This is a genomic window from Aquamicrobium aerolatum DSM 21857 (assembly GCF_900113935.1).
Taxonomy (GTDB): Bacteria; Pseudomonadota; Alphaproteobacteria; order Rhizobiales; family Rhizobiaceae; genus Aerobium; species Aerobium aerolatum.
Map to the genome: position 1 here is coordinate 165,800 of NZ_FORF01000003.1, position 57,671 is coordinate 223,470.

At 61.5% G+C, this 57,671-nt stretch carries 49 protein-coding genes, 1 pseudogene and 1 riboswitch (1 of these 51 cut by a window edge); of the genes and pseudogenes, 33 read left to right on the top strand and 17 right to left on the bottom strand.

Annotation, left to right across the window (positions count from 1 at the left end; genetic code table 11):
• Positions 1-58: 58 nt before the first annotated feature.
• The 10 genes from BMZ42_RS03815 (at position 59) to pyc (ending at position 12,867) form a co-directional block, all read left to right on the top strand.
• On the top strand, positions 59-952 hold the full coding sequence (locus BMZ42_RS03815; RefSeq protein ID WP_091518814.1) for a dihydrodipicolinate synthase family protein: 894 nt from the start codon (positions 59-61) through the stop codon (positions 950-952).
• Between the two features lie 32 nt (positions 953-984).
• Positions 985-2,250 carry an NAD(P)/FAD-dependent oxidoreductase gene (locus BMZ42_RS03820; protein WP_091518817.1) on the top strand — a complete coding sequence of 422 codons (1,266 nt, stop codon included), beginning with the start codon at positions 985-987 and terminating at the stop codon, positions 2,248-2,250.
• Between the two features lies 1 nt (position 2,251).
• Positions 2,252-3,253, top strand: a complete 1,002-nt coding sequence (locus BMZ42_RS03825; RefSeq protein WP_091518818.1) for a 4-hydroxyproline epimerase — start codon at positions 2,252-2,254, stop codon at positions 3,251-3,253.
• A gap of 266 nt (positions 3,254-3,519) precedes the next feature.
• The gene (locus BMZ42_RS03835; RefSeq protein ID WP_091518821.1) at positions 3,520-4,449 is read left to right on the top strand and encodes an ABC transporter permease subunit; all 930 of its coding nucleotides are present in this window, start codon (positions 3,520-3,522) and stop codon (positions 4,447-4,449) included.
• Entirely contained in the window at positions 4,449-5,831 is a 1,383-nt protein-coding gene (gene livM, locus BMZ42_RS03840; RefSeq protein ID WP_210185200.1) for a high-affinity branched-chain amino acid ABC transporter permease LivM, read from the top strand. Before BMZ42_RS03835 ends, livM begins: the two co-directional genes overlap by 1 nt.
• Positions 5,831-6,880 carry an ABC transporter ATP-binding protein gene (locus tag BMZ42_RS03845; RefSeq protein ID WP_091518824.1) on the top strand — a complete coding sequence of 350 codons (1,050 nt, stop codon included), beginning with the start codon at positions 5,831-5,833 and terminating at the stop codon, positions 6,878-6,880. Before livM ends, BMZ42_RS03845 begins: the two co-directional genes overlap by 1 nt.
• Positions 6,877-7,614 carry an ABC transporter ATP-binding protein gene (locus tag BMZ42_RS03850; protein ID WP_091518826.1) on the top strand — a complete coding sequence of 246 codons (738 nt, stop codon included), beginning with the start codon at positions 6,877-6,879 and terminating at the stop codon, positions 7,612-7,614. The genes BMZ42_RS03845 and BMZ42_RS03850 overlap by 4 nt, the downstream gene beginning before the upstream one ends.
• Before the next feature lie 13 nt (positions 7,615-7,627).
• A complete protein-coding gene (locus BMZ42_RS03855; RefSeq protein WP_091518828.1) occupies positions 7,628-7,960 on the top strand; it encodes a DUF6867 family protein in 333 nt (110 codons plus the stop codon).
• A gap of 187 nt (positions 7,961-8,147) precedes the next feature.
• Positions 8,148-9,248, top strand: coding sequence for a branched-chain amino acid ABC transporter substrate-binding protein (locus BMZ42_RS03860; RefSeq protein WP_091518831.1), 1,101 nt, complete (start codon positions 8,148-8,150; stop codon positions 9,246-9,248).
• A 160-nt stretch (positions 9,249-9,408) separates the two neighbouring features.
• On the top strand, positions 9,409-12,867 hold the full coding sequence (gene pyc / locus BMZ42_RS03865; RefSeq protein WP_091518833.1) for a pyruvate carboxylase: 3,459 nt from the start codon (positions 9,409-9,411) through the stop codon (positions 12,865-12,867).
• On the opposite strand, the gene BMZ42_RS03870 is transcribed toward pyc, so the two are convergent.
• Positions 12,858-13,556: an SH3 domain-containing protein gene (locus tag BMZ42_RS03870; RefSeq protein WP_175556622.1), complete on the bottom strand. Its 699-nt coding sequence runs from the start codon at positions 13,554-13,556 to the stop codon at positions 12,858-12,860. The genes pyc and BMZ42_RS03870 overlap by 10 nt on opposite strands.
• 232 nt (positions 13,557-13,788) lie before the next feature.
• Here BMZ42_RS03870 and BMZ42_RS03875 point away from each other — a divergent pair, with 232 nt between their 5' ends.
• Positions 13,789-14,961: an MFS transporter gene (locus tag BMZ42_RS03875; protein ID WP_091518988.1), complete on the top strand. Its 1,173-nt coding sequence runs from the start codon at positions 13,789-13,791 to the stop codon at positions 14,959-14,961.
• 13 nt (positions 14,962-14,974) lie between these two features.
• Here the strand turns inward: BMZ42_RS03875 and BMZ42_RS03880 are convergent, their stop codons facing one another.
• The 4 genes from BMZ42_RS03880 to BMZ42_RS03895 form a co-directional block, all read right to left on the bottom strand.
• Positions 14,975-15,133: a DUF3309 family protein gene (locus BMZ42_RS03880; RefSeq protein ID WP_091518837.1), complete on the bottom strand. Its 159-nt coding sequence runs from the start codon at positions 15,131-15,133 to the stop codon at positions 14,975-14,977.
• 96 nt (positions 15,134-15,229) lie between these two features.
• Positions 15,230-18,379 carry an efflux RND transporter permease subunit gene (locus tag BMZ42_RS03885; RefSeq protein WP_091518840.1) on the bottom strand — a complete coding sequence of 1,050 codons (3,150 nt, stop codon included), beginning with the start codon at positions 18,377-18,379 and terminating at the stop codon, positions 15,230-15,232.
• Between the two features lie 21 nt (positions 18,380-18,400).
• Complete coding sequence (locus BMZ42_RS03890) at positions 18,401-19,537, bottom strand: efflux RND transporter periplasmic adaptor subunit (protein WP_091518842.1); 1,137 nt, start codon at positions 19,535-19,537, stop codon at positions 18,401-18,403.
• A 246-nt stretch (positions 19,538-19,783) separates the two neighbouring features.
• Positions 19,784-20,566, bottom strand: a complete 783-nt coding sequence (locus BMZ42_RS03895; RefSeq protein ID WP_091518991.1) for a 3-hydroxybutyrate dehydrogenase — start codon at positions 20,564-20,566, stop codon at positions 19,784-19,786.
• Between the two features lie 239 nt (positions 20,567-20,805).
• Between BMZ42_RS03895 and ispG the strand changes: the two genes are divergently transcribed.
• Entirely contained in the window at positions 20,806-22,056 is a 1,251-nt protein-coding gene (gene ispG / locus BMZ42_RS03900; RefSeq protein ID WP_091518845.1) for a flavodoxin-dependent (E)-4-hydroxy-3-methylbut-2-enyl-diphosphate synthase, read from the top strand.
• A gap of 52 nt (positions 22,057-22,108) precedes the next feature.
• Here the strand turns inward: ispG and BMZ42_RS03905 are convergent, their stop codons facing one another.
• A complete protein-coding gene (locus BMZ42_RS03905; RefSeq protein ID WP_244523142.1) occupies positions 22,109-24,592 on the bottom strand; it encodes a hybrid sensor histidine kinase/response regulator in 2,484 nt (827 codons plus the stop codon).
• Between the two features lie 83 nt (positions 24,593-24,675).
• Complete coding sequence (locus tag BMZ42_RS03910) at positions 24,676-25,593, bottom strand: polyprenyl synthetase family protein (protein WP_091518997.1); 918 nt, start codon at positions 25,591-25,593, stop codon at positions 24,676-24,678.
• Between the two features lie 135 nt (positions 25,594-25,728).
• On the opposite strand from BMZ42_RS03910, the gene mtgA reads away from it, so the two are divergent.
• Positions 25,729-26,442 carry a monofunctional biosynthetic peptidoglycan transglycosylase gene (mtgA, locus tag BMZ42_RS03915; protein WP_091518848.1) on the top strand — a complete coding sequence of 238 codons (714 nt, stop codon included), beginning with the start codon at positions 25,729-25,731 and terminating at the stop codon, positions 26,440-26,442.
• Between the two features lie 161 nt (positions 26,443-26,603).
• Positions 26,604-26,786 (top strand): 50S ribosomal protein L32, encoded by a 183-nt coding sequence (gene rpmF, locus BMZ42_RS03920; protein ID WP_047147461.1) that lies wholly within the window; start codon positions 26,604-26,606, stop codon positions 26,784-26,786.
• A 140-nt stretch (positions 26,787-26,926) separates the two neighbouring features.
• Here rpmF and phaR read toward each other — a convergent pair whose 3' ends face one another.
• Complete coding sequence (gene phaR, locus BMZ42_RS03925) at positions 26,927-27,529, bottom strand: polyhydroxyalkanoate synthesis repressor PhaR (protein ID WP_091518849.1); 603 nt, start codon at positions 27,527-27,529, stop codon at positions 26,927-26,929.
• A gap of 218 nt (positions 27,530-27,747) precedes the next feature.
• Between phaR and BMZ42_RS03930 the strand changes: the two genes are divergently transcribed.
• Both BMZ42_RS03930 and phbB read left to right on the top strand, forming a co-directional pair.
• Positions 27,748-28,929: an acetyl-CoA C-acetyltransferase gene (locus BMZ42_RS03930; protein WP_091518852.1), complete on the top strand. Its 1,182-nt coding sequence runs from the start codon at positions 27,748-27,750 to the stop codon at positions 28,927-28,929.
• A gap of 211 nt (positions 28,930-29,140) precedes the next feature.
• Positions 29,141-29,863: a beta-ketoacyl-ACP reductase gene (phbB, locus tag BMZ42_RS03935; protein ID WP_091518854.1), complete on the top strand. Its 723-nt coding sequence runs from the start codon at positions 29,141-29,143 to the stop codon at positions 29,861-29,863.
• 66 nt (positions 29,864-29,929) lie between these two features.
• Here the strand turns inward: phbB and aqpZ are convergent, their stop codons facing one another.
• The gene (gene aqpZ / locus BMZ42_RS03940) at positions 29,930-30,619 is read right to left on the bottom strand and encodes an aquaporin Z (protein WP_091518856.1); all 690 of its coding nucleotides are present in this window, start codon (positions 30,617-30,619) and stop codon (positions 29,930-29,932) included.
• Positions 30,620-31,163: 544 nt separating this feature from the next.
• Here aqpZ and BMZ42_RS03945 point away from each other — a divergent pair.
• From BMZ42_RS03945 to BMZ42_RS03965, 5 genes are all read left to right on the top strand, one after another.
• Positions 31,164-34,376, top strand: coding sequence for a helicase-related protein (locus BMZ42_RS03945; RefSeq protein WP_091518859.1), 3,213 nt, complete (start codon positions 31,164-31,166; stop codon positions 34,374-34,376).
• Between the two features lies 1 nt (position 34,377).
• Positions 34,378-34,767, top strand: a complete 390-nt coding sequence (locus BMZ42_RS03950; protein ID WP_091518862.1) for an RNA-binding S4 domain-containing protein — start codon at positions 34,378-34,380, stop codon at positions 34,765-34,767.
• A 134-nt stretch (positions 34,768-34,901) separates the two neighbouring features.
• Positions 34,902-35,240 (top strand): ferredoxin FdxA, encoded by a 339-nt coding sequence (fdxA, locus tag BMZ42_RS03955; RefSeq protein WP_091518865.1) that lies wholly within the window; start codon positions 34,902-34,904, stop codon positions 35,238-35,240.
• A 377-nt stretch (positions 35,241-35,617) separates the two neighbouring features.
• On the top strand, positions 35,618-36,211 hold the full coding sequence (locus BMZ42_RS03960; RefSeq protein ID WP_091518866.1) for a CarD family transcriptional regulator: 594 nt from the start codon (positions 35,618-35,620) through the stop codon (positions 36,209-36,211).
• Between the two features lie 193 nt (positions 36,212-36,404).
• Positions 36,405-37,274: an RNA polymerase factor sigma-32 gene (locus BMZ42_RS03965; protein WP_091518869.1), complete on the top strand. Its 870-nt coding sequence runs from the start codon at positions 36,405-36,407 to the stop codon at positions 37,272-37,274.
• A gap of 11 nt (positions 37,275-37,285) precedes the next feature.
• On the opposite strand, the gene BMZ42_RS03970 is transcribed toward BMZ42_RS03965, so the two are convergent.
• The 4 genes from BMZ42_RS03970 to thiB form a co-directional block, all read right to left on the bottom strand.
• Positions 37,286-38,728 carry a M48 family metalloprotease gene (locus BMZ42_RS03970; protein ID WP_091518872.1) on the bottom strand — a complete coding sequence of 481 codons (1,443 nt, stop codon included), beginning with the start codon at positions 38,726-38,728 and terminating at the stop codon, positions 37,286-37,288.
• A gap of 227 nt (positions 38,729-38,955) precedes the next feature.
• Positions 38,956-39,666: a thiamine ABC transporter ATP-binding protein gene (gene thiQ, locus BMZ42_RS03975; protein WP_091518873.1), complete on the bottom strand. Its 711-nt coding sequence runs from the start codon at positions 39,664-39,666 to the stop codon at positions 38,956-38,958.
• Positions 39,663-41,264 carry a thiamine/thiamine pyrophosphate ABC transporter permease gene (gene thiP / locus BMZ42_RS03980; RefSeq protein ID WP_091518876.1) on the bottom strand — a complete coding sequence of 534 codons (1,602 nt, stop codon included), beginning with the start codon at positions 41,262-41,264 and terminating at the stop codon, positions 39,663-39,665. The genes thiQ and thiP overlap by 4 nt, the downstream gene beginning before the upstream one ends.
• Before the next feature lie 5 nt (positions 41,265-41,269).
• Positions 41,270-42,268, bottom strand: coding sequence for a thiamine ABC transporter substrate binding subunit (gene thiB, locus BMZ42_RS03985; RefSeq protein ID WP_091518878.1), 999 nt, complete (start codon positions 42,266-42,268; stop codon positions 41,270-41,272).
• A gap of 42 nt (positions 42,269-42,310) precedes the next feature.
• Positions 42,311-42,434, bottom strand: a riboswitch (TPP riboswitch).
• Between the two features lie 73 nt (positions 42,435-42,507).
• Here thiB and BMZ42_RS03990 point away from each other — a divergent pair.
• The 4 genes from BMZ42_RS03990 to BMZ42_RS04005 are packed head-to-tail and all read left to right on the top strand — an operon-like array spanning position 42,508 to position 45,554.
• Positions 42,508-43,152 (top strand): thiamine diphosphokinase, encoded by a 645-nt coding sequence (locus BMZ42_RS03990; protein ID WP_091518999.1) that lies wholly within the window; start codon positions 42,508-42,510, stop codon positions 43,150-43,152.
• Between the two features lie 2 nt (positions 43,153-43,154).
• Positions 43,155-44,960 (top strand): ABC-F family ATP-binding cassette domain-containing protein, encoded by a 1,806-nt coding sequence (locus tag BMZ42_RS03995; RefSeq protein WP_091518881.1) that lies wholly within the window; start codon positions 43,155-43,157, stop codon positions 44,958-44,960.
• Between the two features lie 52 nt (positions 44,961-45,012).
• Positions 45,013-45,252: a type II toxin-antitoxin system CcdA family antitoxin gene (locus tag BMZ42_RS04000; protein WP_420492436.1), complete on the top strand. Its 240-nt coding sequence runs from the start codon at positions 45,013-45,015 to the stop codon at positions 45,250-45,252.
• Positions 45,252-45,554, top strand: coding sequence for a CcdB family protein (locus BMZ42_RS04005; protein WP_091518886.1), 303 nt, complete (start codon positions 45,252-45,254; stop codon positions 45,552-45,554). The genes BMZ42_RS04000 and BMZ42_RS04005 overlap by 1 nt, the downstream gene beginning before the upstream one ends.
• 2 nt (positions 45,555-45,556) lie before the next feature.
• Here BMZ42_RS04005 and BMZ42_RS04010 read toward each other — a convergent pair whose 3' ends face one another.
• A complete protein-coding gene (locus BMZ42_RS04010) occupies positions 45,557-45,928 on the bottom strand; it encodes a cell division protein ZapA (RefSeq protein ID WP_091518889.1) in 372 nt (123 codons plus the stop codon).
• 10 nt (positions 45,929-45,938) lie between these two features.
• A complete protein-coding gene (locus tag BMZ42_RS04015; protein WP_091518891.1) occupies positions 45,939-46,211 on the bottom strand; it encodes a DUF4164 domain-containing protein in 273 nt (90 codons plus the stop codon).
• A 255-nt stretch (positions 46,212-46,466) separates the two neighbouring features.
• Between BMZ42_RS04015 and tkt the strand changes: the two genes are divergently transcribed.
• From tkt to BMZ42_RS04035, 4 genes are all read left to right on the top strand, one after another.
• Positions 46,467-48,458: a transketolase gene (gene tkt / locus BMZ42_RS04020; protein ID WP_091518893.1), complete on the top strand. Its 1,992-nt coding sequence runs from the start codon at positions 46,467-46,469 to the stop codon at positions 48,456-48,458.
• A gap of 257 nt (positions 48,459-48,715) precedes the next feature.
• On the top strand, positions 48,716-49,726 hold the full coding sequence (gene gap, locus BMZ42_RS04025) for a type I glyceraldehyde-3-phosphate dehydrogenase (protein WP_091518896.1): 1,011 nt from the start codon (positions 48,716-48,718) through the stop codon (positions 49,724-49,726).
• A 21-nt stretch (positions 49,727-49,747) separates the two neighbouring features.
• Complete coding sequence (locus BMZ42_RS04030) at positions 49,748-50,941, top strand: phosphoglycerate kinase (RefSeq protein ID WP_091518899.1); 1,194 nt, start codon at positions 49,748-49,750, stop codon at positions 50,939-50,941.
• A gap of 323 nt (positions 50,942-51,264) precedes the next feature.
• Positions 51,265-52,155 carry a fructose bisphosphate aldolase gene (locus BMZ42_RS04035; protein WP_091519002.1) on the top strand — a complete coding sequence of 297 codons (891 nt, stop codon included), beginning with the start codon at positions 51,265-51,267 and terminating at the stop codon, positions 52,153-52,155.
• An 85-nt stretch (positions 52,156-52,240) separates the two neighbouring features.
• Here BMZ42_RS04035 and BMZ42_RS17925 read toward each other — a convergent pair whose 3' ends face one another.
• Positions 52,241-52,396, bottom strand: coding sequence for a hypothetical protein (locus tag BMZ42_RS17925; RefSeq protein ID WP_091518902.1), 156 nt, complete (start codon positions 52,394-52,396; stop codon positions 52,241-52,243).
• Between the two features lie 144 nt (positions 52,397-52,540).
• Here BMZ42_RS17925 and BMZ42_RS04045 point away from each other — a divergent pair, with 144 nt between their 5' ends.
• Positions 52,541-52,984 (top strand): acetyl-coenzyme A synthetase N-terminal domain-containing protein, encoded by a 444-nt coding sequence (locus BMZ42_RS04045; RefSeq protein ID WP_091518903.1) that lies wholly within the window; start codon positions 52,541-52,543, stop codon positions 52,982-52,984.
• Between the two features lie 236 nt (positions 52,985-53,220).
• On the opposite strand, the gene BMZ42_RS04050 is transcribed toward BMZ42_RS04045, so the two are convergent.
• The gene (locus tag BMZ42_RS04050; protein ID WP_091519005.1) at positions 53,221-54,252 is read right to left on the bottom strand and encodes an IS110 family RNA-guided transposase; all 1,032 of its coding nucleotides are present in this window, start codon (positions 54,250-54,252) and stop codon (positions 53,221-53,223) included.
• Between the two features lie 85 nt (positions 54,253-54,337).
• Between BMZ42_RS04050 and BMZ42_RS04055 the strand changes: the two are divergent.
• The 3 genes and pseudogenes from BMZ42_RS04055 to BMZ42_RS04065 all read left to right on the top strand — a co-directional run.
• Positions 54,338-55,840: pseudogene (locus tag BMZ42_RS04055) on the top strand (AMP-binding protein); the annotation flags it as partial.
• 161 nt (positions 55,841-56,001) lie between these two features.
• On the top strand, positions 56,002-57,261 hold the full coding sequence (locus tag BMZ42_RS04060; protein WP_091519008.1) for an Hsp70 family protein: 1,260 nt from the start codon (positions 56,002-56,004) through the stop codon (positions 57,259-57,261).
• A 368-nt stretch (positions 57,262-57,629) separates the two neighbouring features.
• Positions 57,630-57,671, top strand: partial view of a helix-turn-helix transcriptional regulator gene (locus BMZ42_RS04065; RefSeq protein WP_091518906.1) — the 5' portion only. 648 nt of this gene lie beyond the right edge of the window; 42 of the gene's 690 nt are visible here — the first part of the coding sequence; the start codon lies at positions 57,630-57,632; its stop codon lies off the right edge, out of view.

A 57,671-nucleotide genomic window follows, 5' to 3' on the forward strand; every position in this document is an offset into this window, starting at 1 on the left:
AATTGACAAATAAGATTCCAGACAGATATATTTGTGATATATCAGATGGAGAGGCATCATGTGGGCAGGAATTTACCCGGCGGTCACCACCAAGTTCACGCAGGACGACCGGCTTGACCACGCCGAGATGGAGCGCTGTTTCGCGCTCATGATCGAGGCCGGTTGCGACGGCATCATCGTGTGCGGATCGCTGGGTGAGGGGCCGATGCTGTCGGCTGGCGAGAAGCTTGATATATTGAAGACGGCGCGCAGCGTGGCTGGCGGCAAGCCGGTGCTGCTGACCGTCAACGAAGCGGCAACGCGCGATGCATGCACCATGGGCAAAGCCGCCTCGATGGCAGGTGCCGATGGCCTGATGGTGGTGCCAAGCCCGATCTACCACACCGACCATGGCGAGACGGTGACCGTGCTGAAGTCGGTTGCGGCTGCGGCAGACTTGCCGGTGATGATCTATTCCAATCGCGTCGCCTACCGCGTCGACGTCACCTCGGCGATGCTGGAGGAACTGGCCGCGGACGAGCGCTTCGTCGCAATCAAGGAATCGTCGGATGACATTCGCCGCACGACCGAGATCGTCAATCTGTTCGGTGAGCGGTTCGACCTTTTCACCGGCGTCGACAACCTTGCTTTCGAAGCGCTGACAATGGGGGCGGTCGGCTGGGTTGCCGGGCTGGTGACGGCATTCCCGCGTGAGACGGTCGCGATCTACCAGCTGCTGAAGCAGGGACGTCGCGACGAGGCGCTGGCGATCTATCGCTGGTTCCGCCCGTTGCTCGATCTCGATGTGTCGACCTATCTGGTGCAGAATATCAAGCTGGCCGAAATCCATGCCATCGGCACCAATGACCGGGTTCGCGCGCCGCGTCTGCCATTGTCAGGACCACGCCGCGCGGCGGCGGAAAAAGTGATCCTCGACGCGCTTGCCAGCCGTCCTCAACTGCCCTCATTCTGAAAGGCAGGGAGCGACGGGCGGGGTGGATCTGAATGAAATCAGCAGGCGTTCGCAAGATTGATGTGGCCGTCGTCGGTGCCGGGATCGTCGGCATCTGCGCGGCAGTCAATCTGGTGGAGGCAGGACGCAGCGTGACTTTGTTTGATCGCACCGGTGTGTGCGAGGAAACAAGTGCAGGCAATGCAGCAGCGTTCGCATTTTCCGACGTGCTGCCGCTGGCCCAGAAGGGGATGATGCGGCAGCTGCCTGGCTGGCTGCGCGACCCGTTGGGGCCGCTGACAGTTTCGCCCTCCTATCTGCCACGGCTGATGCCGTGGCTTTTTCGCTTCTGGCGCGCGGGGTGGGTGAGCAACCATGACAGAAGCGTGGCTGCGCAAGTGGCGCTGATGCGTCTGGCCGAACAGGAGTGGCTCGACTTTCTGGATCGTTCCGGAACCAGAACGATGTTGCGCGAGCATGGCGCGCTCGAACTTTACGAAAGCGAAGCGGAGTTTCGGGCAGCGCTGCCCGGCTGGGACGTGCGCGAGCGTCATGGAATTGCGTTTCGCCATGTCGAGGGGACGGAACTGGCAGAGCTGCAGCCGGGGCTGTCGCCGCGCTTCGTCAAGGCGACCTTCGTGCCCGGCTGGAAAAACGTTTCCGACCCGAAACAACTGGGCAAGGCGATCTTTGAATATGGGCGGACGCTGGAAGGGCGGCTCCAGTTCGAGCAGCGATCCGTCGCGCAGGTCGAGGCAAATTCAGGCGGCGGGGCGCAACTGCGCTTTGCCGATGGCGAGACACTTTCCTGCAAGACGCTGGTGATTGCCGCGGGGGCGTGGTCGCATCTTTTGGCAGCGCAACTGGGCGAGCGCATCCCGCTGGAGACCGAGCGCGGCTATAACACGACGCTGCCTGCGTCGTCGTTTGATGTGAAGCGTCAGTTGATATTTCCGGGCCATGGCTTCGTGATAACGCCACTCGAAGGCGGACTGCGCGTGGGCGGCGCGGTCGAATTCGCCGGGCTGGAGCGCGCGCCAAACTATGCCCGCGCCAAGGCGATGCTGGCAAAGGCGCAGGCCTTTCTGCCGGGGCTGGACCGTGAAGGCGGGCGCGAGTGGATGGGGTTTCGCCCGTCGCTGCCCGACTCGCTGCCGGTGATCGGTCACGCCCGGCTGAGCCGCGATATCATCTACGCATTCGGTCATGGCCATCTTGGCCTGACGCAGGCTGCCGCTACGGGCCGCCTCGTTCGCGATCTGGCCGGGGGCAACGTGCCGCCGCTTGATCTGTCCTCATTTTCTCCACGACGGTTCTGACATGGCGCGACACACATTCTTCTGCATCGACGGACATACCTGCGGCAATCCCGTAAGGCTGGTGGCAGGCGGCGGGCCGCGTCTGGACGGCGCAACCATGATGGAGCGGCGGGCGCATTTTCTTGAAGAGTTCGACTGGATCCGCAAGGGGCTGATGTTCGAGCCGCGTGGCCATGACATGATGTCGGGCTCGATCCTCTATCCGCCGACCCGCGACGATTGCGACGTGGCGATCCTGTTCATCGAGACCAGCGGCTGCCTGCCGATGTGCGGTCATGGCACCATCGGCACGGTGACGATGGCGCTGGAGCAGGGGCTGGTGGCGCCGAAGCAGCCGGGGGTCTTGCGCCTCGATACGCCAGCGGGCGTTGTGATCGCGGAATATCGACGCGAGGGCGAGCATGTCGAGGAAGTGCGCATCACCAATGTGCCCTCGTTCCTCTACGCGCAAGGGCTGGAGGTGGAATGTCCTGACCTCGGGCGGCTGACGGTGGACGTGGCCTATGGCGGCAATTTCTACGCCATCGTCGACCGCCAGGAAAATTTCAGAGACATGGGCGACTACAGCGCCGGACAGCTGATCGGCTGGAGCCCGGTACTGCGGGAACGGCTCAATGCGGCGTACAGCTTTGTCCACCCCGAAAATCCGGCGATCAATCGCCTCACCCATATCCAGTGGACCGGCAAGCCCACGGTGGCGGGCGCGCATGGGCGCAATGCGGTGTTCTATGGCGACAAGGCGATTGATCGCTCGCCCTGCGGCACCGGTACCTCGGCGCGGATGGCGCAGCTGCACGCCAAGGGTCTGTTGAAGCCGGGCGATGACTTCAATCATGAGTCGATCATTGGCTCGATCTTCAAGGGACGGGTCGAGCGCGAGGTGAAGGTGGGGGACAGGCGCGCCATCGTGCCGTCGATTGCCGGCTGGGCGCGGATGACCGGGCTCAATACAATCTTTATCGACGACCGTGACCCTTTTGCCCACGGATTTTCGGTGCTGTAGTTGCGCATGCCGCTGAGGAAATCGAGTTGTACGGCTGACAATTAGAGGAAGTGACTGATCGCCATATCGTTTTGGCCGGTCAGGTCGACAGCAGACGACCCGTTCATTTGTACGACTACTATGCCTTCCAAGGTGTTGGCCGCATAAATGACAGTCGAGAGTTGAAATAATATCGTTGCATTCCGGCTGCGAGTGACTACCACTAGGCGTAACCAAATAAAGAGGAATGCGTCGTTCGACGACATTCTCGAGGGGTCGCATAAGCAATGGAATATTTCGTACAGCAGCTTATCAACGGGCTGACGCTGGGCTCCATCTACGGTCTGATCGCAATCGGCTACACGATGGTTTACGGCATCATCGGAATGATCAATTTCGCCCATGGCGATATCTTCATGATCGGTTCCTTCATCGCGTTGACCGTTTTCCTTATTCTCACCAGCGTGTTGGGATTCACCTTCCTGCCGCTGGTTCTCCTGCTCGCGCTGGTCGTGGCGATGCTGTTCACCTCGGCCTGGGGCTGGACGGTCGAACGTCTCGCTTATCGACCGTTGCGCGGCTCGTTTCGTCTCGCGCCGCTGATCACCGCCATCGGCATGTCGATCGTGCTGCAGAACTTCGTGCAGGTCACGCAGGGCGCACGCGTCAAGCCGCTGCCGCCGCAAATTCAGGGTGGCATCACCCTGATGGAAGGCTCGACGGCAAATGGCGCCATCGTGGTGCAGCTGTCCTACATGCAGATCATCATCATCGTCACGACCGTGGTGCTGATGACCGCGTTTACGCTGCTGATCACCCGCACCTCGCTGGGCCGGGCGCAGCGCGCCTGCGAACAGGACCGCAAGATGGCGGCGCTGCTGGGCGTCAATGTCGACCGCACGATCTCGCTGACCTTCGTCATGGGCGCAGCGCTTGCGGCGGTGGCAGGCATGATGTTCCTGCTGCTCTATGGCGTGATCGATTTCTACATCGGCTTTCTTGCCGGCGTGAAAGCGTTCACGGCGGCGGTGCTGGGGGGCATCGGCTCGCTGCCGGGCGCAATGCTCGGCGGGTTGCTGATCGGCCTGATCGAAGTGTTCTGGTCGGGCTATTTCAGCGTCGAATACAAGGATGTGGCGGCGTTTTCGATCCTCGCCATCGTGCTGATCTTCCTGCCTTCCGGCCTTCTGGGCAAACCTGAAGTGGAGAAGGTGTGATGTCAGTGGCTGCCATGGATAAAAACGGCAACGGCAACACGTTCGCCGCATCGCTCAAGGATGCCGCAATGGCGGCTTTCCTTGCCGCAGTTCTCGGGTTCTTCTTCCTCGCCTTGCGCACGGACATCGTGCCCGGAGGACTGGCGATCACAACCCGCTGGGGATTGTGGTTCACTGCTATCGCCATCGTTTTCGGCGTTCGTCTTCTGCTCAACCTGTTCGTTTTCAAGACGGACCGGCCGGTGACGGGGATGTTGTCGGGAGCGGGTGCAGGGCTCGGCGCAAGAGTGCCGGGACTTGGCAAGTGGCTGGGCCGGGCGCTGTTCCTGTTTGCGCTGGTGCTGCCGTTCTTCTTCACCAGTTTCTTTCCCGGCCAGCAGCGCCAGTTCATCGATCTGGCGATCCTGATCATGACCTACATCATGCTCGGCTGGGGCCTGAATATCGTGGTCGGGCTCGCGGGGCTTCTCGATCTCGGCTATGTCGCATTCTATGCCGTGGGCGCTTATTCCTTCGCGCTGCTGTCGACCCATTTCGAGTTCATCGGCTTCTGGAGCGCGCTGCCGCTGGCAGGCCTGCTGGCTGCGTTCTGGGGCGTCATTCTCGGCTTTCCGGTGCTGCGCCTGCGCGGTGACTACCTCGCCATCGTGACGCTCGCCTTCGGCGAAATCATCCGTGTCGTCCTGCTCAACTGGTATGATTTCACCGGCGGGCCGAACGGCATTTCGGGCATTCCGAAGCCGACTTTCTTCGGGCTCGAATTCACGCGCGGGGAGGGTGGCTTTGCCGATTTCTTCGGGCTCGAATTTTCGACCATCCACCGCTTCATCTATCTCTATTACATCATCTTCATCCTCGCGATCATCACCAATATCGTGACGATGCGGTTGCGCCGCCTGCCGATTGGCCGGGCGTGGGAAGCGCTGCGCGAGGACGAGATCGCCTGCCGCTCGCTCGGCATCAACACCACCAACACCAAGCTGACGGCGTTCGCCATCGGCGCGATGTTCGGCGGCTTTGCCGGTTCGTTCTTTGCCACCCGGCAGGGCTTCATCTCGCCCGAAAGCTTCAGCTTCCTGGAATCGGCGATCATCCTCGCCATCGTGGTTCTGGGTGGGCTCGGCTCGCAGATCGGTGTCGTCATCGCCTCGGTGGTGATGATCGGCGGGATCGAACTGTTGCGTAACATCGGCTTCCTGGGCCAGATTTTCGGCGACGGGTTCGACCCGACGCAGTACCGCATGCTGATCTTCGGGCTGGCGATGGTGCTGATCATGGTGTGGAAGCCGCGCGGCATCGTTTCAACCAGAGAACCTTCCGTGGCGCTCAAGAAGAAAAACAAGATCGGCTCCGACATGGTGGCTCAGGGGGAGGGACACTGATGGCTGTTGCAGCAGTGCAAGCGCCGGACGTGACCGGCACCCAGAATTCGTGGGATAATGATCCGGCTCTCACCGTCGAGCATCTGACGATGCGCTTTGGTGGTCTGGTCGCGATCAACGATCTGTCGTTCAATGTCGGGCGGGGCGAAATCACTGCCCTGATCGGGCCGAACGGAGCTGGCAAGACAACCGTCTTCAACTGCGTCACCGGCTTCTACAAGCCGACCGAGGGGCGCATTGCCATGCGCCACGGGCCGGGCCAGCAGCTCGACGCGATCAGGCAGCTGACGGCGGGCGGACTGAAGTCGCAGAAGACGCCTGAAGGCGGCGTCTTCCTGCTGGAACGGATGCCCGACTTCGAGATTTCGCAGAAGGCGAAAGTCGCGCGCACCTTCCAGAACATCCGCCTGTTTGGCGGCATGACGGTGCTGGAAAACCTCCTGGTGGCGCAGCACAACCGGCTGATGGTGGCCTCCGGCTTCACGCTGGGCGGCATCGTCGGACTGCCCGGATTCCGCAAGGCCGAGCAGGAAGCGATCGACAAGGCGGTCTACTGGCTGGAACAGGTCCGGCTGATCGACCGCGCGGACGACCCGGCGGCCGATCTGCCCTATGGCGATCAGCGCCGGCTGGAAATTGCCCGCGCGATGTGCACGGAGCCGTTGCTGTTATGTCTCGATGAACCGGCAGCTGGCCTCAACCCGCGCGAATCGTCGGAACTGAACGAGCTTCTGCAATATATCCGCAAGAACCATGAGACCTCGATCCTGCTGATCGAGCACGACATGGGTGTGGTGATGGAGATTTCGGACCATATCATCGTGCTCGACTATGGCGTGAAGATCTCCGATGGCGATGCCAATTTCGTGCGCAACGATCCCCGCGTGATTGCCGCCTATCTCGGCGTCGATGACGAGGAAATCGAGGAGCAGCCCGAAATCGCCGCACTGGTCGTCCAGGCAATCGGCGAAGAGGCGGTGGAGGAAGCCGGATTGACGATCCCGAAAGGCACCGTTGACGAAGACGGCAAGACGGGAGGCGACGCATGAGCAGCCAAGCACAGGACGCCCTCCTTTCGGTGCGTGGCGTCGAGACTTATTACGGCAAGATCATCGCGCTGCGCGGCGTCGACATGGATGTCCATCGCGGCGAGATCGTGACCTTGATCGGCGCCAATGGCGCCGGCAAATCGACGCTGATGATGACCATCTGCGGCACGCCGCAGGCCAGACGCGGCTCGATCCACTATGACGGGCAGGACATCACGACGATGCCGACGCATGAAATCATGCGGCGGGGCATTGCCCAGTCGCCTGAAGGACGCCGGATCTTTCCCCGCATGACAGTGCTGGAAAACCTCCAGATGGGGGCGCAACTTGTCGACCCGCGTCATTTCAGGGACGATCTCGATAAGGTTTACGCGCTGTTTCCGCGTCTGCGCGAGCGGGCGGCCCAGCGCGGCGGAACATTGTCAGGCGGCGAGCAGCAAATGCTGGCGATCGGGCGCGCCCTGATGAGCCGGCCCAAGCTCCTGCTTCTGGACGAGCCTTCGCTGGGGCTGGCGCCGCTGATCGTCAAGCAGATTTTCGGCGCGGTGCTCGAACTCAATCGCACCGAAGGGCTGACAGTATTCCTCGTCGAGCAGAACGCCTTTCACGCGCTGAAGCTGGCGCATCGCGGCTATGTGATGGTCAATGGCCGCATCACGATGAGTGGCACCGGCGCAGAACTCCTGAAACGCGATGAAGTTCGTGCAGCCTACCTTGAAGGCGGCGTTCACTGAGCGGAGAGCGAACATGGAACATCAGAACACGCTTATCTGGGAAGTCACCATGTGGGAGTTCCTGTTTGTCACGGTCATCCTGGCAGGCGGGGCCGCCTATATGACGGGCCGCGCGATGGCGAATGTGTGGAATGGCATCGGGCAGCTGATCGTCTACATGGTGCTTTTGGCGCTGGCGACGCGGTTCATTCATTTCGCCCTGTTTCAGGGCACGCTGCTGTCGCTGCACTATTATCTCGTCGACCTGATCGTGCTGGTCTGCATCGGTCTTGTCGGCTTCAGGGTGACGCGGCGCAAGCAGATGGCACGACAATATGGCTTCCTCGGCGCAGAGCAGCGGGGTTGACACAGCAGATGAAAGTCGCGGCTTACAGTTTACTGTCTTTTACGTTCGAAAGAACTGGTCTTTATTTAACCGGAGATTTCGGTTTCTATACCAATCAAGCGGGTCGCAAGCACTCGCAGGTCGTCGGGTCCGGGATCGACACCATCCCTTCCGGCGCATCATCGTCTGGTGTTTAATGGGAGCGAGCATGAAAAAGATACTTTTGGCAGGCGTTGCGCTTGGCGTCGCATTTTCCGGCCCCGCATTCGCTGACATTCTCATCGGAACTGCCGGGCCGATGACGGGGCAGTACGCCTCGTTCGGTGCGCAGTTCAAGATTGGCGCCGAACAGGCCGTCGAGGACATCAATGCCGCTGGTGGCGTCAATGGCGAAATGCTGAAACTGTTTGTCGGCGACGACGCATGCGACCCCAAGCAGGCCGTTGCTGTCGCCAACCAGGCCGCTTCGGAAGGCGTGGTCTTCATGGCCGGTCACTTCTGCTCAGGCTCGTCAATCCCGGCTTCGGAGGTCTATTTCGAAGAAGGCATCATCCAGATTTCGCCCGGCTCGACCAACCCGACCTACACCGACAATCGACCGGGGCCTGGCATCTACCGCATGTGCGGCCGCGATGACCAGCAGGGCGATGTTGCCGGCGCTTTCCTGATGGACAAGTTTGCCGACAAGAAGATCGCTTTCGTTCACGACAAGACCGCTTATGGCAAGGGTCTCGCCGACGCGACGATGGCGGTCTATGAAAAGCTCGGCGGCAAGCCTGCCATGTACGAAGCCTATACGGCTGGCGAAAAGGATTATAACGCGCTGGTCTCGAAGCTGAAGGCCGAGGGCATTGGCGTTCTCTATGTCGGCGGTTATCACACCGAGGCCGGTTTGATGGCGCGCCAGATGCGCGAGCAGGGGCTCGACACCGTGATGGTTTCGGGCGACGCGCTCGTCACCGACGAGTTCTGGGCGATCACCGGCGATGCCGGCGAAGGCACGCTGATGACATTCTCGCCGGACCCGCGCAAGAACCCCGACATTGCGCCGCTGGTCGAGAAGTTCCGCGCCAAGGGCGTCGAGCCGGAAGGCTATGTGCTGTACACCTACGCAGCGATCCAGGCCTGGACCGATGCGGCCAAGGCGGCCGGCTCCACCGATCGTGAGGCTGTCATCAAGCAGCTCGACGACAGCACGTTCAAGACCGTTCTGGGCGATTCAAACTTCGACGAGAAGGGCGACATCAAGCTGCCGGGCTACGTTTTCTACGAGTGGAAGAACGGCAGCTACGACTATCTCGAGAACTGATAGCAGCCGAAACGTTGCTGATCTGAAAAAAACCCGGCGGGAAACTGCCGGGTTTTTTTGTAGCCACGAAAATATTGCAAAGCACCATTTTGGGTTGCGTTGCAGCATTGTGCGCGTATTCTCCGCCCCAACGAATTTCTGTTCGCAGGGAGAGAGCCGCGTGAAGATCAGGAAGCTACTCGTCGCCAACCGTTCCGAAATCGCAATCCGCGTATTTCGGGCTGCCAATGAACTGGGCATTACCACGGTTGCAATCTGGGCTGAGGAGGACAAATACGCGCTGCACCGCTTCAAGGCGGACGAATCCTATCAGGTCGGGCGCGGCCCGCATCTGCAGCGTGATCTGGGGCCAATCGAGAGCTATCTGTCGATCGAGGAAGTGATCCGTGTCGCCCGGCTGTCCGGCGCAGATGCGATCCATCCAGGTTATGGGCTGCTTTCCGAAAGCCCCGAATTTGCCGATGCGTGTGCGCAAGCCGGCATCCTGTTCATCGGTCCTCGCCCCGACACCATGCGCAAGCTTGGCAACAAGGTTGCGGCGCGCAACCTTGCCATCGATGTGGGCGTGCCGGTGATCCCGGCAACGCAACCGCTGCCGGACGACATCGAAGAGGTGGCGCGGATGGCCGACGAGATCGGCTATCCGCTGATGCTCAAGGCCTCCTGGGGCGGCGGCGGGCGCGGCATGCGCGTCATCCGCGCAAGAGAGGATCTGGCGCGCGAGGTCAACGAAGCACGGCGCGAGGCCAGGGCCGCCTTCGGCAAGGACGAGGTCTATCTGGAAAAGCTGATCGAGCGCGCGCGCCACGTCGAGGTGCAGGTGCTCGGCGACACGCATGGCAATGCCGTGCATCTGTTCGAGCGCGATTGCTCGATCCAGCGGCGCAACCAGAAGGTCGTCGAACGCGCGCCGGCACCCTATCTGGACGACGCCCAGCGCAACGAACTGAGCGGCTACGCGCTGAAGATTGCCAGGGCGACGGATTATGTCGGCGCAGGCACGGTCGAGTTCCTGATGGATGCCGACACCGGCAAATTCTACTTCATCGAGGTCAATCCGCGCATTCAGGTTGAGCATACGGTGACCGAGCAGGTGACCGGCATCGACATCGTCAAGGCGCAGATCCATCTGCTGGAAGGCGCGGTGATCGGAACGCCGGAATCAGGCGTGCCGGCGCAGGCCGACATTCATCTCAACGGTCACGCGCTTCAGTGCCGCATCACCACCGAAGACCCCGAGCAGAATTTCATCCCCGATTATGGCCGCATTACCGCCTACCGCTCGGCTGCCGGTTTCGGCATCCGGCTCGATGGCGGCACGGCCTATTCGGGCGCGATCATCACCCGCTATTACGACCCGCTGCTGGTCAAGGTGACCGCGTCGGGCGCGACGGCGGACGAAGCGATCGCACGCATGGAGCGGGCGCTGCGCGAATTCCGCATTCGCGGCGTGGCGACCAATCTGACCTTTCTCGAAGCGATCATCGGCCATCCGCATTTCCGCGACAATTCCTATACGACGCGCTTCATCGACTCGACGCCGGAACTGTTCACCCATGTGCGTCGCCAGGACCGCGCCACCAAGCTTCTGAACTATCTTGCCGATGTGACGGTCAACGGCCATCCCGAGACGCGCGGTCGACCGCAACCGGATGCGCATGTCGCCGCGCCGCGCGTGCCCTATATCGAAGCGGACATTCAGGACGGCACGCGCCAGCTTCTGGAAGAACTCGGGCCGCGCAAATTTGCCGAATGGATGCGGGCACAAGAGCGGGTGCTGGTGACTGACACGACGATGCGCGATGGGCATCAGTCGCTGCTGGCAACCCGGATGCGCACCTTCGACATTGCCGGTATTGCGGGGGTCTATGCGCGTGCGCTGCCGCAGCTTTTGTCGCTGGAATGCTGGGGCGGAGCGACATTCGACGTGTCGATGCGGTTCCTGACCGAAGACCCTTGGGAGCGGCTCGCCAAGGTGCGCGAGGCGGCCCCAAACGTGTTGCTGCAGATGTTGCTGCGTGGGGCAAACGGCGTCGGCTACACCAACTATCCCGACAATGTCGTGCGCTATTTCGTCAAGCAGGCGGCGGAGGGCGGGATCGACCTTTTCCGTGTTTTCGACTGTCTCAACTGGGTCGAGAACATGCGCGTGGCGATGGACGCGGTGATCGAGGAAGGCAAGCTGTGCGAGGCCGCGATCTGCTATACCGGCGATATTCTTGACCCGGAACGCGCCAAGTATGACCTGAAATACTATGTCTCGCTGGCGAAGGAACTGGAGGCGGCGGGCGCGCATATCATCGCGGTCAAGGATATGGCGGGGCTTTTGAAGCCAGCGGCGGCGAAAGTGCTTTTCAGGACGCTGCGCGAGGAAACCGAGCTTCCGATCCATTTCCACACCCACGACACATCCGGCATTGCGGCTGCGACCGTGTTGGCGGCGGTGGAGGCGGGTGTTGATGCGATCGACGCGGCAATGGACGCACTGTCGGGCAATACGTCTCAACCGTGCCTCGGCTCAATCGTGCAGGCGCTGCACGGCGATGCGCGCGATACGGGGCTCGATGCCGACTGGATCCGTCGCATCTCGTTCTATTGGGAAGGCGTGCGCAACCAGTATCGCGCTTTTGAGAGTGACCTGAAGGGGCCGGCTTCCGAGGTCTATCTGCATGAGATGCCGGGAGGCCAGTTCACCAATCTGAAGGAGCAGGCACGCAGCCTTGGGCTTGACGCGCGCTGGAACGAAGTGGCGCAGGCCTATCACGACGTCAACCTGATGTTCGGTGATATCGTCAAGGTGACGCCATCCTCGAAGGTGGTGGGCGACATGGCGCTGATGATGGTAAGCCAGGACCTCACCGTCGCCGATGTCGAAAATCCCCACAAGGATATCGCGTTCCCGGATTCGGTGGTGTCGATGCTGCGTGGCGATCTGGGGCAATCTCCGGGCGGCTGGCCGGAGGGCTTGCAGAAAAAGGCGCTGAAGGGCGACACGCCGATCACCGTGCGACCGGGCTCGCTGCTGGCGCCGGCTGATCTTGACGCGGACCGGGCGGGCATCGAGCAGACGCTGGAGCGCGAACTGTCGGATGCGGAATTCGCCTCCTGGCTGATGTATCCGAAAGTGTTCACCGATTTTGCCGCTGCACAGGGCGAATATGGGCCGGTGAGCGTCCTGCCGACTCCGTCCTATTTCTACGGAATGGCACCGGAAGAAGAGGTTCAGGTCGATATCGAACGCGGCAAGACGCTGGTCATCCGTTGTCTTGCGCTCGGCGATACCGACGACAAGGGCATGGTGACGGTGTTTTTCGAGCTGAACGGACAGCCGCGCCGCGTGAAGGTGCCGGACCGCCGACATGGCGCCGCCGCAAGCCGCGCGCGACGCAAGGCGGAGCCCGGCAATGCCGGACACGTTGCTGCGCCAATGCCAGGCGCAGTCTCGACCGTTCTGATCAAGGTCGGCCAGAAGGTGGCTGCTGGAGACGTGCTGTTGTCGCTGGAGGCGATGAAGATGGAGACGGCACTGCATGCCGAGCGCGACGGCGAGATCGCCGAAGTGCTCGTGGTGGCGGGCGATCAGGTCGACGCCAAGGATCTGCTCGTCGTCTATTCGTAGGACAGGAAGCTCTTGTAGACATAGCCGGAGCGGCCTTCATAGACGGTCGCGCACCAGTTGCAGTCGGCTTCGGCCTGAATGCGGGTGCGCGCCGGCACCACGGCCAGCACTTCGGCCTCGTCGCTCGGGCCGGAGCGCATGTTGACATGGCCGGTGGTGGTGGCGTTGCGCAGATTGTCGGCCGTGCCGATGGCGGTCTGGCCGGAGGTACTGTCGGAAGCATCATGGCCTCGAGCGCGCTGGTTCGATTCCAGCGCTGCGATCTCGGCCTCGGTTTCGGCGACCTCGACCGAAGGCAGCAGCGCGTTTCCGGTTGGAATTGCAGAAAGGATTGATCCGGTTGCGGCGGGGTCAGGCGCGGCCTGAACTGTCGCACCTTCGTCGCTGATCGTCGCTTCAGTCACCGCTGCTGGCTCTTGTGCAGGCGGCGTGGCCGGTTGAACGGAAGCGGTTTGCGCGATCGTTGCCGCAGGCTCCTGTTGAGCGGGTGCTTGCGCCTCGATATCTGCCGTATGAAGCAGGCTGGCGATCACGACGACCAGCGCCAGGCCACCGACAATTGTGAAAGCGATGGGGGCGAGGGCAGATGGCAGACGCTCGCTGAAGGAGATCGGGGGGCTCGATTGCTGGGACAGGGGTGAAAGGAAAGGTGTTTCCTTTGGTGGTTTGGCCCTGAAAAACCTTTTCATGACAGGATTCTCCGCTCGTGCGGCCATCGGCGAAATCGCTTCGTCAGCAAAAAAAGATCGCCGGGGCTCTCGCAGCTTTCTTGGAACCGGAATGTGGCCGGTATTGGTCCGTATTGCGGCAATCCCACATCGTGATCTGCTGCGTGTGAATGCGCGACGCCCGCGTAGTCACAATGGCGCTTGACGGCAGCCTGAACCGATCTAGCGTGCGCCCCGGATGAAGGGTTTCGGCATGACCATTACAGAACGACAGGCCCGGTTTGGACGATGGGCAATGACGGCGATGTTTCTCGCCAACGGGTTCATCATCGGCAGCTGGGCACCGCAGATTCCGCTGGTGATGAGCCGGCTTGCGATCAACGAGACATTGCTCGGCGTGCTCATCCTGCTGTTCGGGATAGGCGCTTTGATCGCCATGCCGTCCTGCGGCTATCTGATGGGACGCCATGGCTCTCGCCGGGTGTTGCGGGTGTTCGCGCTGATGTCCTGTCTTGGACTGCCGCTGGTGGTGCTTGCGCCAAACTTCTGGGCGGTGATGCCGGCGATGGTGTTTTTCGGCGCGGCTGTCGGCGGCATGGACGTGACCATGAACACCAATGCGGTGGCCGTCGAACAGCATCTGGGCCGTGCCATCATGTCGTCTTCGCATGGCTTCTGGAGCCTTGGCGGATTCTTTGGCGGCGGTCTCGGTGGCATCGCCATTCAGAAGGCCGGCTATCTGGTCCATGCCGGGGTCGTGACGGGCGTCGTGCTCGCCGTGGTTCTGACAGCGTGGCATTTTCTGCTGGCCGATCCGCACCGGCAGGTTGATGAACACAGGCAGGCGACCAGGTTTTCCTGGCCGTCCAGTCCCCTGATCTATCTGATCGGGTCTGTGGCGCTGTTTTCAATGATCCCGGAAGGGGCGGTGCTCGACTGGGCTGCGCTCTATCTGCAGCAGGAGCTGGGGGCGGACATTGCAATGGCAGGTTTTGCCTTCGCCGCCTTCTCCGGTGCAATGGCTGTGATGCGCTTTCTGGGCGATCGGGTGCGGGCACGATTTGGGGCGGTTCGCACGCTGCGTGTTTCGGCTCTGATTGCCGCGACCGGGATACTCGTGGCCGGTCTTGCAACGTCGCCGCTAGTGGCGATCGGCGCTTTCGCCTTTGCCGGTCTGGGGATCGCCAACATGGTGCCGATCGCATTTTCGGCGGCCGGCAATCAGGATGGCGTGGCACCGGGAACCGGGATGAGTGTCGTGACGACGATGGGCTATTCCGGGATTCTGGTTGCGCCTTCGGTCGTTGGGTTCGTCGGCGAGCGCACGGGTTTTGGACCCATTTATGTGGCGCTCGCCGTCTTGCTCGTGATCGTCTGCGTGAAGGCCGACCTGGTGCGCAGCGCGGACTTCACCCATCGGCGCTAAAGCGCTGTTGTTGCTAGATGCGTCCCATCAGAAGCAGGATCAGCACCACCACCAGAATGACGCCGAGAATGCCGGATGGACCATAGCCCCAGCCGCGCGAATGCGGCCATGCGGGAATGGCACCGAGGAGGATGAGGACGAGAATGATAACGAGAATTGTACCGAGTGACATGGTGACCCCTTCGCAAAATGCGTCAACGGGAAAACAATGTCTGGTGGTCTGGAATGGTTCCCGGCGACACGCATGATGTGTCGCCGGGCTTAAGGTTTATTCGGCTGGTCCTTGTGCCGGCTGGACAGCTTCGCTGCCAGTCGAAACGGCACCGCTCTTCTTGCGGCCAAACAGGCGGGCGAAGAAGCCAGGCTGACCTTCGGGCCGCTTGTCACGCGTGAACGCCATCAGTGCCGACGGCGTGACGACCAGCGTCAAAACGGTCGCGAAGGCGAGGCCGTAGACGATGGCACTCGACAGCGAGATCCACCACTGGGTCGACGGCGCATTGATTGTCGTCTCGTGGTGGAACAGTTCGAGGCCAAGACCGAAGGCAATCGGCAGCACGCCGAGAATTGCCGCGGCGGCGGTGAGAACCACCGGGCGCGCACGCTCGCGGCAGGTCTGTAGCACCGCGTCCATCTTGTTCCAGCCTTCCTCGCGCAACCGGTCATAGGTGTCGATCAGCACGATGTTGTTGTTGACCACCACGCCGGCGAGCGCGATCACGCCGATGCCCGACATGATGATACCGAAGGGCTGACCGGTCAGCAGAAGGCCGAGGAACACGCCGATCGTGGCCATCACCACGGTCATCAGCACGAGCAGCACGCTGGTGAACTTGTTGAACTGGGCGAGGAGGACAATGAAGATCAGGAAGATCGCCGCGCCAAAGGCGTTGGCGAGGAAGGCGCTGGCATCGTCGCTTTCCTGGCTGGAGCCGGCAAGCTTCCACTTGGCCGTGCCCAGATCCATCGCTCCAACCGTTTTCGCAACCTCGTCCTGAACATTCGCCACCTGCATGCCGGAGGCAACGTTGGCCTGAACCACAATGGTGCGCTCGCCGTCGATGCGGTTGAGAACACCGGAGCGCGGCTCGGGCTTGCGGGTGATGAAGTTGGAGATCGGCACCGCGCCCTGAGCCGTCTCGACGCGCAACTGGTCGAGCGTCGACAAAGTGCGGCGGTCTTCCGGCAGGCGCAGACGAATGTCGACGGCGTCGTCGGACCCGGCGGGGCGGTAATCGGTCAGCTTCAGGCCCGAGGTCACGAGACTCACGACCGTTCCGACCATGCCGGGGCTGACGCCATACTGCGCCGCCTTGGTGCGGTCGATGGTCAGCGCCCAGTCGACGCCGGGTGGCGGCAGGCCGTCCTGGATGTCGATGACGCCGGGAATGCTGGCGATGGCCGCCGCAACCTTGCGGGCGTGGTCATCGAGACCGGCGGGGTCTGCCGCAGAGAGGCGGATCTGGATCGGCTTGCCGGTCGGCGGGCCGGCGTCGGGCACACGCACCTCGACCTCGACGCCGGGGATGCCGGCCATCACCGCACGCAGATCATCGAGGATTTCATGGGCGGGCTTGCGCTCGCGCCAGTCGACGAATTCGTACTGGATGACGCCGACGACGTCTTCGGGCACGTCCTGCGCACCGCGGGTCTGGCCAACGCGGGTATAGACAGATTTGACGCCAGGCCAGCCAAGCAGACGGTCCTCGGCGGTCCGCGTCGCAGCGTCCATCTCGGCAAGCGAGAGATTGCCGCGCGCATGGACGTAGAGCAGGCCGTAGTCGGGTTCGACATTGGGGAAGAACTCGACGCCTGCGCCATAATGTGAATAGGCGAACATCACGCCGACGAGCAGGCCGACGGCCCCCATCAGCACGGTTTTGGGGAACTGGACCGCCTTCTTGACCACCGCCATGTACCAGCCGTCGCGGTTCTCGTGCTCTTCGTGGACATGGGCCTTGGCAAAGCGTGCGCCGATGGTCGGCGTGAACACCAGCGCGTAGAGCATCGAGGCGGCGAGCGTGACGATCAGCGTGATCGGCATGTATTTCATGAAGTCGCCGATGATGCCGGGCCAGAACAGCAGCGGCGAGAAAGCGGCGATACGGGTCAGCGTGGCGGCGGCCACGGGGCCGGCCATACGCTTGGCGGCAAGCTCGAACGCCTGCTCGCGCGGCATGCCTTCCGACATGCGCCGTTCGGCAAATTCGACCACGATGATCGCGTCGTCCACCAGCATGCCGACCGCCAGAATGAGGCTGAACAGCACGATCATGTTGATGGTGAAGCCCATCAGCGCCAGCATTAGGATGCCCATCAGGAAGGATGACGGGATCGCCAGCCCGATGATGACCGACGAACGCCCCGACAGGGCGTAGAGGATGACGATGAAGACCAGGATGACGGCGATCAGAACGTGGTTCTGGAGCTCGCCGAGAAGCTGGTTGATGAAGACCGACTTGTCCTGCGTGTAGGTGACAGTCATGCCTTCCGGCAGCTGCTCCTGAAACGCCAGCGCGATCTGCTTCACCTCATCAACTGTGTCGACGAGATTGGCTCCGGTCCGCTTCTTGACCTCGATGGCGATGGCCTGCTGACCGTCGAGCCGCGTGATCGTCTCGGCGTCGGCGTGCGAGGAGCGGATCGTGGCCAGATCCTGCGCGCGCACGACTGCGTTGGGGCCGGCGACGATGGGCAGGTTGGCAACGTCCTCGACGGTTTCGATGAGGGCCGGAACCTTGACCGCATAGCGCCCTTCCGCGCCCTGGAGCGCACCGGCGGCAACAAGACTGTTCGACGCGCCGACGCCCTGCAGCAACTGGTCAAGCCGCAGGCCGTAGGACGACAGCTTCATCGGGTCGATGATGACCTCGACCAGATCGTCGCGCGCGCCGCGCAGATCGGCTTCAAGCACGCCCGGCACTTCCTCGATGCGGTCGCGCAGCTGGCGTGCCGCAGAAGTCAGCGTCCGCTCGGGCACATTGCCGGACAGCGAGACGACGAGGACCGGGAACTCGGAGATGTTGACTTCGTTGACGGTTGGCTCTTCCGCACCCGACGGAATGTCGCGCTTGGCGTCATCGACCTTGTTGCGGGTGTCGTCGAGCGCGGTCTTGAGATCGGTCGACGGGTCGAATTCGAGCAGGACATAGCCGCCGCCCTCATAGGCGGCGGAGCGCATTTCCTTGACGCCGCGAATGCTCTTCAGGCGGGTTTCGACCGGCCGCAGCAACAGGCGCTCGGAATCTTCCGGCGAAATGCCCTGATAGATCAGGCTGACATAGATGATCGGAATGGCAACGTCCGGCTCGGCTTCCTTGGGAATCGAGACATAGGCCAATGACCCGGCGATCATCAAAAAGACGAGCGTGGTCAGTGTCAGCCTTGCGTTGCGAATGGCTAGCTTGACGATATCCATCAGGACCCGTGCTCCGGATTGTTACTGGGTCGAGCCGGTCGCTTCGCTGACCAGCTTGTTGATGGTCGCAGCGTCGGCCTCCACGGGCGTGACGGTGTCGCCTTCGGAAATCAGTTCCTGGCCGGCCACGATGATCCGGGCATCGTCAGGGATGCCGGCAAGGATCAGGCCGCCTGCCGTGTCGTCAACAAGGTCGATCGGGTAGAACACCACCTTGTTGTCCGGGTCGACGGCGCGGATGCCAAGATCGCCCTCGCCGCTGAGCGTCACCACGGAACGCGGCAGAATGATTGCCGGCACAGGGGCTGCGCGCAGGGTGATTTCTGCTGTCATGCCGGCCGGCACCGCTCCGTTCGGGTTGGGGATGGCGACTTCGACACGGAAGGTGCGTGTCGCGGAGGTTGCGTCGCGGCTGACATGGCGGATGGCGCCCTCAACCTCGGTGCCATCGACAAGACGCACGCTGGCGGCATCGCCAGCCTTGACGTAGCCAAGGTCGCGCTCGGAGATTTCGCCGCGGGCCAGGATCGGGTCGAGATTGAGCAAGGTGGCGACAGGCGCGCCAGCCTGCGCCGAACTGCCAAGCTCGACGTCGACCTTGTCGATGACGCCGTCGAACGGCGCCTTGACGGTGTTGCGTTCCAGATCAGCGACCGCTGCTTCGAGCTGCGAACGGGCGGCGGCAAGCGCGGAAAGGACAGTGTCGAGCTGCAGCTTGGGCGCGCTGCCCTGCTGGTTGAGGCGGCGGGCGGCTGTGGCCTCGGCCTCGCGCTGTGCAAGCAGCTGGCGCGCGGTTTCGACGGTGGCCTCCTTGCCTTCAGCTTCCAGCTTGACGATCAGGTCACCTGCCTTGACGCGCTGGCCGAGCTTGACCGGCAGTTCCTCGACGATGCCGGGTGCGCGGGTGGCCAGCACGGCGCGCTTGTCCGCATCGGTAAAGCCGGAGATGCGGATGGCGCGGGCATGATCGGCGCGCGGTGGCGTGACGACGGCGACAGTGCGCATCGGCGCTGCGGCCTTGACCGGAGCCTCGGAAGGTTTTGCCCCGTCTTCACTGGCCGCGCTGCCTACGGATGAAAATTCGCCGGTAAGAACCCATGCGGCAGTTGCAATCAACACAGCGACCGCCGCGACTTTATGAAATTTCAATTTTGCCATTGCCGGTATCCATCGGGCGCACCTGCGCCATCTGCCCCTGCGGAAGATGCCGATATGGGAGCTTTGTGATGCTCGTTCAATCGGGAAGCCACAAGAAGGATCGAAAGTGCCCGACTTCTATACCTTTTTCATCAGGCAATATAGTCGCATTTGGCAGCAGAATATCGCCGTGCGGCAGGATGGCTCAACTGCCGTTGCCGGCCCATGTTTTGCCGCTCAGCTTGAGGGGGAAGATCACCGTGATCTTTACTGCGCGGTCCAGCCGCCATCGATCGACAGGGTGGTGCCGGTGATCTGGGCGGCATCGTCGGAACAGAGGTAGGCCACCGAAGCGCCGATCTCCTCGACGGTCGCAAATTGTTTCGATGGCTGCTTGGCGAGGATCACGTCGTGGATCGTGCGCTCGCGGTCGTAGCCGAGTTCGCGCGCCCGGTCGCTGATCTGCGTTTCGACCAGCGGTGTCAGGACGAAGCCGGGGCAGATCGCGTTACAGGTGACGCCCTTGCCGGCAAGTTCGAGTGCGACGGTCTTGGTCAGTCCGACGACGCCGTGTTTGGCGGCAACATAGGCGGACTTGTTGGGGGAGGCGCGCAGGCCATGGGCCGACGCAATATTGACGATGCGGCCCCAGCCCTGTTCGCGCATCGTCGGGACAGATGCCGCAATGGTGTGGAACGCCGATGACAGGTTGATGGCGATGATCGCGTCCCAGCGCTCGGTGGGGAATTCGTCCACGGGCGCGACATGCTGGATGCCGGCATTGTTGACGAGGATGTCCACGCCATCGAAATGGGCGATGGTCTTTTCGACGAGGGCGCGGCAGTCGGCAGGTTTGCTCATGTCGGCCTTGATGTAGACCGCCTCGACGCCGTGACGCTCGGCAATCTTGCGCGCTGTGCTGTGGTCCTCGCTGGTTTCGGAAAACGAGTTGATGACGAGGTTGCAGCCCTTCGCGGCCAGCGCATGCGCGCTTGCCAGGCCAATACCAGAAGTCGATCCGGTCACGATTGCGGTCTTTCCAGTCAGCATCGCCATGTCTATTGCTCCAGCTTCGCCGTTGAACCTTATTTCGGCTTCGATTGATTGCCAACGCCGGTAGCGTTTTTACGGTAGCTGTCTTTCTCCTGCCGATTTTGCCAGATTGTGCTAGAAGCGCGGGCAAGCTGGAGTTTTTTCGCTCGACGCAATTGCGAACGCAAAACCGCTTCGCACTTTTGCTGGAATTGCTCTAGATATCTGCTGCCTGCCAAGCATGGATGAGTGAACCGATGCAGCCCTTCCTTGATCGCCCTCTTGAACGCCTCCGCAAGGTTGGAGTCCGTGTCGGAGATGTTGTTGTTGGCGGCGGCGCGCCGGTCGTCGTCCAGTCGATGACCAATACCGATACCGCCGATGTTGATGGCACGGTCGCACAGGTGGCCGCGCTGCATCGTGCAGGCTCGGAAATGGTGCGCATCACCGTGGACCGCGATGAGAGCGCGGCGGCGGTGCCGCATATTCGCGACCGGCTGGCGCGTCTTGGCGTCAATGTTCCGCTGATCGGCGACTTTCACTATATCGGCCACAAGCTGCTGGCCGATCATCCCGACTGTGCCGCCGCGCTGGCGAAATATCGCATCAATCCCGGCAATGTCGGCTTCAAGGACAAGCGCGACAAGCAGTTTGCCGAAATCATCGAACTGGCGATCCGCCATGACAAGCCGGTTCGTATCGGCGTCAATTGGGGATCGCTCGACCAGGATTTGCTGACGCGGCTGATGGACGAGAACCAGAAGGCCGGATCGCCGCTGACAGCGGTGGAAGTGATGCGCGAGGCGATCGTGCAGTCGGCGCTGATCTCGGCCGAACTGGCAGAGGAAATCGGCCTGCCGCGCGACAGGATCATCCTGTCGGCCAAGGTCAGTCAGGTTCAGGATCTGATCGCGGTCTATGTTGAACTCGCCAAACGCTCGGATCATGCACTGCATCTGGGTCTGACCGAAGCCGGCATGGGAACGAAGGGCGTTGTCGCTTCGTCTGCCGCAATGGGCATCCTTTTGCAGCAGGGCATCGGCGATACGATCCGGATTTCGCTGACGCCGGAACCGGGCGGTGACCGCACCCGCGAAGTCCAGGTGGCGCAGGAACTGCTGCAGACGATGGGCTTCCGCCAGTTCGTGCCGATCGTTGCGGCGTGCCCCGGTTGCGGGCGCACGACATCAACGGTGTTCCAGGAATTGGCGGCGACGATCCAGGACGATCTGCGCCGGAACATGCCGGTGTGGCGCGAGAAATATCCGGGCGTCGAAGAGTTGAAGGTCGCGGTGATGGGCTGCATCGTCAACGGCCCCGGCGAATCCAAGCATGCCGATATCGGCATCTCGCTTCCGGGCACTGGCGAAACCCCGGCAGCGCCCGTGTTCATCGACGGCGAGAAGGCGATGACGTTGCGCGGACCGGCGATCGCCGATGACTTCCAGAAGCTGCTGGCCGACTATATCGAGCGACGTTTTGGTGCCGGCCGTCAGGCCGCCGAATAAAGCTTCGTCAGGCCGCTGAATAAAGCTGCGTCGGGCCGCCGAATAAGCGCGATCAGGCGCGCAGGGCCGTTTGGCCTTGCGCCATCCAGGCATTGATCTTGGCGGCGAGCTTATTGGGCGAGATCGGCTTGGCCAGATAGTCGTCCATGCCCGCCTCGATGCATTTTTCGCGGTCACCCTTCAGCGCGTGTGCGGTGACCCCGATGATCGGCGTGTGCGCGTTGGCACCCTCAAGGTCACGGATTGCTGCGGTGGCCTCAAGTCCGTTCATCTGCGGCATCGAGACGTCCATCAGGATCAGGCGGGGCTTGAACTGGCGGTGCATTTCGACAGCCAGCCTGCCATTGGCGGCAATTCTGTAGCTCAGTCCGAGACCATCGAGGATCTGGCTGAACACCAGCTGGTTCACTTCGTTGTCCTCGGCAACGAGAATGTCGAGCTTGTCATTTGCGCCATGGCGCGACCGGACTTGCGGGAGTTGCGGCTGTGGCACGGCAACAGAACGCGGCGGCGGCTGCGGCAGCCGCTGGATGCGGGCACTGCGGGGAGCTGATTTTGCCGCCTGCATGATCGCCACCAACGTCTCCAGCAAAGCCGATGCGCGCGCCGGCTTGTTGAGATGGGCCGAGATTCCGGTTTCGGCCGCCAGCGGGCCTGTGATCGCCTGGTCGACGGATGTCAAAAGCAGCACCGGGATGTTCCATGTCGCCGGATTGGCGGCGATGCGGCGCGCCACCTCAAGCCCGTTGAGTTCGGGCATCTGATAATCGAGGATGATACAGTCGACCCTTGTGCCAAGTTCAATAGCGCGGTCGAGGAAGGCGAGGCCAATCTGGCCGCTTTCGGCCGCAGCACAATCGAAATGCCAGCTGCGCAGCTGTTCCAGCAGAATGTCACGGTTGATCTTGTTGTCGTCGATGACGAGGACGCGCGCGCCGCTGATGTCGACCGGCACCGGCTTTTCCGGGTTGATGTCTTCGTGGATTTCGAGCGGCACGGTGAACCAGAAGGCGGACCCCTTGCCAAGAGAGCTGGTGACGTGGATCTCGCCGCCCATCAGCCGCACGAGACGCGCCGCGATTGCCAATCCCAGCCCGGTGCCTTCGTGGCGGCGGGTGGACGAGGCATCGACCTGGCTGAATTTTTCGAACACCCGCTCCAGCATCTCGTCCGGAATGCCGATTCCCGTGTCTTCGACGGTGATCGTGACATGGGCGGTGCCGTCCTGCTGATGGCCGCTGACATTGACCAGCACATGCCCCTTCTCGGTGAACTTGACCGCGTTGCCGACCATGTTGGTGACGATCTGGCGAATGCGCCCGACATCGCCGACCACGCAGGCCGGAAGATCAGGATCGACGCGGACGATAAGTTCGAGATCCTTTTCGGAGACCCGTGTCGACACCAGCGTGACGACGTCTTCAATCGCTTCGCCGATGCGGAACGGTGCAGGATCGAGACTGAGCTGACCCGCGTCGATCTTGGAGAAATCAAGAATGTCATTGATGATCGTCAGCAAGGCGTTGCCCGATTTGAGGATCACGTCGGCGAAGGTTTTCTGACGCTGGTCGAGATCGGTGCGAACCAGCAGCTCGGCCATGCCGAGGACGCCGTTCATCGGGGTACGGATTTCGTGGCTCATATTGGCCAGGAACTCGGACTTGGCGCGGTCTGCGGACTCGGCTTTCACACGAGCCTGTTCCATCGAGGCATTTGCCTGCTGCAGTTCATCATGCGCAATCGTGATGCGCCGCATCATCGGCACGAAGACCAGTGCCGTGGAAAGCGCGATGCCGGCGAGGGTCAGGAGCGCCACGATGATCAGAACGCCCTGCAGCCGGTCATAATTCGCCAGCATGCCGGCGCGCAGTTCGACGACGGTGGTCTCCAGGTTCGGGCGGATCCTGTCGGTCGAAATGCTCTGCATCTGTGCGAATACGCGCTGCGCGGCGGGAAGTGAATAGTCGGAGAAGACGTCGAGCTTTTCGGCAAGCGTGATGACCTCAAGCACATCGCGCTTGAGCGGGAACCGCCCGTTTTCGCCGGTCCAGATCGCCACGAGAGCCGCCGGGGCGGCGGCGCCGTCAATGTCGCCGAGGATGCGCTCCAGCGTATCGTCGGAGAAGTGCGGCGCGGGAGTCGTTTCGGAAATTCGCTGGCTTTCCGTCATCTGCACCATGCCATCGGCGGCCATGGCGAAGACCTCATAGGTACGTTGCAGGCGCTGGGTTGCGGCATGTAGCGCGGCGCGTCCCTGATCGAGTGCGACGGCATGGGTTGCCAATGGCACGGAGCCGGGACGTAGGCGGGAGCGTTCGCCTTCAAGGCGGGTCTGGTCGAGCATCAGCGCATGGTAGATGACGTCGCTCGTCGCTTCGTTCAGAAGATCAACGACCGCTCCGAATTTGACATTGGTGCGGGCGTCGCCTGCAAGCCAGGCAATGACGCTGACGCCGCCGGCCATGGCCAGAAGGAAACTGGTCATGATTATGATCAGCCGGCCGCGCATATAGGCGCGCGTTACTGCAAACGACATTGCCACCCACTCCACCCCAGAATGCTCACAATTGAGCATTCCTGTTAAAGCGCTGTTAATGGCGAAGGCAGCGTCGCGGGGCCTTAGAAGGAGCGTGTGGCGATGAAACTGGCGGCCTGCCTGAGACGAGCGGCGTCCTCGCCAAAGGGGTGAAGGATCTCGCGCGCCTGATCGACCAGCCCGGTGAGCTGCTGGCGCGCCCAATCCATGCCATGCAACGAGACCAGCGTTGCCTTGCCGGCCTGTTCGTCCTTGCCGGCGGTCTTGCCCAGGGACGCGGTGTCAGCTGTCATGTCGAGAATGTCGTCGGCGAGCTGAAAGGCTAGTCCAACCGCCGAGCCGAACTCGGCGAGGGCTTCCTGCTGTTGCGGTGAGGCGTTGCCGATGATCGCCCCCGCCTCGCAGGCAAAGCGGATCAGCGCGCCGGTTTTCATCGCTTGCAGCGTGACGATGCCGGTTTCATCGGGCTTTATCTTTTCGGCCGCAAGGTCGAGCGCCTGTCCGCCGGCCATGCCGCCCAAGCCTGCCGCACGCGCCAGCGCGCGCACCAGACGGATGCGGATGTCGGCGGGCAACTCGGTGGCGTCGTCAGCGATGATGTCGAAAGCCAGGGTCAGCAGGCTGTCGCCAGCCAGAATGGCTGTGGCTTCGTCAAAGGCGCGGTGCACGGTCGGCTGGCCACGTCGCAGATCGTCATTGTCCATCGCCGGCAGATCATCGTGGATAAGCGAATAGCAATGGATGCATTCGAGCGCTGCGGCAACGCGCAGGGCGGCCTCGTCATCAGCACCAAACAGGGCAGCGCTTTCCAGAACCAGGAACGGACGGATCCGCTTGCCACCATTGAGGACTCCGTGGCGGATAGCAGCAAGCAAGGTGGCGGGTCGGGTAACTTCGCCGTCAAGAAGATCGGGCTGGAGCAGGCGGTCGAGCATATCTTCCACGCGCTGGGCACGGGAAGTGAGGGCGATTTCGAAGTCGGTGTCGGCGATCTGTGTCATGCGCGGAGCGATGAAGCCAAAACAGGTTGCGGTCAAGTCATCACGCAACGTTGCGCTGATGCGTTCGCGTCTGTATTCCAAATTGGTCGAAAGCAGGATGCTGCGTTGGATCACGGGATCGAGATAGAACCAAGAATGGCGCCGCAAAGCCGACACAAGCGGAAACGCGGGCGTTTCATGAACGGGTTGCGGCGGGCAGTGCTGGTGCTGGTGCTGGTCGCTCTGCTGCCGGTCGCGCTGGTGCTGTTCTATTTGCCGCCGGTGGTCCATCCGATCTCGACGCTGATGATGAAAGATATCGTTACCCTGACCGGCTATGATCGGCGCTGGGTTGCGCTCGACGACATCAGCCCCCGCCTCGTCCATGCGGTGATGATGTCGGAGGACGGGCAGTTCTGCTCTCATCGGGGCATCGACCTTGGCGAGATGCGGGCCGTGTTCAACGATTTTCTGGCTGGCGAAGCGGCGCGGGGCGGCTCGACGATCACCATGCAGACCGTCAAGAACCTGTTTCTGTGGCACGGGCGTTCGTATTTCCGCAAGGCGGCGGAGCTGCCCTATGCGGTCTATATGGATCTGGTCATGCCCAAGCGCCGCATCATGGAAATCTACCTCAACATCGCGGAATGGGGGCCGGGGATCTACGGCGCGGAGGCAGCCGCGCAGCATCATTTCGGCAAGTCCAGCCGCGACCTGACAGCGCGGCAGGCAGCCCTTCTTGCGGTGACGCTGCCAAACCCCTATACACGTAACCCAGCGAAACCGGGTCCAGGTTTGAACCGGCTCGCATCCACGATCGACCGTCGGGCCGGCCATGCCGGAGGCTACAATCACTGCCTCAAGCCCTGATCGGGCATGAACTGACGCCGAAGTGGAAAAAATTCTGTCGCAGTGCTGGCCAAAACCTCCGGTGGAGTGTATAGGCACGCAACTTTATTGGATTTCGACCGCGTATGGGCTCTTTCGCGGAAGGGCGCTGGCGTTCGTTTGACTGAACCGGAGCAGGACCCATGGCTGTACCAAAACGAAAGACCTCGCCTTCGAAGCGTGGCATGCGTCGCTCGGCTGACGCGCTGAAGGCCCCGACCTATGTCGAGGACAAGAATTCCGGCGAACTGCGCCGTCCGCACCACATCGACCTGAAGACCGGCATGTATCGCGGTCGCCAGGTGCTGGAGCCGAAGGAAGGCTGAGGCCTGCCCCGTTCCTGATGAACGTGAAAGACCGGCTTTTGAGCCGGTCTTTTCGTTTCTGGATCACGATGTTCTGAATTTTGCGCTTCAGCCGAAAGGCGGCGCTGAGTTTCGCCTCTGCCTGCGCAAAGGCGTGTTCCTCAATTGCCCATCTGGTCGAGCTTGCGCTGCATTGCGGCGATCTGTTCCTTGAGTTCCTGAAGGTCGCCATCGCCCTGGCGTGAGCCTGAGTCCGCCGCTGCTTCCTCGGTTGCGGGGGCCTGCGGCGGGAAGGGCGCGAACATGCGCATGGCGTTCTGGAACAGTTCGATATTGCGCTTGGTCTGCTCTTCGATCGCCTTCATCGGCACGGTGAATGGCGCGACGTCCATCGGCGTGCCGCTGACGGCGTTTTTCATCTGTTCGCGAAACCGCTCCTGCTCCTTGGAAAAGGCGATCATCGATTGCTCGAGGAAGCTCGGCACGACCATCTGCATCTGGTCGCCGTAAAATGCGATCAGCTGGCGCAGGAACGGGATCGGCAGCATGTTCTGCCCGTCCTTGTTCTCCAGCTCGAAGATGATCTGCGTGAGCACGGGATGGGTAATGTCATCGCCCGACTTGGCGTCCTGAACGGTGAATTCCTCGCCCTTCTTGACCATCTCCGCCAGGTCTTCCAGCGTCACATAGGTGCTGGTGCCGGTGTTGTAGAGACGCCTGTTAGCGTATTTCTTGATGATGACGGGCTCGTCTTTTGCGGGCATCCGTGGCCTCCCCAAATGCAGGAACGCTGCGTAATCAGACGTTGATAATGGTTCTACCAGAACCGCTTAGGCAAAGATTGGCCCAAACGGCCTCCAAATGAAAGCGGTTTGTGCACTGCATCACCGATGGGCTGCTGGCCCGATTCCGGTTTGACTTGCTTCCAGGAAACGGCAAGAACTGCAGTATATCTTACCGAACCGTCTATCGAGGAACGCTCATGTCTGCCTCCGCAATCGTCGTCGCCAGCGCGGCCAGAACCCCAGTCGGCTCCTTCAATGGTGCATTTGCCAACACGCCCGCACATGAGCTGGGCGCAGTTGCGATCCGTGAGGCGCTGGCGCGGGCCGGCGTCGCTGGCCAGGAGGTGGACGAGGTCATCATGGGCCAGATCCTCACCGCGGGCGAAGGCCAGAACCCGGCGCGCCAGGCCGCCATGGCAGCGGGCATTCCGAACGAGGCGACAGCCTGGGGGCTCAACCAGCTCTGCGGTTCGGGTCTGCGCGCCATCGCTGTCGGCATGCAGCAGATCCTGACAGGCGACGCGAAGATCATTGTCGCCGGTGGCCAGGAATCGATGTCGATGGCCCCTCACGTTGCGCATCTGCGCGGCGGCGTGAAGATGGGCGACTTCAAGATGATCGATACCATGATCAAGGATGGTCTGTGGGACGCGTTCCATGGCTATCACATGGGCAACACTGCCGAAAATGTCGCGCGGCAGTGCCAGTTGACGCGCGAGGAGCAGGATGCCTTCGCGGTTGCATCGCAAAACAAGGCAGAAGCAGCGCAGAAGGCCGGGCGTTTCAAGGACGAGATCGCCCCGGTGACGCTGAAGACGCGCAAGGGCGATGTTGTCGTGGATGCGGATGAATATATCCGCCATGGCGCGACGATCGAAGCGATGCAGAAGCTGAAGCCGGCCTTCGACAAGGAAGGCACCGTGACGGCGGCCAACGCTTCGGGCATCAATGATGGCGCTGCGGCGGTGGTGTTGATGAGCGAGGAAGAGGCGGTGCGTCGTGGCGCAACCCCGCTGGTGCGGATCGTGTCCTGGGCGACGGCTGGCGTCGATCCGCAGATCATGGGCACCGGGCCGATTCCAGCCTCGCGCAAAGCGCTGGAGCGGGCAGGCTGGAGCGTGGGTGATCTGGATCTGGTGGAGGCCAATGAAGCGTTTGCGGCGCAGGCCTGCGCGGTCAACCGCGACATGGGCTGGAACCCGGATATCGTCAACGTCAATGGCGGCGCCATTGCCATCGGCCACCCGATCGGCGCGTCCGGCGCGCGCGTTTTCAACACGCTGGTGTTCGAGATGCAGCGCCGTGGGGCCAAGAAGGGCCTGGCGACCTTGTGCATCGGCGGCGGCATGGGCGTTGCCATGTGCGTTGAAGCGCTCTGATGGGAAAAGCGGCGGTCTTCAAAGATGTGACCGCCTGCCATCCGCCGTTCGCCACGCGGCGGCGGCGGCAGATTGAAATTTGCAAATCTGAAACGGCCGGACAGCTCTGCTGCCCGGCCGTTTTCGTATCAAGGGGGCGGTTTCAGACCATAAGCAACCCTGTGCAGGAGGGGACCCTGCATATCGGTTGATCATCCAGAGGAGGGACAGCATGAGCAGAACTGCACTTGTCACTGGTGGAACGCGCGGCATAGGTGCTGCAATTTGCATTGCCCTGAAAGATGCTGGCTACAAGGTCGCGGCCAATTATGCCGGCAATGACGAAGCCGCCGCCGCTTTTCGGCAGCAGACCGGCATTGCGGCCTATAAATGGTCGGTTGCTGACTACGAAGCCTGTGTCGAAGGAATAAGGCAGGTGGAAGCTGATCTGGGGCCGGTCGAGGTGCTGATCAACAATGCCGGCATCACCCGCGATGCGATGTTCCACAAAATGACGCCGCAGCAATGGCGCGAGGTCATGGACACCAATCTCAACGGGGTGTTCAACATGACCCATCCGGTGTGGGCGGGCATGCGCGAGCGCAAGTTTGGCCGGGTGATTACCATCTCGTCGATCAACGGGCAGAAGGGCCAGATGGGACAGGCGAACTACTCGGCGGCCAAGGCCGGCGACCTTGGCTTCACCAAAGCGCTGGCGCAAGAAGGCGCGAAGGCCGGGATTACGGTGAACGCGATCTGCCCCGGCTATATCGGCACTGAAATGGTGATGGCCGTTCCCGAAAAGGTCCGCGAGTCGATCATCGCACAAATCCCGGTCGGGCGATTGGGCGAGGCAGATGAGATCGCGCGCGCGGTGGTGTTTTTAGCCGCCGACGAGTCCGGCTTCATCACCGGCTCGACCCTGTCTGCCAATGGCGGGCAGTTCGTCGTCTGACAGAGTCTGGTGGCAGACGTCAACGGGCGGGCCCCTTGCGGGGCCGCTTGTTTTGGCGCGGATGCGTCAGTCGTCGTTGAGCAGCGCGTTATAGACGATGCCTGCGAGTGCCGCGCCGACGATCGGTGCGACCCAGAACAGCCATAGTTGCGCCAGCGCCGGACCTTCGGCGAAGAGCGCAACGCCGGTGGAGCGGGCGGGATTGACCGAGGTGTTGGTCACCGGGATCGAGATCAGGTGGATCAGGGTCAATGCAAGCCCGATGGCAATGGGCGCAAAGCCAGCGGGAACGCGGTTGCTGGTCGATCCAAGGATGATCAGCAGGAAGAAGAAGGTCAGAAGCACTTCGATCACCAGTGCAGAGGTCATCGAATAGCCGCCGGGCGATGCCGCCCCATAGCCGTTCGAGGCAAAGCCGCCAACGCTGGTGAAGTCGGCCCGGCCGCTGACAACAAGATACAGCACCGCGCCCGCGGCGACCGCGCCAATGAGCTGAGCCACCACATAGGGCACAAGTTCGCGCGCTTCAAAGCGCCCGGCAACCAGAAGTCCGACTGACACGGCAGGGTTGAAGTGGCCCCCGGAAATGCCGCCCACGGCATAGGCCATTGTCAGCACGGTCAGGCCAAATGCCAGTGCAACGCCGACAAAGCCGATTCCAAGTTCCGGGAACGCTGCGGCGATCACCGCTGCGCCGCAGCCGCCGAAGACAAGCCAGAATGTACCGAAGAATTCCGCAAATAGTCGTCTAGACATGATGTGTCCCTCGAAATTGACAGTATCCCCACGCGGTTATTGGGCACGAAATATGAATAGTGACAAGTGACAGCCAGGTTGCTGGAAGGTTTCCCAGTCTAAATTTCTCTTGGTGTTGCCTCTGCGGCGCGAAAAGGCGGTGTGGACCAGCTTGTGGATAAGCTGTGCGTAGCCTGTGCTCAGCCTGTGTGCAGGCAGTTGATGACGGTGCTGTTGGGGCAGAACAAGGGCTGAACTTGACAATGATGATCGGTGGAACTGCCGCGAAGCTGCGTGATTTACCGACTTTCACCGAAGGTTATTTGCCGGATTCATGATCTGGTGATCCGGTTGCGTCCGATGTCAACATGATGTGGTGAACGAAAGCGGAACTTGCCGGAGTCAGCGATTCGTCGCCGATTCGTTCCAGACTCGTTCCATTTTTCAGGCGATGTCGTGGAAAACGTTGCACTTGCGGCAGGTCTGGGCCATCTTCCGCTCACCACATTGTCATGCTAGGGGACGTTCTTCCACGCATGAGCGTTGAGAGGGCCGACCGCCTAAAATGAATATCCAGACCAGAGCTGACGCGCCGCTCCTGCTTTCGGGCAGAGACGTGACCGCGGTGCTCGGACCTACCAACACCGGCAAGACCCATCTGGCAATCGAGCGCATGGTGGCCCACGAAAGTGGCGTCATCGGCTTGCCACTGCGCCTTCTGGCGCGCGAGGTCTATGGACGCGTTGCGGAAAAGGTCGGTGCTGACAAGGTCGCGCTGATTACCGGCGAGGAAAAGATCGTCCCGCCCGGCGCGCGCTATTCAGTCTGTACCGTCGAGGCGATGCCGCGCGAGACCGACGCGGCCTTCGTTGCCATTGACGAGATCCAGCTGGCCGCCGATCTGGAGCGCGGACATATCTTCACCGATCGACTGCTTCACTTGCGGGGGCGGCAGGAGACGCTGCTGCTTGGCGCGTCGACGATGCGCGGCATTCTAGAAAAGTTGTTGCGCGGCGTGTCGGTGATTACCCGCCCGCGCATGTCGCATCTGGCTTATGCCGGTTCCAAGAAAATCACCCGCCTGCCGCATCGCTCGGCGATTGTCGCCTTCTCGGCGGAAGAGGTTTACGGCATTGCCGAGCTGATCCGCAGGCAGCGCGGCGGTGCTGCAGTTGTGCTTGGCGCGCTGAGCCCGCGCACCCGCAATGCGCAGGTCGAACTCTACCAGTCGGGCGATGTCGATTATCTCATCGCCACCGACGCGATCGGCATGGGGCTCAATCTCGATGTCGACCATGTTGCCTTCGCGCAAAGCCGCAAATTTGACGGCTTCCAGTATCGCGACCTGACGGCGGCCGAGCTTGGCCAGATTGCCGGGCGCGCTGGTCGCCATGTGCGCGACGGCACCTTCGGCGTGACGGGGCAGGTTGATCCGTTCCCGGACGATCTGGTCGAGCGGATCGAATCCCATAATTTCGATCCCGTGAAGGTGCTGCAATGGCGCAGCGCACGATTTGATTTTTCCAGCATCGATGCGCTCCAGCGCTCGATCGACGCCGTGCCGCCGGTTGAAGGGCTGACGCGTGCGTTGCCTGCCGTTGACGCGCGGGCGCTGGAATATCTGTCCAAGGATCCCGAAATCCGCAAGCTGGCCACCAAGGGCAAGCGCGTCGAGCAGTTGTGGGACGCCTGCGCGCTACCCGACTATCGCCGCATTGCCCCGGCACAGCATGCCGACATCATCGGGTCGATCTTTCTCGACATTGCACGCAAGGGCCATGTCGATGAGGATTATATGGCTGAACAGGTACGCAGGTCTGATACAACCGAAGGCGATATCGATACGCTGTCGCATCGGATTGCGCAGATTCGTACCTGGACTTTTGTTTCACACCGACCGGGTTGGCTTGCCGATCCGGCATATTGGCAGGAAAAGACGCGGGAGATAGAGGATAGACTGTCCGATGCATTGCATGAGCGATTGACGAAACGCTTTGTAGACCGCAGGACATCCGTGCTCATGAGGCGCCTGAGAGAAAATGCGATGCTTGAAGCAGAAATAAATCCGTCCGGGGACGTCGTGGTTGAAGGACATCACGTGGGAGCCTTGCAAGGCTTTCGCTTTACCGCCGATGCGTCGGCTGGTGGCGAGGATGCCAAGGCGGTCAAGGCGGCTGCGCAGAAAGCGCTGGCTGCGGAGTTTGAGGCGCGCGCGGAGCGTTTCGCCAACGCCTCCAATGCCGACTTTGCCCTCGCTTCTGACGGGCTTCTGCGCTGGATCGGTGCCCCGGTTGGCACGCTGACTGCCGGTGAAGATGCTTTGTCGCCGCGCTTGATCCTGCTGGCTGACGAGCAACTGACCGGTGCTGCCCGCGACAAGGTCGTCGCGCGTGCCGAGCGCTTCGTCAAATATCAGGCCGAAACGCTGCTCAAGCCGCTGTTCGACCTCAAGGACGCAGATCAGCTGAGCGGCACGGCCCGTGGCATTGCGTTTCGTCTTGTCGAGAATTTTGGTGTCCTCAACCGTCGCGACGTCGCCGATGAGGTGAAATCGCTCGATCAGGACGCGCGCGCGGCATTGCGACGTCTGGGCGTGCGCTTCGGGGCGTTTCACGTCTTTGTGCCGGCACTGCTCAAGCCGGCACCGGCCGGCCTCGTCACCCTGTTGTGGGCGCTGCAGAACGACGGCAAGGACAAGCCCGGCTTTGGCGATGTCGTCAATGCGCTGGCGTCTGGCCGCACCTCGGTGGTGGTGGACGGCGAATTCGAGCCGGTGTTCTACCGCCTGGCTGGCTATCGCTCGCTTGGTCGTCGCGCGGTGCGTGTCGATATTCTCGAGCGTCTGGCAGATCTTATTCGTCCCGCGCTGGGATGGCGCGCCGGCACCGGACCACGTCCGGATGGTGCCTATGATGGTGCAGCCTTCACCGTCACGCCTGCGATGATGTCGATCCTTGGCGCCACCGCCGAGGATATGGAAGAAATCCTCAAGGGTCTGGGCTATCGCTCGGAGGCCAAGCCGGCAACGGAAGTTCAGGCCAAGATCGACGCGTTTGACACCGCCGAGCGCGAGCGGGTTGTGGCCAAGGCTGCTGCCGATGAAGCGGCAGCAGCTGCGGCAGAGGCAGCAGCAAGTGAAACAGAGACTCCCGCTGCGGATGCTGTTGCAGTCGAAGCTGGGGCTGAAGAGGGTGCAGCGGAAACCGTCGAGACCGAAGCAGTGACGGCGGAAGCCACACCTGCTGTCGAGCCGGGTGCAGCTGAAGCTATCGAGGTGGAAGAAGCTGCCGTTGCCGAGGAGCCCGCAGCATCCGCCGAAGCCGTTGCGGCCAGCGAGCCTGTCGAGGCGGTCGAGCCGGCAGTCGGCGAAGAGCCTGCGGAAGAAGAAATCAAGCTGGTTCTGCTCTGGCGCCCGGCCCGCTTCGAAGGTCGTGCGCGTCACGGTCAGCAGCGCCACGGGCAGCGTCAGGGACAGCGCCAAGGACAAGGACAGGGGCAGGGGCAGCCCGACCAGCAGCAGCGTCGCAACGCCAACAATCGCGGCGGAGCGCAGGCCAAGGGCCCGAGGCGCGACGGTGGTGGTCGTCCGGAAGGCGAGCGCCAGGAGCGCGGCAACTTCAAGGGCAAGCCGGGCGGGCGCAACGACAGGTTCGGCAACGATCAGCGTCGCAACGATCGTCCCGGCGGCAACAAGCCGCGCGAAGAACGTCCGGTGAAGATCGATCCGGATTCGCCATTCGCCAAGCTTGCAGCGCTGCGGGATCAGCTCAAGAAGTAGAATGGTTGCCGAGGGACGCCAGCGGATCGACAAATGGCTGTTTTTTGCGCGCGCGGTGAAATCGCGCTCGCTGGCAGCCAAGCTGGTCCAGGGGGCAAAGGTACGGGTGAACCGCGACAAGGTGGATCAGCCGTCCTATGCGCTCAAATCCGGTGATGTCCTGACCATCAGCCTTGAACGACGTGTCCTTGTATGGCGCGTCGTCGGGCTGGGAGTGCGGCGCGGTCCGGCAGAGGAAGCGCGCACGCTCTATGAAGACATGACGCCGGTCGAGGAGAAATCCGACCCGGCATCGCGCATGGTTGCACCGGCCCAGCGGGAGCCGGGCAGCGGTCGCCCGACCAAGCGAGAACGCCGCCAGATCGATGCGCTGCGCGACGATGCCCAATGATGACGAGGGGAGGCATTTTTGCATAGCTGGCCGCATTGCCAGGTTGTGCCGTTTGGTCGCCCTTGCGCGGTCACGATAAACGGCTTACGTCACCGACCGGATGAAAAGACGCGCATGCCCGCGGGAGTTTCCTCATGACCTACATCGTCACCGACAATTGCATCAAGTGCAAGTACACCGACTGTGTCGAGGTGTGCCCGGTCGACTGCTTCTATGAAGGCGAGAACATGCTCGTCATCCATCCGGACGAGTGCATCGATTGCGGCGTGTGCGAGCCGGAATGCCCTGCGGACGCGATCCGCCCGGACACCGAGCCTGGCCTCGACAAATGGCTGCAGCTCAATACCGAATATGCTTCGAAGTGGCCGAACCTGACACAAAAGCGCGAAGAACTTCCCGAGGCGAAGGAATTCGACGGCGTCGAAAACAAGTTTGATGCCTATTTCTCGCCGGAGCCAGGCGCAGGCGACTGATAGGACCGTTCCGGACCGCGAGGACCGGGCTGTTTTTGCCGAAATTCGGGCGTTTCTTCAGCGCGCGCGAATCACTCGTGCGTGTGCGTCTGCGGTAAATTGTTGATTCTGTCTACTTTTCATGTTACATATACTCAACATGCCGATGACAGACGTCGATTCATGGCGCTCGCGCTTTAATCCTTGAAAGGCTTTTTCACATCCGGGCCAAGATAATCTGGGCCAGGTTCGTGCGCATGAGCGCGAAGCTGACAGATTTCATGATCGGGTGAGGAAAATCCTTTTGTCTTGTCTCGGAGGTCGCCGGTTCGGGCGTCGACCGCGGTCAAGGTGTGCCGACCCAGAAGGTCGACACCATAAAAAGGAGTACAGGGCGTATGGCAACCCAGCAGAAGAAATCCGCAGCAACACGACATGGCTTCAAGACCGGCGAGTATATCGTCTATCCGGCGCACGGCGTTGGCCAGATAGCGGCCATCGAAGAGCAGGAAGTTGCGGGCATGACGCTGGAACTCTTCGTCATCGACTTCCAGAAAGACAAGATGCGTCTGAAGGTGCCGGTTGCCAAGGCCACGACCATCGGAATGCGCAAGCTGTCTGAGACAGATTATGTCGATCGCGCGTTGAAGGTCGTCCAGGGCCGCGCACGCGTGAAGCGCACCATGTGGTCGCGCCGCGCGCAGGAATATGATGCGAAGATCAATTCCGGCGATCTGATCTCGATCGCTGAAGTGGTGCGCGACCTTTACCGCGCCGAGACACAGCCCGAGCAGTCCTATTCCGAACGCCAGCTTTATGAAGCCGCGCTTGACCGGATGGCTCGCGAGATTGCTGCCGTCAACAAGCTCTCCGACACTGAAGCGGTCCGTCTTATCGAAACCAACCTCAACAAGGGCCCGCGCCGTGGCGCAAAGGCCGACAATGAGGAAGTGGAAGTGGAAGCGGAAGCTGATCAGGAAGAAGCGGCGTAAGCTTTTCCAGCCCTTGTGGAAAGATCAAAGGCCCGGCATCAAGCCGGGCCTTTTTGTTTGCGTCGATCATTGCCGTTGTGAGGGAACCTTTCTGCCATCCCGTGCGTCTTTCTGACGGGCGCCGGAAACACGGAACGAGGATCTTGGCCTGCCGTGCACGTCCGGCTTCCATCAGGACAGATGGAGTCTTGCAATGGATGAACCGGCAGCGCGCAGCCTCGTACGTGAGGCGATGAAGGCACCCTATCTCGGGCGCGATGAAGAACTTGATCTTGCGGAACGCTGGAAGAGCAGTCGCGACCAGCAGGCGCTACATCAGATCGTGGTGGCGCATATGCGGCTGGTCATCGCCATGGCCTCGCGCTTCCGTCATTTCGGGCTGTCCATCAACGACCTGATCCAGGAAGGGCATATCGGCCTGCTGGAAGCTGCGGCAAGGTTCGAGCCGGACCGTCAGGTGCGTTTCTCGACCTATGCAACCTGGTGGATCCGGGCGTCGATGCAGGACTATATCCTGCGCAACTGGTCGATCGTGCGCGGCGGTACGTCGTCGTCCCAGAAAGCCCTGTTCTTCAATTTACGGCGGCTGCGCGCGCGTCTGGCACAGCAGCCCGGTACACTGACAACTGATGAGATGCATCGGCAGGTATCTGATGCGCTGGGGGTGTCGCTGGCCGATGTCGCGACGATGGATGCCCGACTTTCCGGGCCGGACGCCTCGCTCAACGCAACAGTGTCGGGCCCTGATCAGGAGGGAACGGGAACGGAGCGCATGGACTTGTTAGTCTCGGACGCGGATCTGCCCGATGTTGTCGTCAGCGAGACGATTGACGGCGAGCGACGGGTCGGATGGCTGCACGACGCCCTGTCGACGCTCAATGCGCGCGAACTGAGCGTCATCAGGGAGAGACGGTTGCGCGAAGAAGGCAAGACGCTCGAAGCGCTCGGCACGCAGCTGGGAATCTCGAAGGAGCGCGTGCGTCAGATCGAAGGGCGGGCGCTTGAAAAACTGCGCACCGCGCTTGTGCGCGAGCATCCCGAGATGGTCAGCCTTGCCTCCTGAGGCACGCGCGTTTATCGGTCTGTAATTATTTTCACACGCTGGCCGGCCGAAACAGTCGCGCCCGCGGCCAAGCCATTGAGCATGCGGAAGGTTTCAAGCTTGCGATCAACGCCAACCATGCGTGACGCAAGATTGGCCATCGATTCGCCCGCTGACACGGTGACGACGCGTACGCGCAGCGGTTTCAGCGATGTCTTCTCGGCATCAGTCAATGTCTGGAAGCTGGAGCGGACCTGAGACGCGACGCTTTCAAGCGCCGTGCTTGCGGCCGGTGCGGCAGTCAGCAGGCGATAGACCTGACCACCAGCGCGGATGACCGTGACATCGAACTGCCAGCCTTCGGCACGCGCGCGTGCCTGTACGGCTTCGTTGCCGTTGATGGTGATGGGACGGATGCTGCCTGGCTCAAGACCCGCGACCCAGCCGCCGCGAACATATTCGGACAGGGAGGCGCGCGGGTTGATCGTCACGCCATCGAAGCGGACGGCTATTTCGCCCGGCCCGGCAGCGGTCACCGCGGCCGCTGAATTGTCGATGACGAACCCTTCGGGAACGGTGAAGGAAACGCCGAGCTTGGGATGCATGAAGGTGCGTCCACGCACAAAGCCTTCCTGCGGCGTGTCGCCATAGAGCAGGCCATCGATCCCGGCCAGGAACGTGTCGCGATCGCGGTTGCCGGAACCGGGCGTGCCGAACTGACGCGCGTGGCGAAGCGCCAGTTCGATCCGCTGGGGCGCGTTCGGGTGGCTCGCCAGAAAATCGAGGCTTTCGTCGACAGTGCTGTTGGTGCTGCGCAGAGCGCTGTGCGCCGCCATCGACTGCTGGAACCTTGCAGCTGCAAACGGGTCGTAACCGGCGCGGGCGATGGCACGAATGCCAACGGCATCGGCCTCCAGTTCCTGATTTCGCGAAAACTGGGCCAGACGCAACTTCCCACGCACCAGCGCGACCCTTGCGGCGGGGTCGCTGCCAAGCACGTCGTTGACCACCTGACTGGCCAACACTTCCTCGGCCTGGCGTTGCTGGCGCTGGATGCCATGATTGGCGGTCACATGCGCCATTTCATGCGCGATGACGGCTGCAAGTTCAGCCGAATCATTGGCGAGCGCGAGAAGGCCGCGCGTCACGTAAAGATAGCCGCCCGGCAGCGCAAAGGCGTTGATGTTGGGCGAGTTGAGAATGGTGATCTGATAGGTCTGGTTCGGATTGTCCGGGTCGAGCGTCAGGGAGCCGACCACGCGCGCGACCATGCGCTCGAGTTTTGCGTCGGAATATTCACCGCCATAAGTTGCCAGAATGCGCGGATGCTGCTCACGCGCAATCGCCGCAATCCGGTCATTGCGGGTGACACTGTCGACGGTCACGGGGTTGTTGGACGGGCGAAGGGCATCAAGACCTTCATTGCCGCCGAGTTGACAAGAGGCGAGCACAAGGGTGAGCGCAACGGTAGACAGGCCGCGCCAAAGGGTGGTGGCCGAAACTGAACGTGTCCGGTCCGTGTACTTATCCCGCGTGGCTACTGGCAGAGTTGCGTCCCTTTTCGTCGTGCCTCAGTCTCCCAAACGCCCTATCCGGCGAAAGGTTGCCTGCGAGCGGGCGTCAAGACCCCTCGTATAATCCGTAAACCATGATTCCCGTGTGACGTGCAATTGTGTCCGCAAGCGGGCGGAAGGCAGACGGGTCAATTCCCTATATAGGCTTTGAAACTTTCCGGCGCGTTTTCGGAAAACATCGTTGCGGTGTCTGCGCAAGCCGAGACCCTTCCCTCCTCAATGAAGGCAATCCTGTGCGCGAGCGCATGCGCATCGTCCGGGTGGTGGGTTACCATCAGCACCGTCATGCCGTGCTCGGCGTGCAATGCGCGCACAAGTTCCAGCATTTCGCGGCGCAGCGCCGGCCCCAAAGATGCGAACGGCTCGTCAAGAAGAAGGACAGGCTGGCTGCGCACGAGCACACGCGCCAGTGCAACGCGCTGGCGCTCGCCACCCGACAATTGCGCCGGCAGCCGCGCCTGCTTGCCTGCAAGGCCCGTGCGTTCAAGAGCGCGGTCGATGTCGCTGTGGTCGGCGGCGTCGAGGCGCAGCGAGGGCGAACGGCCAAGGCCCACATTCTGGGCGACGGTGAGATGGGCAAAAAGGTTGTTTTCCTGAAACACCATCGAAACGGGCCGCTGCGCGGGAGGCAGGGCGCTCACGTCACGCCCGGCGATCATCACTGAACCGCTTGCAGGACGTTCAAAACCAGCAACCAGGTTGAGCAGGGTGGACTTGCCTGAGCCGCTTGGACCCATCACGGCAACGATGTCCGAGCTTTCCACCGAGAGGTTGAACGACATCTGGGTGCTGCCATAGGAAAATTGCACGCTGTCGAGACGGATCGATGCGCCGGTCATGTCCTGTTTCCTGTTCGATCGACAAAGGTCATCAGCAGAAGGCAGATGATACCCAGAAAGAGTGCGAGGCCCGCGGCGTCGGCGGTACGGTAGCTGCCCATCCGGGCAAGCAGCAGATAGGGCAGCGTTTGCACCGAGTCCGATCCGAACAGGGCAATGACGCCGAGGTCGCCAAGCGAGAGCGCCATTGCAAATGCCATCGCCATGAACAGCGGACGGCGCAGCACCGGCCAGTCGATCAGACGCAGGCGGTTGATGCCGCTGATGCCGAGCGAAGCCGCCAGACGTTCGTGGCGGGCGCTGGCGGCGTCATAGGCGGGGCGAATGGCGCGGATGGCAAATGGCATCGCCATGACCGCGTTCACCGTGACAACCATCAAGGGAGCGACGACAAAGACCAGGCCGGTGTTACGCATCAGGACGAACCATCCCGCGCCGAGCACGATGGGTGGGATGACCAGCACGAAGCCGGCGCCGGTGTCGAAAAGCTGCTCAAGGAGGGAAGGAGCAGCGTTGCGGTGGCGGTGCAGTTCCAGCGTGCGTCGGGCCATGACCAGCGACAGCGAGAGCGCAATCGAAAGGACGGCCGCGCCAAGAGCAAGCACCAGGCTTGTCAGGGTCGCGGCATGAACCGCCGGGTCGCTTGCAAGGCGGACAAGATCTGCCTGAAGACCCGAAACGATGATAGCCGCCATGGGGCCTGCAACGAAGAGCAGCGCGCTGACGATGAGGATCGCGCTGAATACCCGCTCGACGGGCCCCGATGCAACGGGACGCCGGGGCGAGACCGACAGGTTTGCATCGCCGGCCATGTTGGCGCCGAGCCTGATGAGCATGAACACGATGGCAGCCGTCAGTGCGATCTGCAGCACTGTCAGTGTGACCGCGCGGGCGGGGTCAAAGTCGAAGCGCAACGCTTGATAGATTGCAACTTCCAGCGTTGTGGCGCGCGGGCCGCCGCCCAGCGTCAGGACGATCGTGAAGGAAGTGATGCACAGCATGAATACGAGGCCCGCGACACCCGGCAGGGCAGTCCGCAGGACAGGCCATTCGATGAAGCGGAACGAGGCGCGCTGACCCATCCCAAGTTGCGCGCCAAGCCGCCACTGGTCGCTTGGCACCGTGTCGAGCGCCTGCAGGAACAGCCGGGTTGCGAGCGGCAGGTTGAAGAAGACATGCGCTATGAGAATGCCGGACAGGCCGTAGATGCCCTGCCAGCGACTGCCCGTCAGCGTCGTCATCAGGTCGGAAACCAGGCCGGCACGTCCAAGGAGAGCCAGAATGCCCAGCGCGGCGACAATGGCCGGCAGAGCCAGCGGCAATGCGAACAGCTTGAGGATCAGGCCGCGTCCCGGAAATGACGGATGACGCGCCAGCGCACGCGCAACGAAAAGCGCGGGAATGACGGAGAGCGCGGTGGAAAGCGCCGCTTGCCACACAGTGAACCGGACGACGCGCAGGAGATAGGCGTCAATTGCGCCGAGCGTACGGCCAAAATCGTGAAACGCTTCGGCGGCGAGGCCAGCGAAGGCCCCGCCGATCAGGAGGGCGACCGCCGCAAGGCCAATGCTACCGGCAAGAATGCGGCGGTCGATCATGTCTTTTACCGGCTCATTACGGCCAGCCACTCATCCACCCATGCCTTGCGGTTGCGGGCGATGTCTTCAGGCTCCAGCGTCAGTGTTTTTGCCGGTGTGACGAGCTGGTCAAATGCCGGATTGAGAGGCTCCGACATTTCGCCGGCCGGGAACATCCAGTTGGTCTCGGGAATGGCGTTCTGGAAGCCGGGGCCGGTCATGAACTCGAGGAACTGGCGCGCCAGCGGGTTGGTCGCGCCCTTGGTGGTGACGCCTGCGACTTCGACCTGAAGGTAATGGCCTTCCGCAAAGCCGGCTGCCTGATAGCGCTGGGTGTCGTCGGCGATGACGTGATAGGCGGGCGAGGTGGTGTAGGAAAGCACCATCGGCGCTTCGCCATTGGTGAACAGGCCGTAGGCCTCGCTCCAGCCCGGCGTGACCGTCAGCACGCGTGCCTGCAGCTTCTTCCAGGCATCGGCGGCTTCATCGCCATAGACCGCCTTGACCCACAGCAGCAAGCCGAGGCCGGGCGTCGATGTGCGCGGATCCTGAATGATGATCTTGTCGTTCGCATTGCCTTCGACCAGTTCCTTCAGGCTCGCCGGCGGTGTTTCAAGCGCTTCGGTGTCGTAGACGAAGGCGAAGTAGCCGTAGTCGTAAGGTACGAAAGTTGCGTCGGTCCAGCCTCCGGGGACATTGACCTTGTCGAGCGAGATTTCGTGCGGGGCGAACAGGCCGGTCTGTTGCGCCTCGAAGGTGAGGCTGGTGTCGAGCCCGAGAATGATGTCGGCCTTGGTGTTGCCGCCTTCAAGCTTCAGGCGGTTGAGCAGGGCGACGCCATCGGCGACCGCGACGAACTCGACGTCGCAGCCGCATTCGGCTTCAAACGCCTTTTCGACCGCAGGGCCGGGGCCCCAGTCGGCGGTGAAGCTGTCATAGGTATAGACGGTCAGCTTTTCCTGCGCCGAGGCGGGCGCGATGGAAAGCAGGGCCAATGCGGAAACGGAAAACAACAAGCGACACATAGCGCTTCTCCTTTGGTTCGTGTTCAAGGGAATTCAGGCGCTATTGCTGCAGCGTCTAATCCCTCCGCCGGTATGAGCCGGATCAGGTTCAGCGGGTTGGCTGGGTTTCCCCGTTTGCCTCTCAGCCGACGCGTGACATGCACGTGCGGCACCCCGTTAGAGCGGCAACAGACATAGGGCGGACGAGAATATTGCGCAAGCCTTTTGCTTGCGCCCTGTGCATGATAGAGGCGGTGCCCATGGCCCGTTTTGCAATCCTCCTCGGTGGCGACCTGACTGTGACGCCTCGCCTGTCCCGGCAGATCGATGGGGCGCGCGTGATCGCTGCCGATTCCGGAATACGCCACGCAGCGGCGCTTGGCGTGGTGCCGGAATTGTGGACTGGCGATTTCGATTCCGTCGATGACGGGATGCGTGCCGCGCATGCCAGGGTGCCGGTGGAGCTGTTTCCTCGGGAAAAAGACCAGACCGATGGTGAGATCGCTGTCGACGCAGCGCTGAAGCGTGGCGCGACCGAAATCTTGCTCGTCGGGGCTTTCGGCGGCGCGCGCGCGGATCATGCGTTCCTGCATCTGACCGCTGGCATCCGGTTGGCGGAAAATGGCACTGACTGCCTGCTCACCAGCGGCAATCAGGAAGGTGTGCCGCTGCTGTCGGGCGAGCGCAAATTCGATTATGACGACCGGACAATGTTCAGCATCCTGCCCTTCTCGGACCTTGGCGGATTGACGCTGGCCGGAGCGAAATGGCCACTTTGCGCACGTACGGTGCCATTCGGCTCATCCCTCACCCTCTCCAACGAGGTCGCTGGCGAACTGGCAGTTCGGCTTGAGTCCGGCCGCGCCATGCTCGTGGCTCATCCCGTTTCCTCATTTCGTATGTGATCATGGCCCCACCACTTCTTTCTCTCGATCGTATCAAGCTTACATTTGGTGGCACGCCACTCCTGGACGGCGCACAACTCATTGCTTCCGCTGGCGAAAAAATCGCATTGGTGGGACGCAATGGCTCCGGCAAATCGACTCTGCTGAAGATTGCCGCCGGATTGGTCGAGGCGCAGGATGGCGAGATCTTCCGCCAACCGAGCGCGACCATCCGCTATCTGCATCAGGAGCCGGATATTGAAGGCTATGAGACTGTGCGGGCCTATGTCGAAGCAGGGCTGGGGCCGGCGGATGACGCCTATCGCGCGATCTACCTGATCGAAAGTCTGGGGCTGACGGGCGATGAAAATCCCCGCAATCTTTCTGGCGGTGAGGCACGGCGGGCAGCGCTGGCGCGCGTCATGGCACCGGAGCCGGATGTCCTTTTGCTCGACGAGCCGACCAACCATCTCGACCTGTCCACCATCGAGTGGCTGGAAGACGAGTTGCAGCGCACCAAGTCGGCGCTGATCATGATCTCCCACGACCGCCGTTTTCTCGAGCGGGTGTCACGCGCGACGGTGTGGCTCGACCGTGGCGTCACACGCAAACTCGACAGAGGATTTGCGCATTTCGAAGAGTGGCGCGATCAGATTCTGGAAGAAGAAGAACGCGACCACCACAAGCTCGGGCGACAGATCGAGCGCGAAGAGCATTGGCTGCGTTATGGCGTGACGGCGCGCCGCAAGCGCAACATGCGCCGTCTCGGGGAATTGCACTCGATGCGCGACCGGTTCCGCAATCATCGCGGCGCAGAGGGCGTCGCAACGCTGACGGCGGCAGATTCGGCTGAGTCCGGCAAGCTGGTGATTGAGGCGAAAGCGATCAGCAAGAGCTTTGGCGAGCGCGAGGTCGTCAAGGAGTTCTCCGCGCGCATTCAACGTGGAGACCGTGTCGGTTTCGTCGGTCCCAATGGGGCGGGAAAGACCACGCTTCTGAAAATGCTGATTGGCGAATTGGCGCCCGATTCCGGTGTCATCAGGCTGGGAGCAAATCTGGAGATCGCCGCGCTCGATCAGAAGCGCGAGCTGGATCCCGCGGAAACGCTGGCGAACTATCTGACCGACGGGCGTGGTGACAGTCTGATCGTCAACGGCGAGCAGAAGCACGTCGTGTCCTATATGAAGGACTTTCTGTTCAAGCCGGAACAGGCGCGCACGCCGGTGCGTGAATTGTCTGGTGGCGAGCGCGCGCGGCTGGTGCTGGCACGCATCCTGTCGCGACCTGCAAACCTTCTGGTGCTCGATGAGCCGACCAACGATCTCGACATGGAAACACTCGACCTGCTGCAGGAACTGGTGGCCGGTTATGCCGGGACGGTGCTTCTGGTCAGTCACGATCGTGATTTTCTCGACCGCACGGTCACCAGCATCATTGCGCCGGATGGCGAAGCGCGCTGGATCGAATATGCCGGCGGCTACACCGACATGCTGGCGCAGCGCGGCGGGCAGAAGCTGATCGAGCGCGGCGCGCGCAAGAAGGACGAAGCAGTTCGCAAGGAGGCGCCGGCAGCAACCGCGCCGAAGCCGGTGACCAAGCTGTCGTTCAAGCAGAAATTCGCGCTTGAGAACCTGCCCAAGCAGATGGCCGAGAACGAGGCCAAGATTTCCAAACTGGAAGAAAAGATTGCTGACCCGGCCTTCTATGTCCGCGATCCGCAAGGCTTTGCGAAAGTTGCGGCGGAGATCGACGGGCTGCGCACGAAGCTGACAGCCATGGAAGAGGAATGGCTGGAGCTGGAAATGCTGCGCGAAGAGATCGAGGGCTGACTTTCTCCACAATCGTGCGCATACTCTTTGCGCACGAACCGGGAGCAAGATCGTGAAAAACGAAGCGCCATCGATCCGTAAAGCTGCCAACCTTTCCATCGACGCGGCGCTGCTCGCCGAGGCCAAGGCGCTGTCGGTCAATGTCTCGCGCGCGGCGGAAGCCGGCATCGCCGAGGCGGTGCGCAGAGAAAAAGCGCGGGCCTGGCAGGAAGAGAACCGCGAGGCGATTGAAGGCTGGAACCGATATTTCGAAGAGGAAGGTCTTCCGTTCTCGGAATATCGTGGCTTTTGATGGCACGTTTCGATGTCTACCGTGATCCACGGGGAAGCGAGAACCTGCTGCTCGATGTTCAGGCTGATTTGTTGGATCAGTTCGACACACGGGTTGCCGTGCCGCTGTTGCCCCATCAACCCGCGACCGCGCCGGTCAAAAGGTTGAACCCTGTCTTCATCATCGATGAGCGACGTTACGTGATGCATACGCAACTGATGCTGGCAGTTCCTGCAGGCGTTTTGAAGGTGCGTGTTGCAAATCTCGCGCTCCATCGCGACGAAATCACTGCCGCGCTCGATCTGCTGTTTCAGGGGTTCTGACGTTAACGCGATACGCCGTCGGCATTGAGCTTGTGGGCAAGGCCTTCCATGCGCTCGGCAAGGCCTGACAGAGCGCCGGTCAGCGCGGCGTCATTCTTGTCAGCCTTGGTGAGGGCCTCGTCGCGGGTCTTCCGCAGGGTGGCGATTTCGGTTTCCATACCGACGACCCGTTTTTGCAGTTCGGTGAGTTCGTCCATCACCATGATGCCCGCCATCACGGTCAGCCGCTGGTCGCCAATTTCGCCGAACGAGCCCTTGAGGTGGCCTACATAGCGGTCGAAGCGCTCGGCAAGGCCGATCAAATGCTCTTCCTGCCCCTCGTCGCACGCCATGCGATAGGACTTTCCGTCGATCGTGACCGTAACTTGCGCCATTGGGCCTCTCCTATCTGTCGAGTACGGCGCGAATCGTCTCCATCGCCGTCACCAGACGACGTGAGACCTCCTTGTTGGCTTCTTCAAGGCGGTCGGCGCGGGCTTCGGAATTGTCGAGTTCGTTGGCGAGGCGGGCGCGGTCGGCGTTCATGCGCTGGACCTCGGCTTCGGCCTCGCCGTAATCCTGCTCGCGCTCCAGACGGGCGGCGACCGCGTCTTCGAGCACCTCCATCGCCCGGCTGAGGCGGGAAATAACTTCTTTAAGGGTGGCTTCCCCGGTCATCGCTTCCGTTCCAGCCCCGGCCTGGTGCCGAATCGCACGCTTTACCAGCGCTTTAGTCAAGAAACATTAAGCGCCATGGCAAAGCAGCGTCAACGCGCCCTGAGACTCTATCCCCCGTCAATCATCGGGATAGCGGCTCAAAGCAGCCCGGAAACATGCAGTTGACGTTGACTCGGGGCGCGTGAGTGCTATGTGTCGCCTCGCTTTCCGGGCCATTCAGGGCCTTTTTTCTGCGCTGAAAAAGAGCGAGCGATCATGACCACACGTGAACAGCACGACCGCATGGCCAATGCGATCCGTTTCCTTTCCATGGATGCGGTTGAAAAGGCGAATTCCGGCCACCCCGGCCTTCCAATGGGAGCGGCGGATATCGCCACTGTGCTCTTTACGCGCTTCCTGAACTTTGACCCGAAGAACCCGAACTGGGCAGATCGTGACCGCTTCGTGCTGTCGGCTGGCCACGGTTCGATGCTGCTTTATTCGGTGCTTTATCTGACCGGATACCCGGATATCGATCTCGACCAGATCAAGAATTTCCGCCAGCTGGGCGCCAAGACCGCGGGTCACCCGGAATATGGCTATGCCGCCGGCATCGAGACGACGACCGGCCCTCTGGGGCAGGGGCTTGCCAATTCCGTCGGCATGGCACTGGCCGAGCGCATCCTTAATGCACGCTTCGGCGACAAGATCGTCGACCACTACACCTATGTGCTGGCTGGCGATGGTTGCCTGATGGAAGGGATCAGCCAGGAAGCGATCTCGCTGGCAGGCCATTTGAAGCTGAACAAGCTGATCGTGTTCTGGGATGACAACAACATCTCCATCGACGGCGAGATCTCGCTGTCGGATTCGACCGACCAGCGCAAGCGCTTCGAAGCCTCCGGCTGGAATACGCTGGCAGTCGATGGCCATGATCCCGAAGCTATTGCGGCGGCAATCGAGACGGCGCAGAAGTCGGACCGTCCGACGCTGATCGCTGCCAAGACCACGATCGGCTTCGGTGCGCCGACCCGTGCCGGCACCAGCAAGGCGCATGGTTCGCCGCTCGGTGCCGAAGAAATCGCCGGCGCACGCAAGGCGCTGGGCTGGGACTACGAGCCGTTCGTGGTGCCGGACGATGTCCTCAACGCCTGGCGTGAAGCCGGTGCGCGTGGCGCAGACAAGCGTGCTGCGTGGGAAAAGCGTTTCGGCGATGCCGACGCGATCACCAAGGGCGAGTTCGAGCGCCGGATGAAGGGCGATCTGCCTGCCGGTTTCGACCAGATGATCGTCGACTACAAGAAGACGCTTTCGGAAGACAAGCCGAAGGTGGCAACGCGCAAGTCGTCGGAAATGGCGCTTGAGGTCATCAATGCGATGCTGCCGGAAACGATTGGCGGCTCGGCTGACCTGACCGGCTCCAATAACACCAAGACCAGCCAGACCGGCCCGATCAAGCCGGGCGATTATTCGGGCCGCTATGTCTATTACGGCATTCGCGAGCACGGCATGGCTGCGGCGATGAACGGCATGGCGCTGCATGGCGGTGTCATCCCCTATGGCGGTACCTTCATGTGCTTCTCGGACTATGCACGTCCGTCGATGCGTCTTGCATCGCTGATGGGCATCCGTTCGATCTTCGTCATGACCCACGATTCGATCGGTCTTGGCGAAGACGGCCCGACCCACCAGCCGGTCGAGCATCTGGCCGCGCTGCGGGCGATCCCCAACCATCTCGTGCTGCGCCCGGCTGATGCCGTGGAAGCTGCCGAGGCATGGCAGATCGCGCTGGAGTCGAGCACCGCGCCTTCGACGCTCGCTCTGACCCGTCAGAACCTGCCGAGCCTGCGCACGACGCATTCGGACGAGAACCTGTCGGCCAAGGGTGCCTATGAGCTTGAGGCTGCCAGCGGCGACGCAAAAGCTACGATCTTTGCCACCGGTTCGGAGGTCGAGATCGCTGTTGCGGCACGTGCTGTGCTTGAAACCAAGGGCATTCCAGCCCGCGTCGTTTCGGTGCCGTCCTTCGAGCTGTTCCGCAAGCAGGACGATGCCTATCGCGCATCGGTGCTTGGCGCAGCGCCGGTGAAGCTGGCCGTCGAGGCAGGCATTCGCCAGGGCTGGGACGAGATCATCGGTTCTGATGGTCTGTTCGTCGGGATGACGGGCTTTGGCGCCAGCGCGCCGATCGAGGATCTCTACAAGCATTTCGGCATCACTGCCGAGGCGATTGTGGCTGCTGTCGAAGGCAAGCTCGCCAAAGCATAAGCCCGTAACGGGACCAATCATTCGAGCGGGAGCAGCCGCGTTCAGGTGAACGCAAAACGGCTGCTCCCGCTTGTGTTTTGCGGCTGCATCCACAGGGGTTTGCGGGTTTCCATTGGGCCAGAAGTCGCTCTAATCGGTTTTATCCGGGCAGGCGCTGGATTCTTCCTCGGTGCGCCGCTATGGAACGCTCAGTTGGCCGCAAACCTTGGCGTTTGCGTAGCCTGAAAGAGCTTTTTCAGCACTCGGGAGACCGCTTCATGACCGTAAAAGTCGCTATTAACGGGTTTGGCCGCATCGGCCGCAACATCCTTCGCGCCATCTACGAGAGCGGTCGCAAGGACATCGACATCGTTGCGATCAACGATCTCGGACCGGTTGAGACCAACGCACATCTGCTGCGCTATGACAGCGTGCATGGCCGCTTCCCGAGCGAAGTGAAGGTCGACGGAAACACCATCCAGGTCGGTTCGGATTCTTTCAAGGTATTTGCCGAGCGCGATCCTGCCAATCTGCCATGGGGCGAGCTTGGTGTTGACATCGTGATGGAATGCACGGGCATCTTCACCTCCAAGGAGAAGGCGTCGGCGCATCTGAAGGCAGGCGCAAAGCGCGTGCTGGTGTCGGCTCCGGCTGACAATGCCGATCTGACCGTCGTCTATGGCGTCAACCACGACAAGCTCACCTCGGAGCACATCGTCGTCTCCAACGCTTCGTGCACCACCAACTGCCTGGCGCCGGTCGCCAAGGTGCTGAACGACACGTTCGGCATCACCAAGGGCTTCATGACCACGGTTCACGCCTATACGGGCGACCAGCCGACCCTCGACACGATGCACAAGGATCTCTATCGCGCCCGCGCTGCAGCGGTGTCGATGATCCCGACCTCGACCGGTGCGGCCAAGGCCGTCGGCCTGGTGCTGCCGGAACTTGCCGGCAAGCTCGATGGCGTGTCGATCCGCGTGCCGACCCCGAATGTTTCGGTGGTGGATTTCAAGTTCGTGCCGAGCCGCAAGGTGACGGTCGAGGAAGTCAACGCAGCATTGATGGCTGCCGCCGATGGCCCGCTGAAGGGCGTTCTTGCCTATACAGATGAGCCGCTGGTTTCGATCGACCTCAACCACAACCCGGCATCCTCGACCTTTGCGCTCGACCAGACCAAGGTCATCGACGGCGATCTGGTGCGTGTGATGTCGTGGTACGACAACGAATGGGGCTTCTCGAACCGCATGGCTGACACCGCCATCGCATTCGCGAAGACATTCGCCTGATCGCATAGTGGAGAAGTGAAGATGGCTGGGTTCCACACGCTCGACGACGCCGACGTTTCCGGCAAGCGGGTTCTGGTCCGTGTAGACCTGAACGTGCCGATGCAGGACGGTCACGTCACCGATACGACGCGCATCGAGCGTGTTGCGCCCACCATCACCGAACTCAGCGACAAGGGCGCGAAGGTTGTTCTTCTCGCCCATTTCGGCCGCCCCAAGGGCGAGCCCAACGCCGAATTCTCGCTGGCGCAGATCGCGCGGGCAACCGAAGAAGTGCTTGGCAAGCCGGTTGCTTTTGCCGCCGATTGCATCGGGCCCGAGGCGGAAAAGGCTGTCGCCGATCTTGAGATCGGCGGCGTGCTGCTGCTTGAAAACACGCGCTTCCATAAGGGCGAAGAAAAGAACGACGCAGAATTTGCCAGGGCACTGGCCGCCAATGGCGATGTCTATGTCAACGACGCCTTTTCTGCCGCGCATCGCGCGCATGCGTCGACGGAAGGACTGGCGCGTCTGTTGCCGGCCTATGCCGGTCGCACGATGCAGGCCGAACTGGAGGCGCTGGAAAAGGGCCTTGGCAAGCCGGTGAAGCCGGTTGTCGCCATTGTCGGCGGGGCCAAGGTTTCGACCAAGATCGACCTGTTGATGAACCTCGTCAAAAAGGTCGATGCGCTGGTGATCGGTGGCGGCATGGCCAACACTTTTCTGGCCGCGCGCGGTACCGATGTCGGCAAATCGCTGTGCGAGCACGATCTGGCGGCGACCGCCAAGCAGATCATGATCGAGGCGGCGACGGCAGGTTGCGCTATCGTGCTGCCGACCGACGCGGTGGTTGCAAAGGAATTCAAGGCGAATGCCGCCAATGAGGTCGTCGACGTCAATGCCGTGCCCGCCGACGGCATGATCCTCGACGTCGGCCCAAAGACCGTCGAAGCGATCAATGGCTGGATCGCCAAGGCGCAGACTCTGGTCTGGAACGGCCCGTTGGGCGCGTTCGAGATCGCGCCATTTGATGCGGCGACGGTTGCGGCAGCACAATTCGCGGCTGAGGAGACGAAGGCCGGCAAGCTGGTTTCTGTGGCTGGTGGCGGCGATACGGTCGCTGCGCTGAACCATGCAGGCGTTGCCGACGACTTCACCTATATTTCCACGGCTGGCGGCGCTTTCCTTGAATGGATGGAAGGCAAGGACTTGCCGGGCGTGACCGCGCTGTCGAAATAAGGCGCGGCTGAAAATTCTGCGCGGGTCCGGTGACATTGTCGGACCGCGCTGCATCTCAAGATGATTTCATTCTATACTTGCAATCAGCCTGCGCATCAGGATTGCGTGCGCATTATTGCGTTGCTGGTGTGACATGTGCCAGTCGCGAGGCCGCGATGGAAGCAAGACTGCATGGGTGGTTACCCGCGCCTGTTACTTAAACATTTGAAATTGCTTTCAATCGATTCGAAATAGGCGGTTCCATTCCGTTCAATTGTCGCTTCTGCTAAGCCGCTGTCATTAGCAAAAATAAGGAGGCTGTAATGAGCGAACGTCGCGACGACATGGTGCAGGCTATGACGGCACAGGCTGCCGGCAAGGATGGCTTCATCGCCGCGCTCGATCAATCGGGTGGCTCCACCCCCAAGGCCCTCAAACTTTACGGTGTCGAGGAAGGCGCCTGGTCGGATGAGGCCGGGATGTACGATCTGATCCACCAGATGCGTACGCGCATCATCAAGTCGCCCGCCTTCACCGGCGACAAGGTGATGGGTGCGATCCTGTTCGAGCAGACGATGGACCGCGACGTCGACGGCACGCCTACGGCGCAGTATCTGTGGGAAAAGCGCGGCGTGGTTCCGTTCCTGAAGGTCGACAAGGGCCTTGCCGACGAGAAGGACGGCGTCAAGCTGATGAAGCCAATGCCGGAACTCGACGCGCTGCTGGAGCGCGCAGTGGCGCATGGCGTTTTCGGCACCAAGATGCGCTCGGTGATCGATGCCGCCAATCCTGCTGGCATTGCCGCCGTTGTGGCGCAGCAGTTCGAAGTGGGCAACCAGATCCTTGGCCACGGCCTTGTGCCGATCATCGAGCCGGAAGTGACCATCTCGATTGCTGACAAGGCGGAGGCTGAAGATATTCTTCTCGCCGAGATCCAGAAGAATCTGGATAAGGTTCCGGCAGGCAAGCAGATCATGCTCAAGCTGACGCTGCCGACCAAGGCCAATCTCTACAAGCCGCTGATCGACGATCCGCGCGTGATGCGTGTGGTGGCGCTGTCGGGCGGATATTCGCGTGATGACGCCAACGCCATGCTGGCTCAGAATGACGGTATGATCGCCAGCTTCTCGCGCGCGCTGACCGAAGGCCTGTCGGCAAAGCAGAGCGACGCCGAATTTGACGCAATGCTCGGCTCGGCGATCGACAGCATCTTCGAGGCCTCCCGCAAGGCCTGATGCTGTAAAGCTCAACCGGCTGCCGAAAGCGGCCGGTCAGAATTGAGGGCGACGCTGCGGATGATCCGCGGCGTCGCTCGCTTTGTTAGTGGCTGAGCCCGGCGGTGACCACGATGAGCGCCAGCGCCATGACCGCGAGCTTCCAGAAGTCAGCGCGCCGCTTGAGGCCGGGCAGGCCCAGCGGCTTTATGATCTGGATGACCATCAGGCCAATGATCACGAGCGACAATATTTTGGTCATGCGCGAGCGCCTTTGGATGCAATTCGGCTCGTTTGAGCAGTAACGCGCCCCTGTGTCAAAGTGGCTTTGCATGCCGTGCGCTCTGGACGCTGGGTTACGAGCGCCACATACTCCAGATTGCGAGAACACAGGGAGGAAACTGGAGTGCCATCGCGTTATCAGGAAGTATATGCCGCCTGGCAGAAAGACCCGGAAGCTTTCTGGGCCGAAGCAGCCGAACAGATCGACTGGGTCAACAAGCCGACCAGAATTTTCGACCCGGAACAGGGCGCGTTTGGGCGCTGGTTCGTCGATGGCACCTGCAACGCCTGTTTCAACGCCGTGGACCGACACGTTGCCAATGGCCGCGCTGATCAGCCGGCGCTGATCTATGACAGCCCGGTGACGGGAGCCAAGCGCAGTTTCACCTATCTGCAGATGCAGGAGGAAGTCGTGGCGCTGGCCGCTGTGCTGCGGGCGCAGGGCGTGCGCAAGGGTGACATTGTCATCATCTACATGCCGATGATCCCGCAGGCCGTGTTTGCAATGCTTGCCTGTGCGCGTCTCGGGGCTTCTGTGGTTGCCGCCCGTGATGCAAGAAGTTTATGAGCCATTGGGTGTGATCGAGTGCGGTCTTCTGTCAGGCCTTCACATGCGGCACTTTCGAAGCCGCTGGCCGATATGGTGATCAGCGGATCAGGTCCAAATCTATTCAGCGAGCTGAATGGCTCCTAGCCCCGAACTGGTTTTCCTGATCCAGATCTGTTCGATCATTTTGCCCATATGGGTCGTCGACTTCTCACACCTCCGTTACCGGAACCAATCTGCCTCGTGCTGCACTTCTGTCACGCAAACGCAGACTGTGCCGGTTTCTCATAATCCTTCTTCTTCGTCATCATGGCCCAGATCCCCCGCGCCATTTTGTTCGCCAACGCGATCGCCACAAGCATTCTCGGCTTTCTGGCCAGCATCCGAGACAGCCATGACCCATCTGGAATCTTCTTTCGCCCGAGCCAGTTCAATCGAGACATCGCGCCCATGATCAGCAACCGCCGGATGTCGGCCTGTCCGGCCTTCGAGATGCGCCCGAGACGCTCTTTTCCTCCTGACGAATGCTGCCGTGGCACCAAGCCCAACCACGCCGCGAAGTCTCGACCGCGTCGGAAGCTCTCCATTGGCGGCGCGAAGGCCTCAACGGCCAACGCGCTCACCGGACCCACCCCTGGCATCGTTTGCAACCGGCGCGCAGTATCCGTCTGTGTTGCCAAAGCGCCAATCTGTTTAGTTCTGGCCTCGATCCGCTGCGTCTTCTCGCAAATCTGCAGGAGAAGATCGCGGCACTCTTCGCGAACCAGACTTGGAAGATCGCTGTTCTCGGCCTCGACGATCGCTTCAACCCGCGCCAAATGCACGATGCCCTGCGGGGTCGGATGCCCGAATTCGTAAAGGACCGAGCGCAGTGCGTTCACTAGCTCTGTGCGCTGACGCACAAGTCGTTCTCTTCCACGGAAAAGAAGCGCTCTCGCTTGCTGTTCCTCTGCCTTCGGCGTGATGAAACGCATCTCAGGTCGCTGTGCAGCGATAACAATCGCTTCGGCATCCGCAGCATCGTTCTTCTGGCGCTTCACGAAAGGCCGCACATACTGAGGTGCGATCAGCTTTACCTCATGGCCGTATTTGGCTATCTCACGAGCCCAATAGTGTGCGCTGCCGCAGGCTTCCATCACCACGATTGCTCTTGGATGCCCCGACATAAAACTGCGGAAGTGTATCCGCGATAGCTTCTTGCGGAACTTGAGTTCGCCTGTCATCGAAGTTCCATGCACTTGGAATACGTTCTTTGCCAGGTCGATCCCAATCATTGTCGCCGTCGTCATCTTCGCCGTCCTTCCCATCTTGGCGGAACTAGGCCGACAATCCTCCAACAGGAATTGTCGGATGGGTAGGGCGGCAACCACTCCATCTGTTCATTCGGTGGTGTTCGGTGGCTTTGCAGCGAAAGAGCTCGCCACGCGCATCAACGATGCCAAGCCGGTGCTGATCGTCTCCGCCTCATGCGGCATCGAACCGGGGCGGATCGTTGCCTACAAGCCGCTTCTCGACGCTGCGATCGAAATGGCGAACCACAAGGTGGAACGCTGCGTGATCTTCGAGCGCGAGCAGCAGGGTTGCGAGCTGGTAGCAGGGCGAGACATCGATTACGCCGATGCGGTGGCGCAGGCGAAGGCCGACGGCGCAGAGGTGGAGTGCGTGCCGGTGGCCGCGACCGATCCGCTCTATGTCCTCTACACTTCAGGCACCACCGGTCAGCCAAAGGGCGTGGTGCGCGACACAGGCGGCCATCTGGTGTCGCTGAGATGGTCGATGTGGAACGAGTTCGGCATCGCGCCGGGCGAGGTTTTCTGGGCGGCGTCGGATGTGGGCTGGGTCGTGGGCCATTCCTACATCGTCTATGCGCCGTTGCTCCACGGCTGCACAACAGTGCTGTTTGAAGGCAAGCCGGTAGGAACGCCGGATGCTGGCACCTATTGGCGCGTGATCGAGGACCACGGGGTCGTCGCACTGTTCACCGCGCCGACGGCGTTCCGCGCGATCAAGGGACAAGACCCCAAGGGTGAGTTCGTTCGCAAATATGATCTGTCGACGTTCCGCACGCTGTTTCTCGCCGGCGAAAGGGCTGACCCCGAAACGGTCAAATGGGCAGAGGCCCAGCTTGGCGTGCCGGTGATCGACCATTGGTGGCAAACGGAAACCGGATCGCCGATCAGCCACAACCCGGTTGGCCTCGGTCAGCTGCCGGTGAAGTATGGTTCGCCGGCGGTGCCGATGCCGGGCTATGACGTGCGGGTGGTGGATGATAGCGGCACCGAGGTTGCGCGTGGCACGCTGGGCAATGTCGTGATCAAGCTGCCCTTGCCGCCCGGTTGCCTGCCGACGCTGTGGCAGGCCGAGCAGCGCTTTGTCGATTCCTATCTCAGTGAGTTTCCCGGCTACTACAAGACTGGCGATGCCGGTTATATCGATGACGACAATTACCTGTTCATCATGGCGCGTACGGACGACATCATCAACGTTGCCGGTCATCGTCTTTCGACCGGCGCGATGGAGGAAGTCCTGGCCGAGCACCCGGACGTCGCCGAATGTGCGGTCGTTGGTATTCATGACGAGATGAAGGGCCAGATTCCTTGCGGTTTTGTCGTCCTGAACGCGGGCGCTTCACGTGATGCAGCTGAAATCGAGCGCGAGGCGGTTGCGCTGATGCGCGAGCGCATCGGGCCGGTTGCCGCATTCAAGTCGGTGGTGACCGTCTCGCGTCTGCCCAAGACCAGATCGGGAAAGATCCTGCGTGCCACGATGCAGAAGATCGCGGACCACGACGATTGGGCCGTGCCGGCAACGATTGATGACCCCGCGGTCCTCGACGAAATCAGCGCAGCGTTGCGCAGCAAGGGCATCGGCGTCTGACAGGTGAAGGTTGAGGGGCGCCTGCCGGTCTCGGCAGGCGTTTCCCGAGCTTGGTTTGGGGTTCCATTTCCGGAGCTGATGGGGTAGACGGGCGACCCCTTCCCAATTTTCTTCGCACCGGCGTTTTCTGCGTCTGCAGCGAAGCCATGCGAGCAGTTTTCATGTCCGGTTTTCATTGTGGCGTCGACTTTGGCACCACCAATTCGACTGTCGGCCTTTGCGCCGGCGGAGAGGCGCCTTTCCTGATCCCCGCCGAAGGCGAGCACCTGACCATTCCTTCCGCGCTGTTCTTCAGCCTTGAAGATGGCAGCGTCCATTTCGGACGCTCCGCAGTGCACGAATATATGGATGGGGCCGAAGGCCGCTTCATGCGGGCGCTGAAATCGGTGCTGGGAACCAGCCTGATGAAGGAGACGACGCAGGTCGGCCGCGAGCGCATGACCTTCCAGGGCCTGATTGGCCGGTTCCTGCGCAATCTGCGCCAGCAACTCGAGGCGCATCAGGGCAGCGCGCCGGATGCCGTGGTGCTGGGCCGCCCGGTCTACTTCATTGATGGCAATGAGGAAGCCGATCGCACGGCACAGAACCAGCTGGAGGAGGCAGCCCGCGCCGAAGGCTTCAAGCATATCGAGTTCCAGTTCGAACCGGTCGCGGCGGCGATGCATTTCGAACGCGAACTCAACGCCGAATCGCTGGCGCTGGTCATGGACATTGGCGGTGGTACTTCGGACTTTTCGGTGCTGCGTCTGTCGCCTGAGCGCAGCCGCGCGATGGACCGGCGCGACGACATCCTGAGCACCTCGGGCGTTCATGTCGGCGGCACCGACTTTGACCGCCAGCTCAACATCGCAAAAGTGATGCCGGAAATGGGGCTTGGAAGCCTCACCAAGGACGGCAAGCGTCAACTGCCCGTCTGGTATTTCAACGACATGGCGACGTGGCACAAGATCAACCTGCTCTATACGCCGAAGACGATGCGCGACATTGCCGCCCTGAAGCGCGAGGCGGCAGAGCCACATAAGCTCGATATCTACGAACATCTCCTTGAAAACCGTTCCGGTCACAGGCTCGCCGCGCAGGTTGAGAGCGCGAAGATCGAACTGACCGACGCGATGGACGCGGTGATTTCATTGGTCGAGCCCGGCCTGTCCCTGCAGGTGCGGGTGGGGCGGCAGGAGTTTGATCTTGCCTGCTCCGAGTTGAGCGTCAGAATTGGCGTAGCCATGGACGAGGCGTTGCAACTGGCAGGTGTGACGTCAGCGGAGATTGATACTGTGGTGATGACCGGTGGCGGTGCCTTGGTGCCACTTGTCCGCAACATCGCCGAGACGCGCTTTCCCCATGCGCGAGTGACCCAGACAGACCGGTTCGGGGCTGTTGGACTTGGCCTTGCGGTCGATGCGGCGCGGCGGTTTGGCTGACAAGGGCTGAGGCTGCTGACAGCAGGCTGTCGGCAGCCATGTGCGATTGTGGTCTCCTCAAAAGGAGGAGATCCGGAGCCATGTTTCGCGTGTCGCTGTTAGCCTTGCTTGTCGCTGAAGTTCGCAAATGTCTGCCATGGCAGCCAAGTCGCAGACGCATCCCGGTGTCTTCCCTGCCGCCCTATCTTCACACTGATATTGGCTGGCCAGAGGATGTGGCGGAGCCGTCACATGGGCGGCGTGCAGGAACTGGTGCCTGACGATGTGCGTTATCGGGTGGCACTTCTGCCAGCCTCCTGACAGGATGCTGTCAGGAGCGGGATGGCATAACGGCGATCCGCCCCATGCTGCCCTGAGGATTGACCGTCATGCGCCGTGCCGACCGCCTGTTTCAGATAGTCCAGAACCTG

Coding starts and splice junctions, on each gene's coding strand:
- BMZ42_RS03815 (WP_091518814.1), top strand. CDS start 59: ATGTGGGCAGGAATTTACCCGGCGGTCACCACCAAGTTCACGCAGGAC.
- BMZ42_RS03820 (WP_091518817.1), top strand. CDS start 985: ATGAAATCAGCAGGCGTTCGCAAGATTGATGTGGCCGTCGTCGGTGCC.
- BMZ42_RS03825 (WP_091518818.1), top strand. CDS start 2,252: ATGGCGCGACACACATTCTTCTGCATCGACGGACATACCTGCGGCAAT.
- BMZ42_RS03835 (WP_091518821.1), top strand. CDS start 3,520: ATGGAATATTTCGTACAGCAGCTTATCAACGGGCTGACGCTGGGCTCC.
- livM (WP_210185200.1), top strand. CDS start 4,449: ATGTCAGTGGCTGCCATGGATAAAAACGGCAACGGCAACACGTTCGCC.
- BMZ42_RS03845 (WP_091518824.1), top strand. CDS start 5,831: ATGGCTGTTGCAGCAGTGCAAGCGCCGGACGTGACCGGCACCCAGAAT.
- BMZ42_RS03850 (WP_091518826.1), top strand. CDS start 6,877: ATGAGCAGCCAAGCACAGGACGCCCTCCTTTCGGTGCGTGGCGTCGAG.
- BMZ42_RS03855 (WP_091518828.1), top strand. CDS start 7,628: ATGGAACATCAGAACACGCTTATCTGGGAAGTCACCATGTGGGAGTTC.
- BMZ42_RS03860 (WP_091518831.1), top strand. CDS start 8,148: ATGAAAAAGATACTTTTGGCAGGCGTTGCGCTTGGCGTCGCATTTTCC.
- BMZ42_RS03870 (WP_175556622.1), bottom strand. CDS start 13,556: ATGAAAAGGTTTTTCAGGGCCAAACCACCAAAGGAAACACCTTTCCTT.
- BMZ42_RS03875 (WP_091518988.1), top strand. CDS start 13,789: ATGACCATTACAGAACGACAGGCCCGGTTTGGACGATGGGCAATGACG.
- BMZ42_RS03880 (WP_091518837.1), bottom strand. CDS start 15,133: ATGTCACTCGGTACAATTCTCGTTATCATTCTCGTCCTCATCCTCCTC.
- BMZ42_RS03885 (WP_091518840.1), bottom strand. CDS start 18,379: ATGGATATCGTCAAGCTAGCCATTCGCAACGCAAGGCTGACACTGACC.
- BMZ42_RS03890 (WP_091518842.1), bottom strand. CDS start 19,537: ATGGCAAAATTGAAATTTCATAAAGTCGCGGCGGTCGCTGTGTTGATT.
- BMZ42_RS03895 (WP_091518991.1), bottom strand. CDS start 20,566: ATGCTGACTGGAAAGACCGCAATCGTGACCGGATCGACTTCTGGTATT.
- ispG (WP_091518845.1), top strand. CDS start 20,806: ATGCAGCCCTTCCTTGATCGCCCTCTTGAACGCCTCCGCAAGGTTGGA.
- BMZ42_RS03905 (WP_244523142.1), bottom strand. CDS start 24,592: ATGTCGTTTGCAGTAACGCGCGCCTATATGCGCGGCCGGCTGATCATA.
- BMZ42_RS03910 (WP_091518997.1), bottom strand. CDS start 25,593: ATGACACAGATCGCCGACACCGACTTCGAAATCGCCCTCACTTCCCGT.
- mtgA (WP_091518848.1), top strand. CDS start 25,729: ATGGCGCCGCAAAGCCGACACAAGCGGAAACGCGGGCGTTTCATGAAC.
- rpmF (WP_047147461.1), top strand. CDS start 26,604: ATGGCTGTACCAAAACGAAAGACCTCGCCTTCGAAGCGTGGCATGCGT.
- phaR (WP_091518849.1), bottom strand. CDS start 27,529: ATGCCCGCAAAAGACGAGCCCGTCATCATCAAGAAATACGCTAACAGG.
- BMZ42_RS03930 (WP_091518852.1), top strand. CDS start 27,748: ATGTCTGCCTCCGCAATCGTCGTCGCCAGCGCGGCCAGAACCCCAGTC.
- phbB (WP_091518854.1), top strand. CDS start 29,141: ATGAGCAGAACTGCACTTGTCACTGGTGGAACGCGCGGCATAGGTGCT.
- aqpZ (WP_091518856.1), bottom strand. CDS start 30,619: ATGTCTAGACGACTATTTGCGGAATTCTTCGGTACATTCTGGCTTGTC.
- BMZ42_RS03945 (WP_091518859.1), top strand. CDS start 31,164: ATGAATATCCAGACCAGAGCTGACGCGCCGCTCCTGCTTTCGGGCAGA.
- BMZ42_RS03950 (WP_091518862.1), top strand. CDS start 34,378: ATGGTTGCCGAGGGACGCCAGCGGATCGACAAATGGCTGTTTTTTGCG.
- fdxA (WP_091518865.1), top strand. CDS start 34,902: ATGACCTACATCGTCACCGACAATTGCATCAAGTGCAAGTACACCGAC.
- BMZ42_RS03960 (WP_091518866.1), top strand. CDS start 35,618: ATGGCAACCCAGCAGAAGAAATCCGCAGCAACACGACATGGCTTCAAG.
- BMZ42_RS03965 (WP_091518869.1), top strand. CDS start 36,405: ATGGATGAACCGGCAGCGCGCAGCCTCGTACGTGAGGCGATGAAGGCA.
- thiQ (WP_091518873.1), bottom strand. CDS start 39,666: ATGACCGGCGCATCGATCCGTCTCGACAGCGTGCAATTTTCCTATGGC.
- thiP (WP_091518876.1), bottom strand. CDS start 41,264: ATGATCGACCGCCGCATTCTTGCCGGTAGCATTGGCCTTGCGGCGGTC.
- thiB (WP_091518878.1), bottom strand. CDS start 42,268: ATGTGTCGCTTGTTGTTTTCCGTTTCCGCATTGGCCCTGCTTTCCATC.
- BMZ42_RS03990 (WP_091518999.1), top strand. CDS start 42,508: ATGGCCCGTTTTGCAATCCTCCTCGGTGGCGACCTGACTGTGACGCCT.
- BMZ42_RS03995 (WP_091518881.1), top strand. CDS start 43,155: ATGGCCCCACCACTTCTTTCTCTCGATCGTATCAAGCTTACATTTGGT.
- BMZ42_RS04005 (WP_091518886.1), top strand. CDS start 45,252: ATGGCACGTTTCGATGTCTACCGTGATCCACGGGGAAGCGAGAACCTG.
- BMZ42_RS04010 (WP_091518889.1), bottom strand. CDS start 45,928: ATGGCGCAAGTTACGGTCACGATCGACGGAAAGTCCTATCGCATGGCG.
- BMZ42_RS04015 (WP_091518891.1), bottom strand. CDS start 46,211: ATGACCGGGGAAGCCACCCTTAAAGAAGTTATTTCCCGCCTCAGCCGG.
- tkt (WP_091518893.1), top strand. CDS start 46,467: ATGACCACACGTGAACAGCACGACCGCATGGCCAATGCGATCCGTTTC.
- gap (WP_091518896.1), top strand. CDS start 48,716: ATGACCGTAAAAGTCGCTATTAACGGGTTTGGCCGCATCGGCCGCAAC.
- BMZ42_RS04030 (WP_091518899.1), top strand. CDS start 49,748: ATGGCTGGGTTCCACACGCTCGACGACGCCGACGTTTCCGGCAAGCGG.
- BMZ42_RS04035 (WP_091519002.1), top strand. CDS start 51,265: ATGGTGCAGGCTATGACGGCACAGGCTGCCGGCAAGGATGGCTTCATC.
- BMZ42_RS17925 (WP_091518902.1), bottom strand. CDS start 52,396: ATGACCAAAATATTGTCGCTCGTGATCATTGGCCTGATGGTCATCCAG.
- BMZ42_RS04050 (WP_091519005.1), bottom strand. CDS start 54,252: ATGACGACGGCGACAATGATTGGGATCGACCTGGCAAAGAACGTATTC.
- BMZ42_RS04060 (WP_091519008.1), top strand. CDS start 56,002: ATGTCCGGTTTTCATTGTGGCGTCGACTTTGGCACCACCAATTCGACT.